Source organism: Bacillus sp. NMCC46 (genome assembly GCF_002998465.1).
Classification (GTDB): domain Bacteria; phylum Bacillota; class Bacilli; order Bacillales; family Bacillaceae; genus Bacillus.
Genome location: NZ_PVQZ01000003.1, coordinates 403,700 through 459,281 on the forward strand (window position 1 = coordinate 403,700; position 55,582 = coordinate 459,281).

General features: G+C 41.6%; 66 protein-coding genes and 4 pseudogenes (2 of these 70 cut by a window edge). 56 read left to right on the top strand and 14 right to left on the bottom strand.

Annotated elements, in window-relative coordinates:
- Both C6Y01_RS11595 and C6Y01_RS11600 read right to left on the bottom strand, forming a co-directional pair.
- A protein-coding gene (locus tag C6Y01_RS11595; RefSeq protein ID WP_106038229.1) for a transglycosylase domain-containing protein crosses the window boundary here: on the bottom strand, positions 1-583 show its 5' portion. Its footprint begins 1,319 nt before the window's first position; only the first 583 of its 1,902 coding nucleotides appear in the window; its start codon is at positions 581-583; its stop codon lies beyond the left edge, outside the window.
- A gap of 108 nt (positions 584-691) precedes the next feature.
- Positions 692-1,870 carry an MFS transporter gene (locus C6Y01_RS11600; protein ID WP_249114944.1) on the bottom strand — a complete coding sequence of 393 codons (1,179 nt, stop codon included), beginning with the start codon at positions 1,868-1,870 and terminating at the stop codon, positions 692-694.
- 217 nt (positions 1,871-2,087) lie between these two features.
- Here C6Y01_RS11600 and kapD point away from each other — a divergent pair, with 217 nt between their 5' ends.
- Positions 2,088-2,705, top strand: a complete 618-nt coding sequence (gene kapD, locus C6Y01_RS11605; RefSeq protein ID WP_095285843.1) for a 3'-5' exonuclease KapD — start codon at positions 2,088-2,090, stop codon at positions 2,703-2,705.
- Here kapD and kapB read toward each other — a convergent pair.
- On the bottom strand, positions 2,702-3,094 hold the full coding sequence (kapB, locus tag C6Y01_RS11610) for a kinase-associated lipoprotein KapB (RefSeq protein WP_034659797.1): 393 nt from the start codon (positions 3,092-3,094) through the stop codon (positions 2,702-2,704). The genes kapD and kapB overlap by 4 nt on opposite strands.
- Before the next feature lie 90 nt (positions 3,095-3,184).
- Between kapB and C6Y01_RS11615 the strand changes: the two genes are divergently transcribed.
- Positions 3,185-3,364, top strand: coding sequence for a hypothetical protein (locus tag C6Y01_RS11615; RefSeq protein ID WP_106038230.1), 180 nt, complete (start codon positions 3,185-3,187; stop codon positions 3,362-3,364).
- Here the strand turns inward: C6Y01_RS11615 and C6Y01_RS11620 are convergent, their stop codons facing one another.
- Complete coding sequence (locus C6Y01_RS11620; RefSeq protein ID WP_106038231.1) at positions 3,365-4,657, bottom strand: ATP-binding protein; 1,293 nt, start codon at positions 4,655-4,657, stop codon at positions 3,365-3,367.
- 133 nt (positions 4,658-4,790) lie between these two features.
- Positions 4,791-5,966 (bottom strand): MalY/PatB family protein, encoded by a 1,176-nt coding sequence (locus C6Y01_RS11625; RefSeq protein ID WP_106038232.1) that lies wholly within the window; start codon positions 5,964-5,966, stop codon positions 4,791-4,793.
- A gap of 83 nt (positions 5,967-6,049) precedes the next feature.
- On the opposite strand from C6Y01_RS11625, the gene C6Y01_RS11630 reads away from it, so the two are divergent.
- Complete coding sequence (locus C6Y01_RS11630) at positions 6,050-6,310, top strand: YugE family protein (RefSeq protein ID WP_095285846.1); 261 nt, start codon at positions 6,050-6,052, stop codon at positions 6,308-6,310.
- On the opposite strand, the gene C6Y01_RS11635 is transcribed toward C6Y01_RS11630, so the two are convergent.
- Complete coding sequence (locus tag C6Y01_RS11635) at positions 6,307-7,131, bottom strand: alpha/beta fold hydrolase (RefSeq protein ID WP_034659788.1); 825 nt, start codon at positions 7,129-7,131, stop codon at positions 6,307-6,309. The genes C6Y01_RS11630 and C6Y01_RS11635 overlap by 4 nt on opposite strands.
- A gap of 175 nt (positions 7,132-7,306) precedes the next feature.
- Between C6Y01_RS11635 and C6Y01_RS11640 the strand changes: the two genes are divergently transcribed.
- The 3 genes from C6Y01_RS11640 (at position 7,307) to yugI (ending at position 9,591) form a co-directional block, all read left to right on the top strand.
- Positions 7,307-7,807, top strand: a complete 501-nt coding sequence (locus C6Y01_RS11640) for an Lrp/AsnC family transcriptional regulator (protein ID WP_003213765.1) — start codon at positions 7,307-7,309, stop codon at positions 7,805-7,807.
- Complete coding sequence (locus tag C6Y01_RS11645) at positions 7,808-8,995, top strand: aminotransferase (RefSeq protein ID WP_095285847.1); 1,188 nt, start codon at positions 7,808-7,810, stop codon at positions 8,993-8,995.
- Between the two features lie 203 nt (positions 8,996-9,198).
- Positions 9,199-9,591, top strand: a complete 393-nt coding sequence (gene yugI / locus C6Y01_RS11650; RefSeq protein ID WP_034659784.1) for a S1 domain-containing post-transcriptional regulator GSP13 — start codon at positions 9,199-9,201, stop codon at positions 9,589-9,591.
- Positions 9,592-9,658: 67 nt separating this feature from the next.
- Here the strand turns inward: yugI and C6Y01_RS11655 are convergent, their stop codons facing one another.
- Positions 9,659-9,895 carry a DUF378 domain-containing protein gene (locus C6Y01_RS11655; protein WP_003212952.1) on the bottom strand — a complete coding sequence of 79 codons (237 nt, stop codon included), beginning with the start codon at positions 9,893-9,895 and terminating at the stop codon, positions 9,659-9,661.
- A 144-nt stretch (positions 9,896-10,039) separates the two neighbouring features.
- Between C6Y01_RS11655 and C6Y01_RS11660 the strand changes: the two genes are divergently transcribed.
- From C6Y01_RS11660 to C6Y01_RS11680, 5 genes are all read left to right on the top strand, one after another.
- Positions 10,040-11,203, top strand: coding sequence for an iron-containing alcohol dehydrogenase (locus C6Y01_RS11660; protein WP_106038233.1), 1,164 nt, complete (start codon positions 10,040-10,042; stop codon positions 11,201-11,203).
- 121 nt (positions 11,204-11,324) lie between these two features.
- On the top strand, positions 11,325-12,497 hold the full coding sequence (locus C6Y01_RS11665) for an iron-containing alcohol dehydrogenase (protein WP_034659782.1): 1,173 nt from the start codon (positions 11,325-11,327) through the stop codon (positions 12,495-12,497).
- A gap of 126 nt (positions 12,498-12,623) precedes the next feature.
- On the top strand, positions 12,624-13,979 hold the full coding sequence (locus C6Y01_RS11670) for a glucose-6-phosphate isomerase (RefSeq protein ID WP_034659781.1): 1,356 nt from the start codon (positions 12,624-12,626) through the stop codon (positions 13,977-13,979).
- Positions 13,980-14,091: 112 nt separating this feature from the next.
- Positions 14,092-14,295 carry a hypothetical protein gene (locus tag C6Y01_RS11675; RefSeq protein WP_223249910.1) on the top strand — a complete coding sequence of 68 codons (204 nt, stop codon included), beginning with the start codon at positions 14,092-14,094 and terminating at the stop codon, positions 14,293-14,295.
- A 46-nt stretch (positions 14,296-14,341) separates the two neighbouring features.
- Complete coding sequence (locus tag C6Y01_RS11680) at positions 14,342-14,743, top strand: YugN-like family protein (protein WP_034659780.1); 402 nt, start codon at positions 14,342-14,344, stop codon at positions 14,741-14,743.
- On the opposite strand, the gene C6Y01_RS11685 is transcribed toward C6Y01_RS11680, so the two are convergent.
- On the bottom strand, positions 14,740-15,726 hold the full coding sequence (locus C6Y01_RS11685; protein ID WP_106036555.1) for a potassium channel family protein: 987 nt from the start codon (positions 15,724-15,726) through the stop codon (positions 14,740-14,742). The genes C6Y01_RS11680 and C6Y01_RS11685 overlap by 4 nt on opposite strands.
- A 125-nt stretch (positions 15,727-15,851) precedes the next feature.
- Here C6Y01_RS11685 and C6Y01_RS11690 point away from each other — a divergent pair, with 125 nt between their 5' ends.
- From C6Y01_RS11690 to C6Y01_RS11715, 6 genes are all read left to right on the top strand, one after another.
- On the top strand, positions 15,852-16,076 hold the full coding sequence (locus C6Y01_RS11690; protein ID WP_095285849.1) for a YuzI family membrane protein: 225 nt from the start codon (positions 15,852-15,854) through the stop codon (positions 16,074-16,076).
- A gap of 81 nt (positions 16,077-16,157) precedes the next feature.
- Positions 16,158-16,832: a zinc metallopeptidase gene (locus tag C6Y01_RS11695; protein ID WP_106038245.1), complete on the top strand. Its 675-nt coding sequence runs from the start codon at positions 16,158-16,160 to the stop codon at positions 16,830-16,832.
- Positions 16,833-16,880: 48 nt separating this feature from the next.
- Positions 16,881-18,173 carry a hemolysin family protein gene (locus C6Y01_RS11700; RefSeq protein ID WP_034659775.1) on the top strand — a complete coding sequence of 431 codons (1,293 nt, stop codon included), beginning with the start codon at positions 16,881-16,883 and terminating at the stop codon, positions 18,171-18,173.
- Positions 18,174-18,308: 135 nt separating this feature from the next.
- Entirely contained in the window at positions 18,309-18,710 is a 402-nt protein-coding gene (locus tag C6Y01_RS11705) for a secondary thiamine-phosphate synthase enzyme YjbQ (RefSeq protein ID WP_034659774.1), read from the top strand.
- A 16-nt stretch (positions 18,711-18,726) separates the two neighbouring features.
- Positions 18,727-19,758 carry a nitronate monooxygenase gene (locus C6Y01_RS11710; RefSeq protein ID WP_034659772.1) on the top strand — a complete coding sequence of 344 codons (1,032 nt, stop codon included), beginning with the start codon at positions 18,727-18,729 and terminating at the stop codon, positions 19,756-19,758.
- 24 nt (positions 19,759-19,782) lie between these two features.
- Positions 19,783-20,031 (top strand): hypothetical protein, encoded by a 249-nt coding sequence (locus C6Y01_RS11715; protein ID WP_095285850.1) that lies wholly within the window; start codon positions 19,783-19,785, stop codon positions 20,029-20,031.
- Between the two features lie 21 nt (positions 20,032-20,052).
- On the opposite strand, the gene C6Y01_RS11720 is transcribed toward C6Y01_RS11715, so the two are convergent.
- Positions 20,053-20,793 carry a protein-glutamine gamma-glutamyltransferase gene (locus tag C6Y01_RS11720; RefSeq protein WP_034659769.1) on the bottom strand — a complete coding sequence of 247 codons (741 nt, stop codon included), beginning with the start codon at positions 20,791-20,793 and terminating at the stop codon, positions 20,053-20,055.
- Between the two features lie 339 nt (positions 20,794-21,132).
- On the opposite strand from C6Y01_RS11720, the pseudogene C6Y01_RS19375 reads away from it, so the two are divergent.
- From C6Y01_RS19375 to C6Y01_RS11745, 9 genes and pseudogenes are all read left to right on the top strand, one after another.
- Positions 21,133-21,999: pseudogene (locus tag C6Y01_RS19375) on the top strand (cache domain-containing protein); the annotation flags it as partial.
- A gap of 114 nt (positions 22,000-22,113) precedes the next feature.
- Positions 22,114-22,941, top strand: a complete 828-nt coding sequence (locus C6Y01_RS19380; RefSeq protein WP_407060619.1) for a methyl-accepting chemotaxis protein — start codon at positions 22,114-22,116, stop codon at positions 22,939-22,941.
- Positions 22,942-23,222: 281 nt separating this feature from the next.
- Positions 23,223-24,113, top strand: a pseudogene (locus C6Y01_RS19385) (HAMP domain-containing protein); the annotation flags it as partial.
- A complete protein-coding gene (locus C6Y01_RS19390) occupies positions 24,108-25,058 on the top strand; it encodes a methyl-accepting chemotaxis protein (protein ID WP_370876320.1) in 951 nt (316 codons plus the stop codon). The pseudogene C6Y01_RS19385 and the gene C6Y01_RS19390, both read left to right, overlap by 6 nt.
- Before the next feature lie 317 nt (positions 25,059-25,375).
- Positions 25,376-26,269, top strand: a pseudogene (locus C6Y01_RS19395) (HAMP domain-containing protein); the annotation flags it as partial.
- Positions 26,264-27,211 carry a methyl-accepting chemotaxis protein gene (locus C6Y01_RS19400; RefSeq protein ID WP_411266055.1) on the top strand — a complete coding sequence of 316 codons (948 nt, stop codon included), beginning with the start codon at positions 26,264-26,266 and terminating at the stop codon, positions 27,209-27,211. The pseudogene C6Y01_RS19395 and the gene C6Y01_RS19400, both read left to right, overlap by 6 nt.
- Positions 27,212-27,376: 165 nt before the next feature.
- Positions 27,377-28,420 (top strand): annotated as a pseudogene (locus C6Y01_RS19405) (HAMP domain-containing protein); the annotation flags it as partial.
- Entirely contained in the window at positions 28,412-29,365 is a 954-nt protein-coding gene (locus C6Y01_RS19410; protein ID WP_376745187.1) for a methyl-accepting chemotaxis protein, read from the top strand. The pseudogene C6Y01_RS19405 and the gene C6Y01_RS19410, both read left to right, overlap by 9 nt.
- Before the next feature lie 90 nt (positions 29,366-29,455).
- Positions 29,456-29,980 carry a type 1 glutamine amidotransferase domain-containing protein gene (locus tag C6Y01_RS11745; RefSeq protein WP_034659764.1) on the top strand — a complete coding sequence of 175 codons (525 nt, stop codon included), beginning with the start codon at positions 29,456-29,458 and terminating at the stop codon, positions 29,978-29,980.
- 61 nt (positions 29,981-30,041) lie between these two features.
- Here C6Y01_RS11745 and C6Y01_RS11750 read toward each other — a convergent pair whose 3' ends face one another.
- On the bottom strand, positions 30,042-31,046 hold the full coding sequence (locus C6Y01_RS11750; protein ID WP_034659763.1) for a Gfo/Idh/MocA family protein: 1,005 nt from the start codon (positions 31,044-31,046) through the stop codon (positions 30,042-30,044).
- Between the two features lie 201 nt (positions 31,047-31,247).
- Between C6Y01_RS11750 and C6Y01_RS19100 the strand changes: the two genes are divergently transcribed.
- From C6Y01_RS19100 to C6Y01_RS11775, 5 genes are all read left to right on the top strand, one after another.
- Entirely contained in the window at positions 31,248-31,403 is a 156-nt protein-coding gene (locus C6Y01_RS19100; protein ID WP_223249911.1) for a DoxX family protein, read from the top strand.
- A gap of 57 nt (positions 31,404-31,460) precedes the next feature.
- Positions 31,461-31,640, top strand: a complete 180-nt coding sequence (locus tag C6Y01_RS19105) for a hypothetical protein (protein ID WP_223249912.1) — start codon at positions 31,461-31,463, stop codon at positions 31,638-31,640.
- Between the two features lie 65 nt (positions 31,641-31,705).
- A complete protein-coding gene (locus C6Y01_RS11765; protein WP_034659761.1) occupies positions 31,706-32,848 on the top strand; it encodes an AI-2E family transporter in 1,143 nt (380 codons plus the stop codon).
- Positions 32,849-32,975: 127 nt separating this feature from the next.
- Complete coding sequence (locus C6Y01_RS11770; RefSeq protein WP_034660680.1) at positions 32,976-33,809, top strand: undecaprenyl-diphosphate phosphatase; 834 nt, start codon at positions 32,976-32,978, stop codon at positions 33,807-33,809.
- 377 nt (positions 33,810-34,186) lie between these two features.
- On the top strand, positions 34,187-34,660 hold the full coding sequence (locus C6Y01_RS11775; RefSeq protein WP_106030412.1) for a stress protein: 474 nt from the start codon (positions 34,187-34,189) through the stop codon (positions 34,658-34,660).
- Positions 34,661-34,701: 41 nt separating this feature from the next.
- On the opposite strand, the gene bioB is transcribed toward C6Y01_RS11775, so the two are convergent.
- The 3 genes from bioB to C6Y01_RS11790 form a co-directional block, all read right to left on the bottom strand.
- Positions 34,702-35,697 carry a biotin synthase BioB gene (gene bioB / locus C6Y01_RS11780; RefSeq protein ID WP_034659758.1) on the bottom strand — a complete coding sequence of 332 codons (996 nt, stop codon included), beginning with the start codon at positions 35,695-35,697 and terminating at the stop codon, positions 34,702-34,704.
- Positions 35,698-35,859: 162 nt separating this feature from the next.
- The gene (locus C6Y01_RS11785) at positions 35,860-36,210 is read right to left on the bottom strand and encodes a hypothetical protein (RefSeq protein ID WP_034659757.1); all 351 of its coding nucleotides are present in this window, start codon (positions 36,208-36,210) and stop codon (positions 35,860-35,862) included.
- Positions 36,211-36,408: 198 nt separating this feature from the next.
- Positions 36,409-36,786 carry a helix-turn-helix domain-containing protein gene (locus tag C6Y01_RS11790; RefSeq protein ID WP_034659756.1) on the bottom strand — a complete coding sequence of 126 codons (378 nt, stop codon included), beginning with the start codon at positions 36,784-36,786 and terminating at the stop codon, positions 36,409-36,411.
- Positions 36,787-36,944: 158 nt separating this feature from the next.
- On the opposite strand from C6Y01_RS11790, the gene C6Y01_RS11795 reads away from it, so the two are divergent.
- The 18 genes from C6Y01_RS11795 to C6Y01_RS11875 all read left to right on the top strand — a co-directional run bounded on the left by C6Y01_RS11795 (position 36,945) and on the right by C6Y01_RS11875 (position 48,206).
- Positions 36,945-37,208, top strand: a complete 264-nt coding sequence (locus tag C6Y01_RS11795) for a helix-turn-helix transcriptional regulator (protein WP_034659755.1) — start codon at positions 36,945-36,947, stop codon at positions 37,206-37,208.
- Positions 37,205-37,357: a hypothetical protein gene (locus C6Y01_RS18950; RefSeq protein ID WP_162839377.1), complete on the top strand. Its 153-nt coding sequence runs from the start codon at positions 37,205-37,207 to the stop codon at positions 37,355-37,357. Before C6Y01_RS11795 ends, C6Y01_RS18950 begins: the two co-directional genes overlap by 4 nt.
- Positions 37,335-37,577 carry a hypothetical protein gene (locus C6Y01_RS11800; RefSeq protein WP_080869539.1) on the top strand — a complete coding sequence of 81 codons (243 nt, stop codon included), beginning with the start codon at positions 37,335-37,337 and terminating at the stop codon, positions 37,575-37,577. Before C6Y01_RS18950 ends, C6Y01_RS11800 begins: the two co-directional genes overlap by 23 nt.
- Before the next feature lie 50 nt (positions 37,578-37,627).
- Complete coding sequence (locus C6Y01_RS11805) at positions 37,628-38,026, top strand: RusA family crossover junction endodeoxyribonuclease (protein WP_034659754.1); 399 nt, start codon at positions 37,628-37,630, stop codon at positions 38,024-38,026.
- On the top strand, positions 38,023-38,229 hold the full coding sequence (locus tag C6Y01_RS11810; RefSeq protein WP_034659753.1) for an XtrA/YqaO family protein: 207 nt from the start codon (positions 38,023-38,025) through the stop codon (positions 38,227-38,229). Before C6Y01_RS11805 ends, C6Y01_RS11810 begins: the two co-directional genes overlap by 4 nt.
- Positions 38,230-38,348: 119 nt before the next feature.
- Positions 38,349-38,867 carry a sigma-70 family RNA polymerase sigma factor gene (locus tag C6Y01_RS11815; protein WP_106038235.1) on the top strand — a complete coding sequence of 173 codons (519 nt, stop codon included), beginning with the start codon at positions 38,349-38,351 and terminating at the stop codon, positions 38,865-38,867.
- 159 nt (positions 38,868-39,026) lie between these two features.
- Complete coding sequence (terS, locus tag C6Y01_RS11820) at positions 39,027-39,671, top strand: phage terminase small subunit (protein ID WP_034659751.1); 645 nt, start codon at positions 39,027-39,029, stop codon at positions 39,669-39,671.
- An 8-nt stretch (positions 39,672-39,679) separates the two neighbouring features.
- The gene (locus C6Y01_RS11825; RefSeq protein WP_189318700.1) at positions 39,680-40,981 is read left to right on the top strand and encodes a PBSX family phage terminase large subunit; all 1,302 of its coding nucleotides are present in this window, start codon (positions 39,680-39,682) and stop codon (positions 40,979-40,981) included.
- Positions 40,978-42,435 carry a phage portal protein gene (locus tag C6Y01_RS11830; protein ID WP_095285856.1) on the top strand — a complete coding sequence of 486 codons (1,458 nt, stop codon included), beginning with the start codon at positions 40,978-40,980 and terminating at the stop codon, positions 42,433-42,435. The genes C6Y01_RS11825 and C6Y01_RS11830 overlap by 4 nt, the downstream gene beginning before the upstream one ends.
- 38 nt (positions 42,436-42,473) lie before the next feature.
- Complete coding sequence (locus tag C6Y01_RS11835) at positions 42,474-43,562, top strand: XkdF-like putative serine protease domain-containing protein (protein ID WP_034659747.1); 1,089 nt, start codon at positions 42,474-42,476, stop codon at positions 43,560-43,562.
- Between the two features lie 22 nt (positions 43,563-43,584).
- Positions 43,585-44,508 carry a phage major capsid protein gene (locus tag C6Y01_RS11840; protein WP_034659746.1) on the top strand — a complete coding sequence of 308 codons (924 nt, stop codon included), beginning with the start codon at positions 43,585-43,587 and terminating at the stop codon, positions 44,506-44,508.
- A 13-nt stretch (positions 44,509-44,521) separates the two neighbouring features.
- Entirely contained in the window at positions 44,522-44,905 is a 384-nt protein-coding gene (yqbG, locus tag C6Y01_RS11845) for a protein YqbG (protein ID WP_106038237.1), read from the top strand.
- Complete coding sequence (locus C6Y01_RS11850; protein ID WP_106038238.1) at positions 44,902-45,258, top strand: YqbH/XkdH family protein; 357 nt, start codon at positions 44,902-44,904, stop codon at positions 45,256-45,258. The genes yqbG and C6Y01_RS11850 overlap by 4 nt, the downstream gene beginning before the upstream one ends.
- Positions 45,255-45,752, top strand: a complete 498-nt coding sequence (locus C6Y01_RS11855) for an HK97 gp10 family phage protein (RefSeq protein ID WP_034659743.1) — start codon at positions 45,255-45,257, stop codon at positions 45,750-45,752. The genes C6Y01_RS11850 and C6Y01_RS11855 overlap by 4 nt, the downstream gene beginning before the upstream one ends.
- A gap of 4 nt (positions 45,753-45,756) precedes the next feature.
- Positions 45,757-46,212, top strand: coding sequence for a phage tail terminator family protein (locus tag C6Y01_RS11860; RefSeq protein WP_106038239.1), 456 nt, complete (start codon positions 45,757-45,759; stop codon positions 46,210-46,212).
- A complete protein-coding gene (locus C6Y01_RS11865; protein WP_003212736.1) occupies positions 46,199-46,411 on the top strand; it encodes a YqzN/YkzM domain-containing protein in 213 nt (70 codons plus the stop codon). Before C6Y01_RS11860 ends, C6Y01_RS11865 begins: the two co-directional genes overlap by 14 nt.
- A 3-nt stretch (positions 46,412-46,414) precedes the next feature.
- Positions 46,415-47,761, top strand: coding sequence for a phage tail sheath family protein (locus tag C6Y01_RS11870; RefSeq protein ID WP_106038240.1), 1,347 nt, complete (start codon positions 46,415-46,417; stop codon positions 47,759-47,761).
- A gap of 1 nt (position 47,762) precedes the next feature.
- Positions 47,763-48,206, top strand: a complete 444-nt coding sequence (locus C6Y01_RS11875; protein WP_003213309.1) for a phage tail tube protein — start codon at positions 47,763-47,765, stop codon at positions 48,204-48,206.
- 286 nt (positions 48,207-48,492) lie between these two features.
- On the opposite strand, the gene C6Y01_RS11880 is transcribed toward C6Y01_RS11875, so the two are convergent.
- Positions 48,493-48,582, bottom strand: coding sequence for a putative holin-like toxin (locus tag C6Y01_RS11880; RefSeq protein WP_081311383.1), 90 nt, complete (start codon positions 48,580-48,582; stop codon positions 48,493-48,495).
- A 152-nt stretch (positions 48,583-48,734) separates the two neighbouring features.
- Here C6Y01_RS11880 and C6Y01_RS11885 point away from each other — a divergent pair, with 152 nt between their 5' ends.
- The 7 genes in view from C6Y01_RS11885 to C6Y01_RS11915 are tightly spaced (at most 41 nt apart) and all read left to right on the top strand, a layout consistent with a single transcriptional unit that may run on beyond the window.
- Complete coding sequence (locus tag C6Y01_RS11885; RefSeq protein ID WP_008344099.1) at positions 48,735-49,175, top strand: phage tail assembly chaperone; 441 nt, start codon at positions 48,735-48,737, stop codon at positions 49,173-49,175.
- 41 nt (positions 49,176-49,216) lie between these two features.
- The gene (locus tag C6Y01_RS11890) at positions 49,217-49,354 is read left to right on the top strand and encodes a hypothetical protein (RefSeq protein ID WP_095285871.1); all 138 of its coding nucleotides are present in this window, start codon (positions 49,217-49,219) and stop codon (positions 49,352-49,354) included.
- Positions 49,355-53,338: a transglycosylase SLT domain-containing protein gene (locus tag C6Y01_RS11895; RefSeq protein ID WP_223249913.1), complete on the top strand. Its 3,984-nt coding sequence runs from the start codon at positions 49,355-49,357 to the stop codon at positions 53,336-53,338.
- A complete protein-coding gene (locus C6Y01_RS11900) occupies positions 53,331-53,999 on the top strand; it encodes a LysM peptidoglycan-binding domain-containing protein (protein ID WP_095285860.1) in 669 nt (222 codons plus the stop codon). The genes C6Y01_RS11895 and C6Y01_RS11900 overlap by 8 nt, the downstream gene beginning before the upstream one ends.
- A gap of 11 nt (positions 54,000-54,010) precedes the next feature.
- Complete coding sequence (locus C6Y01_RS11905) at positions 54,011-55,021, top strand: XkdQ/YqbQ family protein (protein WP_095285861.1); 1,011 nt, start codon at positions 54,011-54,013, stop codon at positions 55,019-55,021.
- Positions 55,018-55,284 (top strand): DUF2577 family protein, encoded by a 267-nt coding sequence (locus C6Y01_RS11910; protein ID WP_034659738.1) that lies wholly within the window; start codon positions 55,018-55,020, stop codon positions 55,282-55,284. The genes C6Y01_RS11905 and C6Y01_RS11910 overlap by 4 nt, the downstream gene beginning before the upstream one ends.
- A gap of 14 nt (positions 55,285-55,298) precedes the next feature.
- Positions 55,299-55,582 carry the 5' portion of a DUF2634 domain-containing protein gene (locus tag C6Y01_RS11915; RefSeq protein ID WP_034659737.1) on the top strand. 139 nt of this gene lie beyond the right edge of the window, so the window shows 284 of its 423 coding nt (coding positions 1-284); it begins with the start codon at positions 55,299-55,301; the stop codon falls past the right edge of the window.

Here is a 55,582-nt window from a genome sequence, read left to right on the forward strand (position 1 = left end):
CACCGTAAACACCATTACTGAAATAAATCGTATTTAAATAGCTTTCGAGAATTTCATCTTTCGAGAATTTCCGCTCTAATTCATAGGAATAGAGAAGCTCTGTAAACTTTCGGGTGAACGAACGTTCATGGCTTAAATATAAGTTACGGGATAATTGCTGTGTGATCGTACTCGCTCCTTGGCTGATGCCATGGTTTTTGACATTTGAGGCAAGGGCACGAACAACCCCCATAAAGTCAATGCCTTTATGGTCATAAAAGTTCCGGTCCTCTGAGCGGAGGAACAGCTCCTTCACAGAATCAGGAATTTTATCATACGTCACGAACACTCGGTTTTCATCGTTTGATACGATCTCGGAGATGAGAGAACCATCCCGATCATACATATAACTGTTTTGGGAAAAATCTATCTTTTCCAGCTTGATTTTTTGATCAAGCACTTCGTTAACAGGCTTGACACTTGCAGCTTCTTCCTTTGATAGATAAAAAGTCAGAACAAATAATGGAATGAGGGCAGCAAGTAATAACCAACCAATGATTGCACGAAACATGAGGTCACTCACTTTCTTCAATTTTCTAGCCATATCGTACCATTCTTTTGCGAATACGAGAAGGTTATTTTTAGAAAAGAATGGGCGTGAAGTCTAGTGAATAAGGCTTCTACACAAGAAAAAAGAGTACCTGATGCTGGATCAGACACTCCTTTCTTTTGTCTTCGCATGCGAGCGGACCGCCCATAAAAATAACGCGCCAAACAGAAAAATTCCGGCGGTGACATAAAAGACAGCTGGAATCCCGTAATGACTCGCCACAATGCCGCCAATCACCGGACCGACGACATTCCCAAGAAAGCGGAAGCTGACATTGTACCCGAGCACTTCCCCTTGCATAGAGGCAGGTGCTTTGATCCGAATATACGCCGTCGTACACGGAATAATCCCGCCAAGTGCCATCCCATATAGAAAACGGAAAAGTACTAACATCACATAGGAATCCGCCATCGCTTGCGGGATGAATAAAATAGAGGAGAGGATGAGAAGGGCAAGCAGCACCTTGTCGTGACCAATTCGATCTCCGAGATCTCCCCATTTTCGTGTAAAGAGCAGATTGCCAAGTCCAGTTGCAGAGAACGCAAGACCCGCATAAAATGCGAGATTAACAGGACCGTGTAAATCATGAATGTATAAAGCCAAAAGTGGCTGAATGCTAAAGTTCCCTACTTGTGTAATAAACGTTAAAAGCATCGTGACCACAAGCAAAGGCTGTTTGAAAATATGAACGAGCACATCCTTCCGTGAGTAAGAAACGCGCTTTGCTTCTTTTGAACGGATGGGCTGTTCTTTCACTCCGAAAATAATCACAATAGCTGACACATAAATGACAGTCGCTGTGAGGAAAAACGTATAAATAAATCCGACGCTGTCTGCCATGAAGCCGCCCATTAATGGACCAAACAACCCCCCGGCGACATTACTCATCTGCATCGTTCCAAGGGTTTTACCTGCAGTTGCCTTTTCCGTCTGTGCAGAGATCAGTGCCATTGAAGTCGAGATAAAGCCTGTGACAAGCCCCATGAAGAGCCGCAGTGCGAATAGCTGATAAACGGTTTGCACAAGCCCCATTAATAGAATACTTGTTGCAATCCCAATTCCGTTAATGAGCAAAATCTTTTTATAGCCATGACGGTCACCAATCCGTCCCCAAATCGGAGAAATCAGAAAGGCCGTTAAAAACGTGACCCCAAAGACATAGCCGCTCCACCTTTGGACAAATTCATTTGAATAGCTGCTATCAAGAGATTCTATGTAAAGTGATAAAAAAGGGACGATCATTGTAATGCTGGCAGATACAAAAAAGTTCACAAACCACATGATGTACAAGTTTTTCTTCCTGTTTGTGATAGAGACCACCTTCTTTATTTATTTCGTGTTCCTTAATAATTATAAAGGAAAATAAACGATCTTTCATCTGATGATAGGTTGGGCATAGTGAATCTGCATTATTTTCAAGAAAATGAAGTGATTTCAAGGTCCGTCTTAATATAATGATATCAGGATGAAAAACTGACGAGAAAGTGAGGTGAGACTGGTGGAACAGAAGGCGGTGCTTGTGGTCGATTTTGAATTTACGATGCCTGATGGAAAGTATCATCCACAAAATTTTTTTCCTGAAATTATTGAAGCTGGGGTAGTGAAAGCGGCAAGTGAAACGATTATAGACACGTTCTCTAGCTACGTCAAACCGAAAAAGTTCCCGAAGCTGACGAAGCGCTGTAAATCGTTCCTCGGCATTACGCAGCAGGATGTAGAGAGCGGAATTTCCTTTGAGGCGTTTATCGAGAAGCTCGTGTCGCTTGATGGGGGAGAGGATTGTGAGATTATTACATGGGGCAATATGGACATGAAGGTGCTGAAGCAAAACTGTATGCTGAATCACATTGCCTTTCCTTTTAAGGGGAAGCTGAGGGACCTTGCCTTTGAGTATAAAACCTTTTTTGGTGATCGTACACTGACAGGGCTTCGCAAAGCGGCAAAGGAATACGGCAGTGAAGGAGCTGGTAAGCATCATAAAGCACTTGATGATGCTATGACGACTTATCAGCTGCTAACCCTTTTTGAAAAAGACAGAGCTTATGTGGAAAATCCGCAAACAACCAAAATTGGTGAGCTGATCGATTTCTCACACTTTTTTGATTCGGCTGATTAGCGGGCGTCTTCTGGAAAATAATCTTTTTCGAGAGAAGATAGGCACGCTCTTGATTTTTCAGCCCATTTGGAATCATCCGCATGGAGCGTTTGTTTTAATTTATCTACAGCTTCTTTTAGTGATACTTGATAATCTGGTATACCGCCATCATAAGGCTTCACCATATGATGAGGGATATTCGTCTGTTCACGATAGGCCAAAGCCCGTCTCTCTTGGAAAAAAGGCACGTCTGCTTCTTTTGGGTGATGCAGGTCGCCTTGAGTGGGATGTGTCAGAACGGCTTTTACTTGAACGAGATAGGTCGATGGTTTCACTGCTGTCACTTCCCCAACGTAAACACCTGTTTTGTAAAATCCTTTCACAACTTGTCCAATTTGAATGTCTGTCATGTGAAATTCCTCCATTTCCTTCTCGCAGGAAGGTATTTCATTTCTTTTAGCCAATATAGTGAAGTAAACGAGCAAAAGGGGGAATGGCGAATGCTGTCGTTCATCGCACTCTTTCTAATGTATTTTCCTGAAGATAAAAGGGAGTACATCCCAGCGGCAATCACCACGGTGATTTTCTTCATTGCTGCTTTTATTTGCTTTCGTCTGATCGTTCGTGCGTCTAAGAAGCAGGAGCGGATAGATGAAAAAAGGACAAAAAAAATGGATTGATCATTTTTTTCTTGTATCTTCAGGAAACTTCACGGTGACGGTTGTACCAGACTGCAGCGAGCTTTTGAAACGAATGGTTCCATGGTGATTTTCAATGATAGAAAATGTCACTGTCAGCCCAAGTCCAGTCCCTTTATTTTTCAGGGTGTAATATGGTTCGCCAAGCTTTTTCATTTGGCTTTCTGTCATTCCTACACCGTTATCCACGAAACAAAGGCATATTTTATGATTTTCTTTTGAAGCAAAAAGTTCAATTTCCCCTTCGTGTTCTGGGGCTGCTTCAATCGCATTTTTGATTAAATTAATCATGACTTGCTTGATCTTCGTTTCATCACCTTGAATGTATAAGTCTGGTTCAATGGATTGATGAATCGTGACTGATTTGAAATTGGCATAGGATGTCATCAGTGATGCACATTCCTCTAGTAACTTAGATAGATTGAGAGATTCAATTTGATAATAGTTTTGTTTCGCAATGTCAAGATAACTCGTGATAATATCCTGCGCCCGGTCTAACTCGGACAGAACGAGATTTTTATAATCTTTATTGGTTGACGGCTCTTTTGTATTGTCACTAGAAAAGAGCAATTGAATAAAGCCTCTCACCACTGTCAGCGGATTGCGTACTTCATGGGCAACGCTTGCAGCGAGTTCACTTACAATGGTCAGTTTTTCTGACTGGACGAGCTGTGTTCTCATTTGCGCATTTTCTTTGACGAATTCAATGGAATAGATACTTAGCACAAGAAAGAATATGTAGTAAAGGGTTGAGAAAAATAACTCAAGTAACTTTTGCTGCATAATAAAGGCTGGGCTGTATTCCATTAAGCTGACCGCAAACAGTCCAATGTAAATAAAGAATCCTTTGGATAAACCGATAAGCACTCCATACATCAGCTTTTTCAGCTTCGAATATTGACGCCATTTACGGTAGAACAGAAATGGGATGAAAAAGTAAATCGGAACAACAATGAGTCCAACCCATAAGAAGGAGCCATACATCACGAATTTGACCATGGAACTTATCAAGATGGCGATGATCCCAGCAGTGTACCCTCCGTATAAAATGGCAAGTACAAGAGGGATGGATTGAAGCCCAGTCTGCAAATCTAAAATCGAACCAACTGGATATATAATACATAGTGCTGAAGAGATGAATGCGAATACTGTGATGAGCAGTTTATTCGTTTTTGGGAAATGAGCAGGGGTCCGGCTTAGCCATAGCGCATGATATAAAAAGATTGGAAATAGAATAAAAGATACATGGAGCAGAAAATCCTTGAACATTTCCATTTAAATGCTCTCCTCGTAAATAATTGTAATTCCTCTCATTATATCATCTCATGTACAAAGTAGATATGATAAAAGGAGGGTTTTTTTCTTTAAAAAGAACACCCGTTAGGATGTTCTTTCGATTGTATAGGGCTTATTCAGATGATCGCGTGAACGCTTGATGAAGGCGTTTCAATCCTTCTATGACTGTTGAAGCAGGACAGCCTAGATTCATCCGAATAAAGCCGTCTCCTTCGTGTCCGTACACGTGACCAAGCTCTAGGATCACTTTGCCCTTTTTCAGCAGATTCCGTTTCAATTCCGCTTGACTGAATTGATAATCCCGAATGTCCAGCCACAATAAATAAGAAGCATCTGGTTTCATATAACGCATATTTGGAAGGTGTTCGTCAATATAGTCCATCGCCATTTTTATATTGTTTTCGAGATAAAGAACAAGTGCATCGAGCCACTCATCCCCGTGGCGGTATGCTGCTTCCATCGCAGGAATCGCAAATGCATTCAGTTTGGCTAGTCCGTTTCTTTGCAATTCATTGGTGAAAAGGGTTCTTTTTTCTTCATCGGAAATGATAATGGCAGATGCTTGGAGGTCAGCTAAATTAAATGTTTTACTTGGTGCAATACACGTCACTGTGATATGTGCTATGTCGTCAGAAAGACTAGCAAATGGCACATGCGCCTTTCCGTATAGCATCAAATCAGAATGAATCTCATCTGAAACGACTGTGACACCATGCTTGACACATAAGTCTCCTACTCGTTTTAATTCCTCTTTTGACCACGCTATTCCGGACGGATTATGCGGATGACAAAGGAACATGAGCTTCGCTTCTGGTCTGCTCAGTTTTTTCTCTAAATCATCAAAATCCATAAGATAGCGGTTGTTTTCTATTTTTAAAGGGTTGGTTGAGACTGTACGTCCATTTCGCTCAATCATTTGATAAAAAGGCGTATACACTGGTGACTGTATGACCACTTCGTCATTCGGTGCTGTAAAGGCTTGGACAGCAAAACTAAGTGCCGTGACAATCCCTGGTGTGAAGGTGACGGCTTCTGTCTGAATCGACCACCCGTGTCTTCTTTTGAGCCATTCGGCTACTGCCTGCTGCGTATCCTGGTCTTGAAAGGCATAGCCAAATACGCCATGATCCAATCGCTCTTTCAATGCATCAAGGACGACCTGCGGCGCTTTAAAATCCATATCTGCCACCCACATCGGCAGTGCATCTGTTGTCAGGAACAAAGACTCTGCTTGGTCCCATTTCACTGATTTTGAACCTTTACGTATGATCTGTTCGTCGAAATTCATGAAACCCACCTCTAGCCGTTTTTCAACCATTGTTGGTTGTGCTAAAATAAATATCACAAAATTTATTATAAGCGGTGATACCGATGAAAGATAGTCAAGCTGTAGAAGAGATGATTCAACTTATTAAGGCATGGGACCCTTTTCAATATGGAGAGGACTTTTATGAAACGGAGCCTGCTGACGTCATCAGTGCATTATACGACGCAGAAGACTCTTTATCTTTAGCAAAAGACATTCAAGCCATTTATCATCACTCATTTGAGCAGCTCCTGCCTTTCGAAAACTGTCAACATATAGCGAATCAGCTTTTCGTCATACGAGACAGCAGCTCCTGCACACGCTAAGACAGGCTGAAATGTCCGATTTGATCAGACACAAAGACCGGATTTTCCTCAGGAACGAGGTGCCCGGTTTTTTTTAATGCATGCAAGGTCGAGTTTGGCAGATCCTTGTGCAGTCTTTCTCCTATTTGAATGGGAACGATCCGATCTTCCTCACCCCAAATGAGCAGCACTGGTGTCTCCATTTTCTTTAGGACATCCGAGGTCAAATCGCCTTCCCGGTGCCGAATCAAGCGGAAAATTCCTCGGAAAATTTGATCATCAGAAAAAGGCTTTAAATATCCGTCCACCATCTCTTGATCAATGATGGAATGATCATGTACAACAGCGGTTAAATTTTTCATTATGCCTTGCTTCAAGAGCTTTCTTTTGAGATAGAGATAAAAATAAGGAATATATGTGCTGTAAACAAGCGATCTCTTTGATTTATTTAAATACCCTGAGCTGCACAAAAGTACCGCCTTTTCAAATAGGTCTGGCCGTTCAGATGCAGCGTATAAAGCAATTTGGCCGCCCATCGAATGACCCACTAGGATCGCATGCTGAATCTGCAAGTAACCAGCTAGCTCAATAATGATCTTTCCCATGTTGCGATAGCTGTAAATAAACGTATTCGACTTCTCGGACTGTCCAAATGGCGGCAGATCGATTGCAATTAAATTGAAGTCTTGTTTCAGAAGCGGGATGAGCTTTCGATAGCTGAAGGTAGAAGAGAAGAGTCCGTGAATTAAGATCAATGTTTTCTTCCCCTTATTTGGATAGTGCTCATAATAGATATCTAAACCGAATTTACTTTTCATATAAGCTGGCTGAACAAAGTCCACACTCATCACTCCGATACTTGATACTCTCTCTGTTAGGTGACTGTATTGTACCCTAAAAAGTGGATTTTAAGCTATGGTTAGCATCTTTTCCCTGCTTAGCATAATGGGAAAAACGTGCTATAATGTTCAGAAGATTTTTTAAAACTAGCTTTTACAATCTGAGGTGTGAAATCAAATGAAACTAACAGAAAAAGAAACTGAAATATTAGAGATTTTAGATGAAAACAGCCGTGCCGATTTAAATACAATTGCAAAAATGGCAGGCGTGACAACAGAAGAAGCAGAAGCGATTATTCAAAAACTTGAAGATCAAAAAGTCATTATTGATTATTCAACCATGATTGACTGGCGTAAAGTAGATGGTCACGAAGGCGTCACAGCAATGATTGATGTCAAAGTGACACCAAAAAGAGGCGTCGGATTTGATGAAATTGCTGAACGTATTTATCGCTTTCAGGAAGTGGAGTCTGTCTATCTCATGTCAGGTGTTTATGATCTATCTGTTGTGATCCGCGGAAGATCTATGTCTGATATTGCCCGCTTCGTGTCTGAAAAATTATCGACACTTGATTCCGTGGTTTCAACAACTACCCACTTTATTTTAAAGAGATATAAACATGATGGGAAAGTGTTTGAAACAGGAGACGATGACAAAAGAATCGTGGTGTCACCTTAAATGAAAAAGTCTTATTTATCTGAAACGGTACAAAGCATTCAGCCGTCAGGTATTCGGAAATTCTTTGATTTGGCAGCCACAATGGAAGGGGTCATTTCCCTCGGTGTCGGCGAGCCAGATTTCGTGACAGCTTGGAATGTCAGAGAAGCAAGTATTATGTCATTAGAACAAGGGCTTACTTCTTATACGGCGAACGCAGGGTTGTTATCTTTGCGAAAAGAACTGAGCCACTATTTATATAAGCGGTTTCACATTGACTACAGTCCTGAAGAAGAACTTATTATCACAGTTGGCGGAAGCCAGGCACTTGATTTGGCCTTTCGTGCGATTTTAAACAGCGGGGATGAAGTGATCATTCCAGAGCCTTGTTTCGTAGCATATGGGGCCCTTACGACACTTGCAGGCGGAGTACCTGTTTATTTAAGTACCTCGGCTGAAAAAGATTTCAAAGCAGACTCGGCGGATCTGCGCACGAAGCTGACGCCTAAGACAAAAGCGATCCTGCTCTGCTCACCATCAAATCCAACTGGCTCTGTCTATTCAAAGGAAGAGCTTGAAGATATTGCTCAATTTGCAAAAGAGCATGACCTTCTCATTATCACGGATGAGATTTACGCAGAGCTGACGTACGATGAAGCTTTTACAAGCGTGGCGGCAATTCAAGATATGAAGGAAAGAACGATCCTGATTTCAGGCTTTTCAAAAGGGTTTGCCATGACAGGCTGGCGCTTAGGATATGTGGCAGCACCACCTGTACTGCGCGATGCTATGCTGAAAATACACCAATATTCTATGATGTGTGCGCCCGCTATGGCACAATATGCAGCAGAAGAAGCTTTGAAAAATGGGCTTGAAGATGTAGAGAAAATGAAGAAAAGCTACAGAAGGCGCCGTAATTTGTTTGTCGGCTCCTTGAATGAACTGGGGCTTGCATGCCACCAGCCAAACGGCGCATTTTACGCTTTCCCGTCCATTAAAACGACGGGCATGACGTCAGAACAATTTGCCGAGGAGCTGCTCCTGAGTGAAAAAGTAGCCGTTGTCCCTGGTAATGTCTTCGGGCCGAGTGGTGAAGGTCATATTCGCTGTTCATATGCTTCGTCTCTTGACCATCTTCAGGAATCACTTTCAAGAATCCAGCGCTTTTTGCAGGAACGACAAGTGAAAGAAGAAGCACCTGTCATCTAAAATAAAAAAAGGCATCAATCCATTAGGACTCATGCCTCTCAAATTAGGGGGGAATACTAGAAAGCATTCTTGTTTTCAGGTATTCCCCCTTTTGAACTGATCTAAACCCAATTAAAAAATATTTTGCGTAACTGACCGTTCTATGATATAGTTTTTAATTGCGTATAAACGAATATTAAAACATTTATTTAGGAGTTGTTATCATGGCGACAAAGTTTGAAGTAGGCAGTGTTTACACTGGTAAAGTAACAGGATTACAAGCGTATGGTGCGTTTGTTGCATTAGATGAAGAAACTCAAGGACTTGTGCATATTTCTGAAGTAACACATGGCTTTGTAAAAGACATCAACGAGCACCTTTCAATTGGTGACGAAGTACAAGTAAAAGTTCTTTCTGTTGATGAAAAAGCAGGTAAAATCAGCCTTTCTATCCGTGCTACACAAGATGCACCTGAAAGAAAAGAAAGCAAACCAAAGAAACAAAGACCACAGCAAGTGAAAGAAGAAGCTGCTGCACCACAAGGTTTCAATACACTTAAAGATAAACTTGAAGAGTGGATTGAGCAATCTAACCGTAAAGATCTTATCAAGAAATAAAAAAAGCACCGCTTCAAACGGTGCCTTAGGCTGCCTCGTATAGGCGGCCTTTTTTATGTCTTTTTGTTTAGCGAACCTCTGGATTCGGCTCGTCACGGCGAACAGCTTCTTCGCTTGGCTTGAACAATAGACCAAGGTTAACAAGACCTGCAATTCCAACAAGACCATAAATAATACGTGATAATGCAGAGCCTTGTCCGCCAAAGATCGCTGCTACTAAGTCAAATTGAAAAAAGCCGATTAGTCCCCAGTTAATAGCACCGATAATCGTGAGCACGAGGGCAATACGCTGAATAGCACTCATCGTGATTCCTCCTTTCGCTACAGCATCAATACATTTATATTTTGCAGATTTTTAGCCAAACTATGCGTAAGAAAATGGATTAAAGCAAATTACTTTACTTTTGGAATGATTGAGGCGCATAATGTAGCGCGAGGAGGAGATCAAATGGATCGATTTACTTATTGGAACCCAACGAAATTAATGTTTGGAAAGGGAGAAGTATCAGCCCTTTCAGATGAACTCAAACACTACGGAAAAAACGTATTACTTGTATATGGTGGAGGCAGTATTAAACGAAACGGCCTTTATGACCAAGTTGTCAGCATCCTAAAAGAATCAGGAGCTGCAATCACTGAACTTGCTGGTGTTGAGCCAAACCCGCGCTTAACAACAGTAAGAAAAGGGGTTGAGCTTTGCAAAGAGAACAACGTTGATTTTATTTTGGCAGTCGGCGGCGGCAGTGTCATTGATGCAACGAAAGCGATCGCAGCTGGAGTGAAGTACGATGGAGATGCTTGGGATATCGTGACGCGTAAGCATGTCCCAATGGAAGCTATTCCGTTCGGTACTGTGTTAACACTTGCTGCAACAGGTTCTGAAATGAACTCTGGATCAGTGATCACAAACTGGGAAACAAATGAGAAATATGGCTGGGGAAGTCCAGCAGTCTTCCCTAAATTCTCTATTCTTGATCCAGTGAACACATTCACTGTGCCAAAAAACCATACGATTTATGGCATGGTTGACATGATGTCACATGTGTTCGAGCAATATTTCCATCACACGGAAAATACACCTTATCAAGACCGTATGTGTGAAGGGCTTCTTCGTACGGTCATTGAAACAGCACCGAAGCTGATCAACGATCTAGAGAACTATGAGCTGCGTGAAACCATCTTATTCACTGGCACCATTGCGCTCAATGGTATGCTGTCAATGGGGGCACGCGGTGATTGGGCTTCTCATAACATTGAGCATGCGGTATCTGCTGTTTATGATATCCCTCATGCCGGCGGACTTGCGATCTTGTTCCCGAACTGGATGAAGCATGTCATTCAGGAAAACCCAGGCCGCTTTAAACAATTAGCGGTACGTGTATTCGATGTGGACCCTGCGGGCAAAACAGACGAAGAAGTGGGCTTAGAAGGAATCGACAAATTGTCAGCTTTCTGGACAAGTCTTGGTGCACCAAGCCGTTTAGCGGACTATGATATCAACGATGAGAAAATTGATTTAATTGCAGACCGTGCAATGGCACGCGGTGAATTTGGTCAATTTAAAAAGCTAAACAAAGAAGATGTTCTAGCCATTTTGAATGCTTCTTTATAATCGAACAACCAAAAGATAGCTGCTTTCGAGCAGTTATTTTTTTTTGAGTTCGACGTGTACATATGTTAAAGTAGTCTTTCATGTTTTTGGATATATACGCTGTAAGGAGATGTATTAACAGATGGAAAATTTTATTTACTATAATCCAACGAAATTAATGTTTGGAAAAGGACAACTAGAAGGACTAAAGAGCGAACTCGCTCGTTATGGAAAACGAGTGTTACTTGTATATGGTGGAGGCAGCATTAAGAAAAATGGTCTTTATGACAATGTGATCAGCGCGTTAAATGAAGCAGAAGCTGAAGTATTTGAGCTGTCAGGTGTTGAACCAAACCCGCGCCTTACCACAGTGGAAAAGGGAATCGACATCTGCCAAAATGAAAAAATTGATTTCTTATTAGCTGTTGGCGGCGGCAGTGTGATTGACTGTACAAAAGCGATTGCAGCCGGAGCAGAGTATGACGGAGATGTGTGGGACATTATCTCTAAGAAAACAACCGCTCAAAAAGCATTGCCATTTGGCACAGTACTGACACTTGCAGCAACCGGTTCAGAAATGAATCCAGACTCTGTCATCACAAACTGGGAAACAAATGAAAAATATGTGTGGGGCAGTTCAGTCACTCATCCTGCTTTTTCCATTCTAGACCCTGAGCATACATATTCTGTGCCAGAAAACCAGACGGTGTACGGCATGGTCGATATGATGAGCCACGTCTTCGAGCAATACTTCCATAATGTAAAAAACACGCCGCTACAGGATCGAATGTGTTTTGCTGTTCTTCAAACAGTCATCGAGACAGCACCAAAACTGCTTGAAGACTTACAAAACTATGAGCACCGTGAAACGATCCTTTATGCAGGAACGATCGCTTTAAATGGCACGCTGCAAATGGGCTACTTTGGAGACTGGGCGTCCCATACGATTGAGCATGCGGTATCGGCTGTCTATGACATTCCGCATGCAGGCGGACTTGCCATCCTCTTCCCAAATTGGATGCGTCATACACTCGATCACAATGTGGAACGCTTTAAAAACCTCATGCTGAACATGTTTGACATCGAGACAGAAGGAAAATCAGATCGTGATATCGCATTAGAAGGCATCGACAAGCTGTCAGCCTTCTGGACAAGCCTCGGTGCACCAAGTCGTTTAGCGGATTATGACATTGGTGAAGATCAGCTGGACAAAATTGCCGACATTGCGGCGAAAGAAATGGAATACGGTGGTTTTGGTAACTTTATGAAACTTGGTCGTGATGACATTCTTTCTATTTTGAAAGCTTCTTTATAATCCTGCTTGCCGTTTCTCATAGAGAGAAACGGCTTTTTGCTATGCCAGTGACGATCACTTGATTTCAATAGCTAGTTCCGCTAAAGTGAAAGGGACAGAACTAACGTAATGGAGGGCTTACAAGCGATGACACATATTCAATTTGACTACTCGAAAGCGTTACCTTTCTTTCAAGAACATGAGCTTACATATTTAAAAGATTTTGTGAAGGTGGCCCATCATAATATTCATGAACAAACGGGTGCAGGCAATGATTATTTAGGCTGGGTTGACTTACCGAAGCAATATGATCGCGAAGAATTTGCCCGCATTAAAAAAAGTGCAGATAAAATTAAGTCTGACTCTGATGTCTTGCTTGTTGTCGGAATCGGCGGCTCTTATCTCGGCGCACGTGCGGCGATTGAATTTTTGAACCACTCTTTCTATAACACGCTGCCAAAAGGCAAACGCAAGACGCCGCAAATCATCTTTATTGGAAACAACATCAGTTCTTCTTATTTAACAGATGTGATGGATCTATTGGAAGATGCAGATTTCTCTATTAACGTCATTTCAAAATCTGGAACAACAACAGAGCCAGCGATTGCGTTCCGCATCTTTAAAAAGCTCCTCATTGAAAAATACGGTGCTGAAGAAGCGAAAAAACGTATTTATGCGACAACTGACAAGGCACGCGGTGCACTGAAAACATTAGCAACTGAAGAAGGCTACGAATCATTTATCATCCCTGATGATGTAGGTGGACGCTATTCTGTATTAACAGCAGTTGGTCTATTGCCAATCGCTGTGAGCGGTGCAGACATTGATCAGATGATGGAAGGCGCGGCAAAAGCAAGCGAAGACTTCGCTTCATCTGAGCTTTCTGAGAATGCGGCATACCAATATGCTGTCGTCCGTAATGTCCTTTACAATAAAGGCAGAACGATTGAAATGCTGATTAACTATGAGCCAGGCCTGCAATACTTTGCAGAATGGTGGAAGCAATTATTCGGTGAAAGTGAAGGAAAAGATGAAAAAGGAATTTATCCTTCATCTGCGAACTTCTCAACAGATCTTCATTCACTTGGTCAATATGTTCAAGAAGGAAGAAGAGACTTGTTTGAAACAATCGTCAATGTAGACAAACCTCGCCATGAGCTTGTCATTGAAGCAGAAGAACAAGACCTTGATGGCTTGAACTATCTAGCAGGAAAAACGGTTGATTTCGTTAATAAAAAAGCATTTGAAGGAACGATGCTTGCTCATACAGATGGAAAAGTACCGAATCTTATCGTCACAATTCCTGAGATGGATGCTTATACATTCGGATACCTCGTTTACTTCTTTGAGAAAGCATGTGCGATGTCTGGATATCTACTAGGCGTCAATCCATTCGACCAGCCTGGAGTAGAAGCTTATAAAGTGAATATGTTTGCTTTATTAGGAAAACCAGGCTTCGAAGAGAAAAAAGCCGAGCTTGAAAGCCGTCTAAAACAATCGTAAGAATGAAAAAGCACACCTTTTGATAAGGGTGTGCCTTTTTTGTTTTCTCATGGTTCCTGTGCAAGCTTTCTCATGCTCTGTACATAGAATAATGAGTAGAGGAGAGTGAAACATGAGAACGAATCATATTTACATTCACGATATTTCTGGCCAGGCAATCGTCAACTTTGGCAATGTCGGACGTATTTGTTCTATGAGTGCTGTCAAAGATACTGAATGTGCTGGCAGTGTGAACGAGACGAATCAATTATCCAATCAAAGCTTATTTGATGCTGCTTTTACAAACAATGTACAAATCACGAGGGGCAATGTATGAATTCCTCTCTTTAACGAACCCTATTATACAAAAAGGAGGGTTTCGTATGATTCATGTACCATCCAGGCTGCCCGGTGAAAGCTTTTCACTTTACCATTTAGAAGAGACCATGAAGCCGCTCGGTTATGTCATTAATGGCAACTGGGATTATGATCACGGGTACTTTGATTATAAAATTGATAACCGTGATGGCTATACTTTTCTCAGAGTTCCTTTTACAGCCGAAAAAGGCCAGCTGGATCAGCCAGGCGTTGTGGTGAAAATGGGAGATCCATTTCTCTTAAAGCATGTATATCAAGATAAGTTAGATGATCATGCGATGGTTGGAAATGTGGGAGCATCCTTTAATCAATTCCAAGAACCAAAAGAGAAAGATGGAGATGTATCAAAAGCTTATACTGAGATTGGCTTTTCACTCGTCAAGGAATTAGAAGACGCACTGCTTTAAAGGCTGATCAGTTCATCCTCTGGATGAAGCTCATATCCAAAGGGAGGATTCATCATGGGTCCTTCTTTTTTTTGTACACCGACAATGATCACATGATGCTCTAAAAAGTGATGGAGCACTGTTAAGAATGTTTCTCCGGCTAACGAAGCTGGAACCGGTATGATGGTGACGTGTTTATGCAAGGTCATATGGCTTTTTTTCTTTAACACTTTGAACTGTTCCTTTAGAAGAAAATGTTCGACCATTAAATGATTGACTGCGTCAGAGGTATGAATGACTTGATTGGCTCCAGCACGCTCGGCATTTTTTACGTAACGATCTGTTAAGATTTCAATTAAACAGTATAGCGAAGGGTTTAATCCTTTTGCTGCAAGTAATGTTAAAACACTCTGCATATCAGCTGTCACTTCATTTTCGTGCTGATCTGCGGTAATCATCAGTGCATCTGCACCGGTAATATTGGCTTTGCGAAGTGTGACATCTTCGGTGCCATGCCCTTTAATAAAATGAACATTCTCTAAAAGTGGCCCTTCCTTCAAGGAGTCATCAATCAGCACAATCGGCATAGTTGGATCAATTGTTTGAAACGACTGAAGCAGTTTGTTCGTTTTCTCATTCCAGCCGACGATAATGAGATGTCCTTTCCCTTTAAAGGCGACCTTTCCTTCTACATAATGGTGCTGCTTGCTGAACACAGCGGCGGCAAGCGTGGCGAAATAAGCTGTGACAAAGCTTGCGCCGATCAAAATCAGAGCCATACCCGCTACTTGTCCAGGCATGGTTTGCGGCACAAAATCACCATAGCCTACCGTAGAGACTGTAATGAGCGCCCACCAGATCCCATCAAAGATCGTATGATACTGCTTCGGTTCAAGCAAAACGATTAATTGTCCAAAAAAAAGAAGCAAGAAACAGATGATGATGGCAATTCGAAGATAGAGTGGCCACCTTAGCCAAGCGATAAAGATACGATTTGATTTCATCGGACTCTTCCTTTCAGGAGACTGCTAATGTCAGTATGCCCGATTGAGGAACATTTTTTCATCTTCGTCATGTATTGAAACAGATCCCATATCTTAAAATAAGAGAGAAGAAGGAGGGAATGCGAATGTCGTTCGTTCAAAAGACCGTACTTCTTTTTATCGGTGCGCACTTTTTATCATCAGCTGTGATCTTGCTCGTGTTTGACTTAAATGCTGTGAATCATTTTATGAGTGATTTTTCTTGGCTGCACTTTTTTCAAGACCTATACGGAACGGTGACCTTTTATACAGCATGCTTAGGTGTGTTCTTCTTTTTTATTGGCGCAGTTGTTCCCCTTAAAAAGACCTAGTGCTTTTTTCTGTACACGTTACATAAAAGTCATTAAAATTGTAAATAAATATATAAAATAAAAAGGAAGCTGATAAGCATGCTGTTTTTTTATTTTTTAACATTTGCCGCATTGGGATTGTCATTTTGGGCACAATTTAAAGTAAAGAATAATTTTGAAAAGTATTCAAAGGTTGAAGCATCCAGTATGAAAACAGGTGCGGAAACCGCTCGATATATTTTAGATCGCAACGGGTTATACGACGTGCCTGTTGAACCGGTAAGAGGAACTTTGACTGATCATTACGACCCTACGCAGCGTGTGGTTCGCTTATCTGAACCTGTGTACTACGGCCATTCCATATCGGCCATTTCAGTCGCATCACACGAGGTTGGACATGCCTTGCAGCATCAGGAATCCTATGGTGCGCTTGTTTTGAGACATAAGATCTTTCCTGTCGTGAACTTTGCATCTGGTGTTGCCCCGCTTCTTTTCCTTGGAGGAATCTTGCTTGGCAGCCTTAACTTAATCGGGCTTGGGATCATTTTGTTCTCAGTGGCTGTGTTTTTTCAGCTTGTGACATTGCCTGTCGAGTTTAATGCAAGTTCTCGTGCAAAAGATATCATTGTTTCAGAAGGAATCATTAGAAGCAGTGAAGAAAGAGGCGTGAACAAGGTGTTAAATGCTGCAGCTCTTACGTACGTCGCAGCGGCCCTTGTTTCCTTGTTTGAATTGCTCCGTTTTGTAATGATCTTCCTAAATGGCCGTAATGATTAATTGATGCCAGAGGAGGTGAGCCCTTACCATTGTTAGGTAAGGGTTTTTTTGTATATTTTAAACGTATTTTTAGTCATATTACTCATTGCTGCGACAGCATTTTTTGTTGTCACTGAATTTGCGATTGTGAAAATTAGAGGCTCTAAAATCAATCAGCTGATTGAAAGCGGTGATAAGAGAGCCATCCACGTACAAAAGCTCATATCAAATCTCGACGAATATTTATCCGCCTGTCAACTCGGAATTACCATCACCGCTTTAGGCTTAGGGTGGCTGGGCGAGCCGACGGTGGAGCATTTTCTGCATCCGCTGTTTGAGGAATTAGGGCTTCATTCCGCATTAACCGACATCCTATCGTTTATCATCGCATTTGTGATCATTACGTTTTTACATGTCGTTGTGGGAGAACTGGCGCCTAAAACGATTGCCATTCAAAAGGCAGAGGCCGTCAGCCTTGTGACAGCAAAGCCACTCATCTTTTTCTATAAAGTCATGTACCCGTTTATTAAAGCATTAAATGGGGCGGCACGAGGCATTGTGAAATTATTCGGTTTTCATTCTGTCAAAGAACATGAAGTGGCGATCAGTGAGGAAGAATTGCGTCTCATTTTATCTGAAAGCTATGAGAAGGGCGAAATTAACCAATCTGAGTACAAATATGTGAATAAAATTTTTGAATTTGATAACCGGGTGGCGAGAGAGATCATGATCCCTCGTACAGAAATTTCAGCCATAGAGGTTGAACAGACGCTTGAAGACATGACGCATTATATGCTGAACGAAAGATACACACGCTACCCTGTTATTAAAGAAGACAAAGATCATGTGATTGGTGTCATCAATAGCAAAGATGTGTTTAAGGCGAGCTTCCTGAATCAAGATGTGACGATTGAAGACTTAATGCGTCCGGTGATTCGGGTGATTGAAAGTACTCCTGTTCAAGAATTGCTCATTTTGATGCAAAAGGAACGAATTCATATGTCAGTGCTCGTAGACGAATATGGAGGAACAGCCGGACTTGTCACAGTAGAGGACATTTTAGAAGAAATCGTGGGCGAAATTCGGGATGAATATGATCAAGATGAAACACCTCATATCGTCAAAAAAGGTGACTTCCACTATGTAATGGATGGGAAAGCCTTGATTGATGAAGTAAATGATTTATTGGATTTAGCCATTGAGAATGATGATGTTGATACAATTGCTGGCTGGATGATGACACATAAATTTGATTTTGAGATTGGAGATACGATTGAAGCAGAAGGCTGTGAATTTACCATCATAGATGCAGAAGACCATCATATTCGGACCATTGAAATCAAAAAGGTTCACTTTTTCTAAAAACCTCGTAACACTTGACGAGGTTTTTTTAGTTGGTAAACTTTAGGTAAGAGAATGCCTTCTGCCGATAAGCAGTGATTTATTTCACATAAAAAGGGTATGGTTTTATAGAAATGACAAAAAGGAGCCGCTCATATGAAAAAAATCAATGTACAAACAGACAGACGCGATGAGATGATCGACGTGACGAACGAGATCCATCAATATGTCAAGGAAACAGGTATTCAAAACGGAACCGTCATTATCTACTGTCCTCACACGACAGCAGGGATGACCATTAATGAAAATGCGGACCCAGATGTGAAACGAGATATGCTCCGCCGGCTTGACGAAGTCTTTCCGTGGGAACATCCGAAGGACCGCCATATGGAAGGAAATACAGCCGCACATATGAAAGCGAGCTATATGGGTGCTACGCAGCATGTTCTCATCAATCATGGTGATCTTGTACTTGGCACATGGCAGGGAATCTATTTCTGTGAGTTTGACGGGCCGAGACATCGCCATTTTTATATACAGGTGTCTTCAAACGAATAAGAGATGGGGGAAATAAATGGGAGATATCACGAAATTACTGCAAATCAAATATGGAATTATTCAAGCGCCAATGGCAGGAGGAGCCGTGACATCGCAGCTGGCAGCCGCTGTTTCACAGTACGGGGGACTTGGCAGTTTGGCAAGTGGATATGTGCAGCCTGACAATTTGAGGCAGCAGATCAGACAGGTCAAACAGCTGACAACTCGCCTGTTTCAGGTCAATGTATTTGTACCAGAGCCAATTCCTGAAGTCAAAAAAGAGGATGTGGTATTTTGGGAGAAGAGACTGCCTGCACGACCAGCCGCTGATAGGCTGCCGAGCCAAGAGGAATTGTGGGATGATTTTGAACAGAAAATCAACATTATTCAGGAAGAAGACGTACCAGTCGTTTCCTTTACCTTCGCTTGTCCAAATGAACAAACGATTCATCGCTTAAAACAAAAGGGGGTCTTTTTAATTGGAACCGCCACAACAAAAGAGGAAGCACTGCTTTTAGAGGAAAAAGGGATGGATGCCATTGTTCTGCAAGGAAGTGAAGCAGGGGGTCACCGAGGTACCTTTTTACCTGCAAAAGGAGATGCCCTGGTGGGACTCTTTAGTCTGATCTCTGACGTCAAGCCGCTCTGTCATGTGCCATTGATCGCCGCAGGCGGGATCACAGAACGAGCAGGTGTGAAAGCCGCTCTAGCGCTTGGAGCGGATGCGGTTCAAATCGGCACACGATTTTTAGCCAGCCAGGAAAGTGCTGCGGCAGACGTATACAAAAAGGCGATTTTACAGGCAGAAAGCAGTGAAACAAAGATCACGAGGCTTTTTTCTGGGAAAAGAGCAAGAGGTATTGTGAATCAGTGGATGGAGGAAGAAAGACAGAATGAAGATAGGGTTCTTCCTTATCCGGTTCAGCATGTATGGACGACACCGATGCGAAAAGCAGCCGCGGCTGCAGGAAACCCTGATCAAATGGCTCTTTGGGCAGGACAGGGCGTTAGCCGTATTCACTCGATTTTAACCGTTGAGGAGATCATGCATGAACTGACGCACATATAAATTCATGTTGGGTGGTGTGAAAGGATGGACATCTTAAAGCATTCATACCGAAAAAAAGGACAAATTGAATTTTGGTTTGATGAATTTCCGTACTCTTCTGCCGTCCTTACGCCCATTCGTCATTACTATTTTGTTCGTTACGTAAAATGGAGCCGGCACGATCCGCCGGTCACAAGAAAAGACTTAGAAAAAATGGAGATCCTTGCGAACACGATGCTTGGCACGCTGCAAGATTATCGTAAACGCAAGGCATACAAAAGCCTCTTGTCATAACCAATAGACAAGAGGCTTTTTTTAGCTGCCAAACATTTGCCTGAGATAAATCACATCCATCCGGGTGGTCTGCGGCAATAGATAAGCAGATTGAACAGCACCTGGCCGCCTTCTCTTATTCAATTTGTCGATAATTTCTGCCGCTGTTAAAATCCCAAGTCCATGTCCGTAATATTGATCTTCTCCTAAGTAAATCACATTTTCCCCGCGCCACTGTGACTGCTGATAGCTAAACTCTGGATTTTCAAAATATAAGCAATCCCCATAGATAAAGTCATTCCCGCGTTCTGTATAAATCGACAATGTATCATAATGCCAGTCATACAGGGTTAAGCTGCGAAGCCTTCGGTTAAACTTCTCGTCTCCTACCGTTTGCAAGACCCCCATATAAAACACGATGACAATAGCGGTGGCACATTCAAATGCATATTGTGAGCCGTTTTCAAAAATGTCTTTAATTCCTCTAGATGGTTCCACTTGATAGCGCAGCTCTAGTGCTCCTGCTTCCGATACACGCCAAAAGGCATCATTTGCACGAGATTTTTGGAAGATGGCAAATGAGGCACCACTTTTATGCAAATCTCTTGCAGCATTCATAATGTTCGATCTCAATGTGACCTCAAATAACAAATCAGATGCTTGCCTGTAGCGGAACGTATCATTTGAGGCTTGTAACTGCATCAAAATGATCCGCTTTTGTCCCTCTAGCTGAAATGAAGCCAGCTGCTCATTTGTCACTGGCTTTCCTGAAAGGATAATCATATGAAAAGCGCCCCCTTTTGTATTAGCGTATGCAGGGTGCTTGGGCAAGGAATCAATTTGTGAAAATAAACAAAAAGGCATCCTTTTTATTTGAAAAACATGAAAATAATATGAAGATGTCCGATATATAACATATCGTTTAAAAGGAGGAAAAACATGAAAAATGCAATAAAATGGTTGAAAAAACCATCGATTTCTAAGAGACTGATTATTTCATTCACGCTCGTTCTTGTCTTGCCAATTATTACACTCAGTACGATTTCATATCAGATTGCCAAAGAAGAATTAGATCATGAAATCATGTACGGAGCAAACACAAGAGTCAATGAACTGAATGACATGATTCAGCAAAAGCTTATCAATAAGGAAAACGCAGTAAAACTCTTTACTGAAACATCTACTGCTGCAGACTTTAAGAAGAACAACCAGGACGAACTGTATGAGCATTTCGAGATATACAGTAAAATCAATGAAGATGATGTGGTTGGCTTTTATGCAGCAAGTAAAAAGCGTGATTTCATTCAGTTTCCTAAAGTAGACATGCCAAAAGGCTATGATCCAACAACGCGTGATTGGTATCAACTAGCTATGCAGGATGAGAGTGGTAATCCAGTTGTTACCAATCCGTACATCTCGGCCACAACAAACGGCATGGTTGTCACGATTGCCCAGCGTCTGAAGGACGGGTCGGGAGCGATCGGAATTGACATTGATGTGCAAGACATTGTCGATAAAATAAAAGAGATTAAAATTGGACGACAAGGATATCCAATTATTGCGAATAAAAATAAACAAATTGTGGCTCATCCAGAAGAAAAGTCAGGATCTAAGGTCACTGAAAATATTTCATCTATCCTTTACAGCGGAAAAGAAGGAACGTCAACTTATGAGAATAAAGGAGAACAAAAGCGTCTTGTTTTTGTGACAAATGATTTAACAGGTTGGAAAATTGCTGGAACGATGTTTGTATCAGAAACAGAAGAAGCAGCACAGCCAGTTTGGAATTCTGCCATTATTCTTTTAATTTCTTCATTTATCCTTGGCGGCGTTGCGATCTTCTTTATCGTTCGATCCATCACAATTGGACTTCGAAAGCTTGTTGATTTCTCAAACAAAGTGAGTGAAGGGGATTTAACCGAAACCCTTGAAACCAAATCGAAGGATGAAATAGGAGAGCTGACAAGAAGCTTTAGCAAAATGAGTGAATCCCTCCGTGACGTCATTCGAGCGGTACAGCAATCTGTCGACAATGTGGCTTCCGCTTCCGAGGAGCTGACGGCAAGTGCCAGCCAAACAAGTCAAGCAACCGAGCATATCACGATGTCGATTGAACAATTTTCAAATGGAAATGAAGCACAAAACGAGAAAGTCGAATCTAGTACGAACCAGCTTGTGGCAATGAATGAAGGATTACAAGACATGTCACATACGTCATCAGAAGTGGCTGCTGTCTCACTTCAATCGACAGAGGCGGCTGGTCAAGGCGGCCGAATTGTTGAAAGCACAGCGAGCCAAATGAAACATATTGATACATCTGTACAAGAAGCAGAACAAGTCATGAAACAATTAGAATACAAGTCTAAAGATATTACGAGCATTTTAAATGTTATTAACGGCATTGCAGATCAAACGAATTTACTTGCGCTAAATGCAGCCATCGAAGCAGCAAGAGCAGGTGAATCAGGACGCGGCTTCTCCGTCGTTGCAGAAGAAGTGAGAAAACTAGCTGTCCAATCCGCAGATTCAGCGAAAGAAATTGAAAAGCTCATTCAAGAAATTGTGTTAGAAATTGCTAAATCTCAAGATATGTTCAAAACGGTCAATCGAGAAGTACATGCAGGACTCGGTATGACAGAAGAAGCAAAAGAAAGCTTCCAGAACATTTATGAGGCGGCAGAAGGAATGTCGAAAAAACTGACTCAATTAAACGATACAGCGATTGATCTATCGAGCGGTTCAAAGCTTGTCTCACAAGCTATGCAGGAGATGCGCCAAGTCTCTAGAGAAAGTGCGGCAAACATTCAGGACATTGCGGCTTCTGCTGAAGAGCAGCTGGCCTCTATGGAAGAAATCTCATCTTCTTCTGTGACACTTGCTAACATGGCAGAGGAACTAAAAGAGCTCACAAGTCAATTTAAAATTGATTAAAAAATGATGAAAAAATACCCAGAATTGTCTGGGTATTTTTTTTATGTTTAAACATCGTTTTCAGCCTGTAAAAATAAACCTTTCATCCGATAATAACTTTAGAGAAGTAAAGGGGGAAAGAGAAAATGGGGAAAATGATCCAATGGTTAAAAAAACCATCCATTTCAAAAAAATTAATTATTGCCTTTTTGGTAGTCCTTATCCTGCCAACCACTGCACTGACAATTAGTGCATTTTTTACATCAAAGACAGAGCTAGACAAACAGATTATGGGCAGTGCGATGAGTCAAGTCAATGCATTTGATACCTTAATCAATGAGAATATAGGAAACAAAGCAGATGCTGTGACCCTGTTTACAGACTCACTCAAAGCGTCTAATCTTCAAGAAAAAAATAGAAATGCGACCATTAAAGAATTGCAGCAATTTGGAAAAATTAATGAAAAAGATGTTTCTGCTATCTATGCAGGTTCCGAAAAGGGATTGTTTATGCAATATCCTGTTCAAAAGATGCCTGATGGCTACGATCCAAGAGAGCGTCCATGGTATCAAGAAGCGCTCAATGCAGAAAACGGCAAACAAGTCATCACAAAACCATATGTAGCAGCCTCCACAGGCAAAATGGTCATCACCATTACTCAAAAAATGAAAGATGGTTCAGGTGTTATTGGACTTGATATGGAAATTGACACCCTGCTGCAAAAGTTAAAAGAAATCAAAATTGGGCAAAAAGGCTATGCCTTCATCATGGAGAGAGATAAAACAGTTTTAGCAGATCCGACCCAAAAGCCAGGAAGTCAGGTCAATGAGAATCTGGCAAATATTATTTTTAAAAACAAAGAAGGAAGCGGCAGCTACACACTCAAAGGGATAGATAAAAAGGTTGCGTATGTGACCAATGAATTAACCGGCTGGAAAATCGGTGGAACGATGCTCGTATCAGAAGTAGAAGATGCAGCAAAGCCCGTTTTCAATACAGCCATTATTGTGTTCAGTGTGACACTTATCGTAGCAGGTACCCTCATCTTCTTTATCGTCCGCTCTATATCTAAAAGATTATCCAACCTTGCCCGCTTCTCGAAAAAAGTCAGCGAAGGTGATTTGCGCGATAAGCTTGAGATTCAATCAGATGACGAAATTGGCCAAGTTGGGAAAGGCTTTAATACAATGATTGACTCATTAAGAACCCTCATTGGTGCCGTCCAAACCTCAGTCGAAAATGTCGCTTCTTCATCAGAAGAACTGACCGCCAGCGCAGGTCAAACAAGTAAAGCAACAGAGCATATTACACTAGCCATTGAACAATTCTCCAATGGAAATGAAAGTCAAAATGACAAAGTCGAATCCAGCTCAGACGAGTTAGAAGAAATGAACCGAGGCCTTCAGCACATGAATGAGTCGGCTGAATCCATTACTGCTTCATCGATCAAATCAACAGATATCGCAGGGGAAGGCGGACAGCTTGTGGAAAAAACCGCTTCTCAAATGAATGTCATTGATCAATCCGTGAAAAAAGCAGAGAATGTCATCAGCGCTCTTGAAAGTAAATCAAAAGACATTACACAAATTCTAGGTGTCATCAATGGAATCGCTGACCAAACGAATTTACTTGCGCTAAATGCAGCAATCGAAGCAGCAAGAGCTGGGGAATCTGGCAGAGGCTTCTCTGTTGTAGCAGAAGAAGTAAGAAAACTGGCTGTTCAATCAGCCAATTCGGCGAAAGAAATCGAGAATTTGATTAAAGAGATCGTTCAAGACATCGATGTATCACAGGAAGTATTCACTGCGGTGAATCGAGAAGTTCAATCAGGCTTAAGCTTCACTGAACAAACAAGAGCCAGCTTCCATAATATTTTCGAAATGACAAAAGAAATTTCTGACCAGCTTCAAACGATGAATCAAACGGTTATCCAGCTTTCAAATGGCTCTGCCCATGTGTCAGAGGCTGTCCGTGAGATTGCAGACGTCTCACGTGAAAGCTCCGCAAACATTCAAGACATAGCGGCTTCAGCGGAAGAACAGCTGGCATCAATGGAAGAAATCAGCTCATCCTCTGCTACGCTCTCATCAATGGCAGAAGAATTGCGTGATTTGATCAGCAAATTTAAAGTCGAATAGACATAATGAAAAGAGTCCTTCAGCTAGAGGGCTCTTTTTTCATTAAGTAAATCAAAAGAAATAGGTGAATTTAATCATTTTGATTAATTTTCGAACATTAAGCCTTGAAAAATAATTCGTATTACCTAAGAATAGAAGGGAAAGACCACAAATCATAATTCAAAAGGAGTAGAGTCATGAAGAAAATCAACTTTTTTAAGCACTTTACAATGTCGAAGAAATTAATTACTGCATTTTTAGCGATTCTCCTAGTGCCAATTCTCGTATTGGCAGCATTTTCTTATGAAGTGGCCTCAAAGTCTCTCAATGATGAGATTATGTCTAGTGCTGCAAATGGTGTTCAGCAATTAAACGAACTCATTAATAAAGATGTACAGCCTAAAATTGATATCGTTTCCTATTTAGCCAAATCGGTGAAAAAGAGTGAATTGGCTTCTAAAAACAAGGATTTACTCAAGGTAAAATTAGAGCAATTATCGGAAACAGATGAAGATGTGGTGGAAGTATTCATTGCAGATCAAAATGGTAAACTAACTGAATATTCCAAGATTCACAAAGGTAGTGCCTCGAGCGCAAAAAATGAATCGTGGTTTCAACAATCGATGGGAGATGAGAAACTCATCATTTCAGATCCTTTTGTCGACAAGTCATCAGATGACCTGCTCATCACAATATCAGAACAATTAGCAGATGGTTCTGGTGTGATTGGGATCAATGTGCGCTTGAACACGATCGTGAAAGATACAAACAGCATCAAAATTGGCAAAGAAGGCTATGCGTTTGTCGCGACTGCAGATCAGCATTATATTGCCCATAAAACAGACAAGCCTGGGGCGAAATTGACAGGTGATTTCATCTCGAAATTGTATGATAAAAAACAAGGCAGCTTCAAATATGAATACAATGGACAGCCGAAGCAAATGTTTTTTGACACAAATGAAGCAACAGGCTGGAAGCTTGCTGGAACAATGTATACGGGCGAAGTCAAAGAAGCTGCACAGCCAGTTCTCGACTTAACAATGATCATACTGGCAGCTGCGATGGCCATAGGCGGAATCGCGATTTATTTTATTATTAAATCGATTCGAAAGCCACTGATAGAGCTCTCTGAATCGGCTGAGAAAATCAGTCAGGGTGATCTGACCCAGCATATTGAAGTTCGTACGCACGATGAAATCGGGAAGCTTGCGCAGAGCTTTAACGAGATGTCAGCAAAGCTGAAACACGTCATTCAAGCTGTTCAGAATTCCATTGAAAATGTGGCCGCCTCTTCTGAAGAATTAACAGCAAGTGCAGGACAGACCACCCAAGCGACTGAGCATATCACATCGTCTATTGAACAGTTCTCAAACAGCACTGAACACCAAAATGATATGATCGAAAAAAGCTCAGTCCAGTTGAACGAAATGGATCGCAGCTTATCCCATATGGTCGATACGACCTCACATATGATGGAATCGTCGATTGATTCGAGCAAAACGGCTCAGGCTGGTGGAGAACTCGTTCAAAAAACAGCAGGTCAAATGCAAACCATCGAGCAGGCAGTGAAAGAAGCAGAGCTTGTTATTCAAGGCTTAGAGCAGAAATCAAAGGATATTACTAACATTCTGGGTGTCATTAACGGCATTGCTGACCAGACCAATCTCCTTGCTTTAAATGCTGCGATAGAAGCCGCTCGGGCAGGAGAAGCAGGCAGAGGTTTCTCTGTTGTTGCAGAAGAAGTTCGTAAGCTGGCAGAGCAATCAGGAAGCTCTTCAAAGGAAATTGAAAGCCTGACGAACGAGATTGTGGAGGAAATTGAAAAGTCACAGAACATGTTTAAACAAGTAGCAGGTGAAGTACAAGCTGGATTAAACATTACAGATGAAACGAAAGTCAGCTTTGAGAAAATCACCGATAAAACATCAGAAATGACAGAACAAATGAAACAAATGAACGGAACCGCCAAAGAACTCTCGCATGGCTCAAATGATATTTCACATGCGGTGAATCAAATCAAAGAGCTTTCAAGAGAAAGTTCCGCAGGCTTCCAAGATATCGCAGCATCCGCAGAAGAACAGCTGGCATCTATGGAAGAGATCAGCTCATCCTCTGCCACGTTATCTCAGATGGCAGAAGAGCTAAGAGAGCTCATTAAACAATTTAAAATGTAAGAGATATAGGGAAGCACCTGACGTTTTGACGTCAGGTGTTTTTCCATTCGATGCATATAATTTGGGTGTTTTGGACTTATTTAGACTTTAATAAATTAAAAAAGTAAACAACCTAGTAGTACTTCCGATATATATACTATCTTACTAAAAGGAGTTTTCTTTTTTATGAAATTCATACAGTATTTCAGGAAGCCATCTATTTCAAAAAAGCTCGTATTCTCTTTCTTATTTATTCTCTTATGCCCAATCATTGTATTGGCATTCTCTTCATATCATACGGCGAGCACCTCTTTAAATGATCAAATCATGCAAAGCGCCAAGGAGAACGTAGAGCAGCTAGATAAAAATATTACGAAGGTTGTGAAAGTGAAAACAGACGCAGCCGATTTCTTTAGCAAATGGATCACGGAGAAAAAGCTTAAGCAAAAAGGCACGACAGATATTCAAGGGCGCTTTGAGCAGTTCATGAGTATGAATGATGACACAGAAGGCATTTTTGTCGCTTCAAGTGATGGCAAAGTGTTTTCAAGATATCCTAATAAAAAAATGCCTGCTGACTATGTCGCAACGGAGCGGGATTGGTATAAAGACGGCTGGGCGAAAAACGGAGAGCTGTCTGTTTCAGCACCGTATCCAACAGCTTCCACAGGTACGCTTGTGGTCACCATCTCTAAAAAGTTAGAGGATGGATCAGGCGTCATTGCAATGAACCTAGACATTGCGAATCTAGTAAAAGAATCAAATAGCATAAACATTGGGAAACAAGGCTATGCCTTTATCGGAAGTCCGGATCGTACCTTTGTTGCCCATCCAACGAAAAAAGCTGGATCCAAATTATCTGGTGAATGGCTAGAAAAGCTTTATTCACAAGATGAAGGTTCTATGAGTTATATGTTTGAAGGAAAAGAAAAGCAAATGGAGTTCACCACAAACAAAGCGACTGGCTGGAAAATTGTCGGTACGATGTTTGTGACGGAAGTAGAAGAAGCTGCACAGCCAGTCTTTAACATGGCCGCTATCATTTTAGCAGGCGCGCTCATCATTGGCGGGATTCTGATCTTCTTGATCATTCGTTCCATTACAAAACCACTTTCTATACTTGTCTCTTCCTCAAGGAAGATCAGTGAGGGAGATTTAACAGAAAAAATTGATGTCCGGTCAAAAGATGAAATTGGACAGCTAGGCACAAGCTTTAATGAAATGAGTGAGTCATTAAGAGATGTCATCCAAGCTGTACAAACATCTGTAGAAAACGTGGCTTCTTCATCTGAAGAACTGACGGCAAGTGCAGGTCAAACAACAAAAGCAACTGAACATATTACATCATCTATTGAATCATTCTCAAATGGCAACGAAAATCAAAGCGAAATGGTGGAGCAAAGCGCGTCTCATTTAAAACAAATGAACGAAGGACTGAACGAAGTCGCAGAAACGTCTGATGTCATCACAGCGTCATCTATTCAATCAAAAACAGTTGCGGAATCAGGCGGACAGCTTGTGGAGCAAACCGTTGGCCAAATGAAGACGATCGACCATTCAGTGAAAGAAGCTGAAGGGGTGATCAACGGGCTGGAGCATAAATCAAAAGATATCACAAACATTCTAGGCGTGATTAATGGCATTGCGGATCAAACGAATTTACTTGCACTCAATGCTGCCATTGAAGCAGCACGTGCAGGTGAGTCAGGCAGAGGCTTCTCTGTTGTTGCAGAAGAAGTGCGTAAACTTGCAGTTCAATCATCGGATTCAGCAAAAGAGATTGAAAAGCTTGTGAAAGAAATCGTATCTGAAATCGAAACATCTCAAAATATGTTCAAATCAGTGAATGAAGAAGTGAAGAATGGTCTTTCCATTACAGATCAAACGAAAGAAAGCTTCTCACAAATTAATCTGCAAACAGCGGAAATCGCAACAAGAATCAATGAAATGAATACAACAGTACGCGAGCTTTCAAAAGGATCAGAGCAAATTTCTAAAGCGGTGAATGAAATTGCAGATGTATCACGAGAGAGTTCAGCAAGCATCCAAGATATCGCCGCATCTGCTGAAGAACAGCTTGCTTCTATGGAAGAGATTAGTTCTTCATCTACGACTCTTTCCCAAATGGCGGAAGAATTACGTGATTTAATTAAAAAATTCAAGATCAGCGAATAAGATCAAGTGGTTCTCCTCAAGGGGAACCGCTTTTCTTTTTAAGAGGTCATCTCGTACAATAGAGGAAATCGAAAGAATAGGAGAGATGTTATGCGTTTATCAGATAAGAAGGTCATTGCGTTTGTCAGTGATGATTTTGAAGATTTAGAGCTATGGTATCCGGTTCTGCGTTTAAGAGAAGAAGGGGCAACTGTGCATCTTGTAGGAGAAAAAGCAAATCATGAGTACATCGGAAAATACGGTGTGCCGGCTGTATCTGATGCAGAATTTTATTCCATTCAAGCGGATGAATATGATGCTGTGCTTGTCCCTGGTGGATGGGCACCAGATAAACTGCGCCGTTATCCAGAAGTGTTAAACATCGTTCGTTCATTTGATGCAAAGGCAAAACCAATCGGGCAAATTTGCCACGCTGGCTGGGTGCTGATTTCAGCAGGAATCCTGCAAGGCAAAAAAGTAACAAGTACACCTGGTATTAAAGATGATATGACAAATGCTGGAGCGGACTGGTTTGATGAAGCAGTCGTCACAGATGGCCACCTCGTCTCGAGCAGACGTCCGCCGGATCTCCCTCCATATGTGAAAGCATTTGCGGATGTGTTAGCGGCAACATAAACAAAGGATCCGAAACAAAAAACAAAGGGCGAACAGACACATCATGTTCGCCCTTTGTTTATCATTTCATGCCCCATTCATTTTGTCTGTCGGCAGGATACATCACACCCATTTGTCTTCTCGCCTCGTCCATGACGGACATGGTTTGAACAGATAAGGCAAATGTATTGACTGGAGACTGACCCATTCCTTGCTGAATACACTCAATAAAATGACAGATTTCATAATACATGGCTGGCTGATCATCTTTGAGAGAGATATCGGTTTGATGTCCTTGACGATCGTGGATCGTGATACGCGAAGGACGGTGGAATTGATCAATCACCATCGTGGCGTCCTCTCCTTGAATTTCCGCAGATAAATGAGACGTTGAAATTTTAGAATGGAAAAGGAGTGCTTGATGCCCGTCATATTGTAAAAGGACAGAGCCGCTCCCATCTACACCAGAAGAAAGCTTATAGCCTCTCGCGGTGATTTGATTCGGCAGACCAAATAAATAGATCGCCGGGTAGACAAGATACACACCGATATCCATTAAAGAACCATTCGATAATTCAGGCTTAAAAGCATTTGGAATCTCGCCATTTCGGTAAGCATCGTATCTTGAGGAATATTTACAGTAATGAGCGACCACTTGCCGAATGGGCCCGAGCTGATCAAGATGCTGTTTGATTTGCAGGAAGTTTGGCAGAAATGTCGTTTTCATCGCTTCCATTAAACACACTTGATGTTTTTTCGCTGCAGCAATCATCTCTTCCACTTCTTTTCGGTGAGAGGCGAATGGTTTTTCGCATAAAACGTGCTTTTGGTGCTCCATCATCAACATGGCCTGCTCCTTATGAAGGGCATTTGGACTTGCAATATACACGGCATCAAACGCATCACTTTCCGCCATTTGATGTAAGTTCGTAAAAACTGTATCAATCCCGTATTTTTCGGCAAATGCCTGGCCTTTTTCAGCGGACCGTGAATAGACGGCTGTACATGTAAAATCAGCTGCTCCTTCACCGGCCTGTAAGAATCGATCTGTAATCCAGTTCGTTCCGATGACAGCAAATCGAATCATGTCATTCCCTCCTTCTGCTTTTCTCTGATTATACATCCTTTGAAAGCGTTTGTATGAAAGAACATTCTTTTTATTGAAGAGCGGATGAAACCTTTATATAGTCTGATGCGTCTTACATAAAGGATATAAATGTACGAAAAGTGGGTAGTTTCTTCCTTCATTCGGGTAATACTCTGATAGAAGGGAGAGGAGGAAACGAACATGAAGCGCACCCTGCATATAGGAAGTACATACGTCTTTGCGCTTTTATTCATAGCAGCCGGTATTTTTCATGTGATAGAGCCGAGCGGCTTTGCCCGTATGATGCCAGGCTGGCCATTTCCATATGTGATAGTCTATGCGACTGCATGCCTTTAATGGCTGCTGGCTGTCTTGCTGCTTTTGCCAAATGTCAGGATTGCAGCAGCAAAAATCATGGCTGTCTATCTTGTACTCATTTTCCCTGCAAACTTATTTGCTGCACGAGAGGGAATTCCATTTCCAGGTCAAATAAGCACAGATCAGGCCTTGCTATGGATAAGGCTTATTGGACAGCCGATTCTCATTATATGGGCGATGTCCATTGCGAAATGGGAAAAAAAGCTGAAACAATGACCACCATATCATGATCAGATAGTGTACAATTTATTAATAAAATAGCCCGAGTTTGGAGGAACGATATGAATTCTATGCAAATGTGGAGCAGTCGATTTAGAAAATTTTTTCTTGATAACAAGTTTGTTCTCTTTTTACTCGTCCTGCTATTAATCGGATTGAATATCCTTGTTTTCATGAAAACATCTTTTATTTTCACACCGCTCATTGTACTCGTCAAAACCATCGCCTTACCGATTATTTTAACGGGGGTCGTGTATTATTTATTAAATCCGATTGTCAACTTGTTAGAGAGGTTTAGAGTCAAACGGATCTTTTCAATTTTGCTTTTATATATTGTCATTATTGGTATCATTACAGTGACCATTGTGTCTATTATTCCTTTTTTACAAGCACAAACGATGAGTCTGTTTCATAACCTTCCGAAATATGTTGATACGGTAGAAGAACAGATTCGCCAACTAACGGGAAGCAACTTTATTAATCAAGCGCAGAAAGCGATGAATTTTAACGTCTCTGAATTGGTGAGTAAAGCGTCAAGTCAAGCGACGAAGATTTTGGAAAGCACCTTTACCGGTGTAGGGACTTTCTTAGGGGCGCTCACCGAAATCATCATTTCGATCGTGACCGTTCCGTTCATTCTGTTTTATTTATTAAAAGACGGTAAAAAATTGCCTGACTATTTCCTGAAATTTATTCCGAATAAGTTTAGAGATCATACACATATCGTGCTTCACGAAATGAACCATCGCCTGAGCTCTTATATTCTCGGACAGATCATTGTCAGCTTCTGTATTGGTGTTCTTCTTTTAATCGGTTATCTGATTATTGGACTTGACTATGCGTTGCTGCTGGCGATCATTGCGGCATGTACAAGTGTGGTGCCTTACCTTGGTCCAACGATTGCGATTACACCAGCGATTGTGATTGCGCTTGTGACATCACCAGTGATGCTTTTAAAACTCATCATTGTCTGGACAGTGGTTCAGCTCATTGAAGGGAAATTTATTTCACCTCAGGTCATGGGGAAAAACCTTCATATCCATCCGATCACGATTATTTTTGTTCTATTAACAGCAGGTAAATTGTTCAGCGTAGTCGGAATCATTGTCGCGATTCCAACATATGCCGTCCTGAAGGTCATCACGACCCACTTGTTTGATTGGTTCAAAATGCGATCCAATTTGTACAAAGAAGAAAAGGTTTAATGTCATAATCTTTTTTTGAAAAAAATATAGTATCATAAAGACGAGCTTTCGATGAAGAAAGCTTGTCTTTATGTGGACATAGATGGTTGGCCTGTTCAAAAGATCAGAATTGAAAGGAAAGAAAATCATGAATCTATGGGATTTATTCGTGGCACTGGTTTTAGGAATTGTCGAAGGATTAACAGAGTATGCACCTGTCTCATCTACAGGTCACATGATCATAGTCGATGATCTATGGTTAAAATCAAAGGAAATCATTACGCCAGAGGCGGCAAACACATTTAAAGTCGTGATTCAGTTAGGTTCTATTTTAGCTGTCATGATTGTGTTCAAGGATCGTATTTTGAACTTGTTAGGCTTAAAGAAAAATATCACCGAAGAACAAAAGCGCAGCGGGCATAAGCTGACTATTGCTCAAATTGCAGTAGGACTCGTCCCAGCCGTCATTTTAGGATTCTTATTTGAAGACTATATTGATAAATACTTGTTTGACGTGAGAACAGTCGCTGTCGGTTTGATTTTAGGCGCAGTGCTGATGCTTGTCGCTGACTGGATCAATAAACGTAAAACAGAAACAAGCTCTGTCGATAACATGACGTACAAACAGGCGCTTTATATCGGACTGTTTCAATGTTTGGCATTATGGCCAGGCTTCTCTCGCTCAGGTTCGACGATTGCAGGCGGGGTTATTCTTGGTTTGAATCACCGTGCTGCAGCTGATTTTACATTTATCATGGCGATGCCGATTATGGCAGGCGCAAGCTTCTTAACACTTGTGAAAAATGCCGAATATTTAACAACAGACATGCTGCCATTCTTTATCGTCGGCTTTGTGAGTGCATTTGTTGTGGCTCTCTTTGTTGTTCGATTCTTCCTAAAACTGATCAATAAAATCAAACTTGTGCCTTTTGCGATATACCGAATTATCCTAGGTGTGATTTTATTTATCCTGTTCATGTAATGCTGTAAACTACTCTTATAAAAGAGTAGTTTCAGCGTGTAGACAAACCTTCGCATTCGTTGTCAGGTCTGCGCGCCGGTGCTCACGAATGTCAAATTCGCTCCGCTCCGGTGCTCGTCCTTCCTAGACTGCAAAGGTTTTCAAACACGCTGAGCTGAAAAGAAGACAAAGGGCTAAAATAAAGATCATTTTAGCCCTTTGTCAACAATCTGAAACTACTCTTATAAAAGAGTAGTTTTTTTGTTGTTTCAGCTCTTTTAAACAGTAAAATCACCCTCTTAATTGGTAGAAAAAGAAGTTTTTTCATAATTTAGTGTTTAAGAGACAGAGGAAGGGGTAGTACATAAACATACCAATTAAAGGAGGAGTTAGAAATAATGAGAAAAACAAGCAAATTTGTTGTTAGTTCTATGATTGCTACGTCAATGGTTGCTGCCCCTCTATCTCTTACGACTTTTGGTCAAACGGCTGAAGCTGCGACGACAACAGGTGTTGATGGAAGTGTCTCTATTGATCCAGTAGCCATTGCCGATAAAATTGAACAAGCAGTAAAATCATCCCAAAATCGTGATGGATTTGTAAAAAATGCGGCGTACAGTGCCTTCTATGAAGCAGGTCAAAACTATAACGTAGTTGTCCAAAACTTAAGCCAAGATCATGACTTTAGCGGACTGAACAATGTTGTCTACTATGATAGTGTTGAATATGATGGTATTACGTTTGGTATTTGGGTATTTGAAGATGGTACGTTCGTCAACAATGGTGACGGCGGCTATATTAACTGGACATTTGTTGGCAGCTTTGACCGTGAGGAAGGAAGCGGCACTGTTGATTTCCATAAAAGATTCTAATCTTATTGCCAAAAGTCTGCCGATTCACCGGCAGACTTTTTTTATAACGCACATTCTTCTATGTCAAAACCTAAATCTTCAATGATGTGATGATCCGTTTGGACTTGCTGGCCTTTTGTTGTTAAATAATCGCCTACGAAAATGGAATTTGCCGCATAAAGGGCAAGCGGCTGAAGCGTCCGTAAATTGAACTCTCTGCCTCCAGATACTCGAATTTCCTTGGTTGGATTGACAAACCTCATGAGCGCCAACACTTTCAATGCTTTGATCGGATGTGTTCGTTCTTGATGCTCAAGCGGTGTTCCCTCGATTGCATGAAGAAAGTTGACTGGAATGGAATCCGCATCAAGGGCTCTGAGCGCAAAAGCCATTTCAACAATTTGCTGGTTGGTTTCACCCATCCCAATAATAACCCCTGAGCAAGGTGACATGCCCGACTGTTTGACCTCCTCAAGGGTCGACAAACGATCATGATATGTATGAGTTGTCGTAATGTGAGCATGATGATCTTGATGTGTATTGATATTGTGATTATACCGATGAACCCCTGCTTCCTTCAGCCGCCTCGCTTTGTCTTCATTTAATAACCCAAGACATGCACACACCTTCAAAGGCATGGTCTCAGTGATCTCTTTTACTGCTGCCGTCACCTCATCTAACTCTCTGTGAGAAGGTGCTCTGCCGCTTGCGACAATACAATAAGTCCCCGCTTTTCTCTTGAGCGCCTCACGCGCGCCAGCCACAATCGTTTTTTGATCAAGCATTGTATATCGTTCAACCGGTGCTTTTGAAATGATCGACTGTGAACAATAACCACAGTTTTCAGGACAATAACCGCTTTTTGCGTTAAAAATCATATTTAATTTCACCTTGTTTTGAAAAAAATGAAATCGTACTTGATAGGCTGCATGCATCATAGATAATAATTCTTTATCGTCAGCTGCAAGAATGTCTAGACCTTCTTGCAGCGTGATCCGTTCATTTTTCAGCGCTTTCTCCGCCATCGCTTCCCAAGACAAAGATATTTGTTTTCCCATCATAAGCTCCTCTCATTATGTTAACTTATTTTTATTAAAAGTTAACATAAGAGATGGTCGTTGGCAAGCATTGGATAAATGAAGTCTATGAATATACATGTAGACACACAAAAAGGCGATGATCATGAAGTCATCGCCTTTTCATATGTAAAGCAATATGGCTTATCGAACAGTAATATAGTTAATCACACGTTCTCCAAGTGAATTATAGTAAGAAACCGTCACTGAACCGCGTTGTACGGCACGAATCCAAGTGAAGTTTGGAGCTGTTTGATCTAATTGAATCGCATAAGTTGCGCCCGTCACAGTAATTTGGCTTGCTGGAAGAGAGACGGCGATCGAAGAACCTACAGGAAGCGTACGGGTCAACGTAATTACTTTATTCATAATAGGAGCTTTTGCTATGACTGGTTCTTTTGGCTGTGCAGCTGCATGAGCACCTTCAGTTTGGAAGAACGTAAGAGCACCTAAAGCAGCTAAAGACAATGTACAAGCTTTCATTAATTTTTTCATCGGTAACACTCCTTTTTTTGGTATATACATATATTAATAATAATAGAATTATATGTCAATAAAATTATGTAGAAAAAAGAGTATTTATGGTGAAAATTGTCATATATTATTCATATGCCTTCTCTTTTTTAGGGGAAAAAGAGGCATAAAAAAAGCTGGGCTCATCCCAGCAATGTAAAGCTTTATGAAAAGAGATCATCAATCGTCGTCTCGCTGTTTTGGCTGACGGCCTTTTTGCTTCTCTTTTTCTCTAATGTAGTGAATAAAATCGATGGTTTGTCTTCGTGCTTCTTCGGAAAAATCGGAGGCAGCCTTAAACGCAATTTGCAAATCAGGATCGTCTGCAAGGTCGGCATCAGTTCCGCCTTTGTCCTTACCTGTGAGAAGATAATCCGTTGAGACCCCATATAACTCGGCGATTTTCACAATCATCTCACCGTCGGGCTTTCTCAAGCCATATTCCCAATTTGCATAGGTGGACATCGCCTTTAATCCGAGTTTTTTAGCAACCGTTGACTTGCTCCATCCATGCTTCTCTCTTAATTCAGTTAAAATCTTTCCAGTCAAATTATCCATTGGAAACACCTTTTTTCATGTTATGAGTAAATTTTATCATGAATTACACGGAAAAGATAAATAATTACACAAAAAGAATAAAAAATGATTGACTTACTCGTTTCGTGTATATTATCATAATGAATATAACTTACACATATTGAGTAAGAGGTGGAAAGATGAAACTTGAACATTTACGAGAAGAACGCATTTTACAAGGAAAAACACAAACCTATATGGCGAAAAAATTAGGATATAAGTACACGAGCGGCTATGCAAATATAGAAATGGGCAGAACGAAGCCTAGCTTAGAAATCGCAAAGCATATTGCAGATCTGCTGAATAGGGGTGTTCAAGAGCTTTTTTTTGACCAAAAGTTACACGAAATGAGTAATTCTCTAAAGGAAGAGCATTTCTTAGAAAAGGGGAGACGAACAAAATGAATATTGAACATCCAATGGTAGCGCAGATGAATGACTTTGGATATCCAAAAAGCTACTGGTCATATGACATGAAACGTTATGGATATCAAACAGAGATTGAGGACAGTCTGGAGGGATTTGAAGAAGATGAAACATCAGATGATTTTTGATGCCAGAAAGGAAGCGCAGCTTTGTTTAGTCCAAGCCGGCGGCTGGATGACCTTTCATCACCAGAAACCGGTGTTTGTTTTTTCCACAGCAGAAGATAAGCAAACATACATGAACCTCTTGGCGGCAAAGGTCGCTGAAGCAAAAAAGGAGGAATCAAGGCGACGTGAAACGATGGAAGCAAATTATGACAATCCTCAAATGCTTGCTCAAAGCGAGTAAAAACGAACAAGACATCCGTCAGTTTGAAAAGGATGACGGGAGATCCTAACATGGTCATCCATTTTATCATTGAGGCAGAGTTTTTAACAAAAGATACATTGATAAAAAGAATACGAGCAGCTGCAAAAGCACAATGCCCGCATAAAATAAAAGGCGCACTATCACTCGAGATTCGCTTATTTGACGACATGCCGCTTGACATAGCTGACTGTCAAAACAAGCGTACATACGCAGAAAAAGGTTTGATACGCCCGGTGCACGTCAGCATCTTTCAGCCAAGACTACAACATATTCAAGAAGCACTTCATTCTATTGCGGATAAGGTCCCTCTACAGATTGTCGATTTAAGAGTTTCACAGTTTTATAGTATGCGTCCAAGAATTGAAATCATTTTAAATACGATAGGTGATGGCACGAAATCCTCACCAAATAAGGAGACAAGCATATGAACGAGCCAAAACAATTATTCATTCAAGAAAACCAGACATTTGTCGGTGAGATGGAAACAGGAAAAATTCAAGTCATCGTGTTAGATGGGAATGTAGGAACGGCTTATAAGTTGGATGTACCTGAACATGGAAAAACCATTATTCAAACGGCAAAAGGTCACTTTGCAAGAGTAGATCACGAGATTGGTTTTAAAATCAGCTAGATCACAACACAACACAATACGTCCAAGACGGAAAGCCTGCGGACACTGATCAAGACCCTATGAAAAGGGGACTGATTGGTGTCCGTTTTTTATTTTCTTAAAAAAGGGAGAGAGCCAATATGCAAGATTTACTTATCGAATACAAACGAGCATTAAAGGATGCTAGAAAAAGATATGAACCATTTAGAGAAAAAGAAGACAAACAGCTTTCATATCAAGAGAAGCATGATAAAAAAATTATCGCCAGTATGGTCAGCGATCTCGAATACGTCGTGGAATGGCTTCAAATCGGCAGACAGCCAGGCGCACGCAGAGGATTAGACAGACGTTCAGTCTATCAGCGCACCATCCTAGCAAATCCAGAAGTGTTAGAGGCTTTATCACATGAATATACCCTCATCCAAGAGAATGAAAGAGATGTCAGCGAGCGGGACAAAAGACGAATTGACGAAGCCTTGTCCGTTTTAACGGATCGAGAAAAGGACGTATTCTTCATGCACACAACACAAGGATTATCGTTTAGCGAGATTGCGGTTATGCTGGATGTGAAAAAAGGAACTGTCCAAAAACATATGGAGAGAGCTCGGACAAAGATGTCCAAAAAAGTACAAGAACGTCTATTCGAAGCAGCTGAATAGGCGTTTTTTCTTTTACAAAATAAATGGAGCAGCACTTGTCTTACAGTTGCCACCTATAGTTAGAAAGACCAAACGGATGTTTGCTAGCCCTACACAAATGATTCCTTCACAGGAAATCGTTCGAATTAAAAATTAAAAGGAGGCGGCAGGTGAATGTAAATGAAAGATAAACGGATAGGAGCCAAGCAGGATTATATGAAAGGGATGACGTACCAGCAAATTGCTGATCATTACAATGTCTCGATCCATACCGTGAAATCATGGAAAAGACGATACGGATGGCAAAGGCAAAAAGGTTCGTCAAAGCAGGCACACTCGATCTTCAATCAGTTTCTTTCAGATGAAACAATTGAAATCATGGAGAAAATGGGCGGGCGTACATCGCTTGATTTAATCTGGGATCAAATTCAAATTCAATATGCTGCCATTATTCGGGCGCAGCGCATCATGTATGTGTCAGATCAAGATGACATGATCAAAGAGCTGAAAAAGGCGGCATACATGCCTTCTTCATTAGAAGAAACAGTAGAAGGCATTCAGCCAGAACAAGAAATCAGCACAGAAGAATATTCGTTTCAATTTTCGTGGGATCGGCATGCCACCTTTTTAAATGCCCAATCCCGTGCAATGGGAGAGCTCAGGCGTCTCATTAAACAGTTTGAAGAGCTCGCACATGCGAAGGATGAACGAAGATTAAGGCTAAAGCAAATTGAACTGACCATCGAAAAAACAAAAAAAGCAGTTCGCGAAGAAAAAGAGGAAGATCTTCACATCATGATCAAGCGAAAAGAGGATAACTCATGACGCCATTGATTGAAAAAGAAGTCAATCCTCACTTTGAACACTTTCTATTCGATTGGAATCAGAAGTTTCAATTTTTAGTAGGCGGCTACGGCTCCTCCAAAAGCTATCACATTGCGTTAAAACTCATTTTAAAGCTGCTGGAAGAAAAACGGACAGCACTTGTCATTCGAGAAGTATATGATACGCACCGTGAATCAACATTTTCTCTATTACAAGAGATCGTCAGCGATCTTGACATCGATCATGTGGTGAAGTGCCGCAGTTCGCCGCTTGCCTTGACGTTTCGAAATGGCAGCAGCATCTTATTCAAAGGGCTGGACAAGCCTGAGAAATTGAAATCAATCAACAACATCTCGATCATTTGGATTGAGGAGTGTTCAGAGGTTTCTTATGAAGGCTTTAAAGAGCTGCTTGGAAGATTGAGGCATCCGTCCTTACCGCTTTATATGATGTTATCGACCAATCCTGTTGGTCAAGATAATTGGACGTACAGACATTTCTTTCGAGATGAACAGCTGAAGCGATTTGTCCTAGATGACGAAACCTTATACAAAAAACGCACCGTTGTGATCAAGGATACGTACTATCATCACTCCACAGCGGAAGATAACCTATTTCTCCCTAAAAGCTATGTGGAGCAGCTGGATGAGCTAAAAGAATACGACCCAGACCTCTATCGAATTGCGAGGAAGGGCTATTTCGGCATCAATGGAACAAAGGTTTTTCCTCAATTTGAGGTAAGAAATCATTCTGATGTATTAGAAGCGATTCACCAGATTGACCGGCCGCTGAAACGAGCAGGCATGGATTTTGGATTTGTTGAATCGTACAATGCGCTCATTCGATTAGCCGTCGATCATGAAAAAAAGTACTTATATATTTACTGGGAATATTACGACCGCGGGAAAACAGATGATGAAACAGCCGTTGATCTAAAAGAGTTCATTGAATCAAAGGAACTCATCAAAGCCGATGCAGCAGAGCCTAAAACCATTCACTATTTTCGGCAGCGTGGATTTCAGATGGTGGCAGCACATAAGTTCCAAGGCTCGCGTTTGCAGTATACGAAAAAGATCAAACGGTTTAAGAAAATCATTTGCTCTGATGCTTGTCCGTATACAATCTATGAACTTCAATCACTGACCTATAAGGCAGATAAGGATGGACGTTTAGAGGAAGATACATTTCAAATCGATCCGCACACATTATCAGCGATCTGGTATGCGCTGGATGATTATGAAGTGACGGATTTGAAACAGACCGCCTCAGAGCGTGTCCGTCCAAACAGAGAGAGGAGGTCCATACAATGAAACAATTGAAAGCAACGATTATGAAGGCAAACATGTCTGATCATACAAAACAAATGTATGCAGATGAATTTTCCTATGAAAAAGATGACATTGTTCCCCCTCCTTACAACATCAATGAATTAAAAAGCATGGCAGAATATTCAACCATTCTTCAGCAATGTATTGATGCGTACAAAACCAATATTTTAGGTTTTGGGTTTGGGGTAGAATACGCTTTTGACTTTAATGCAGAAGGTGTAAAACCGGCAAAAAAGAAGGCTGCAGAAAAGGAATGGACAAGACTTGAAGAGTTTACGAAGTACATGAACTATGATGAGTCCGCTGATGTGATTCTTGGCTATGTCCTCGAAGACCGAGAGAAAACGGGCAATGGTTTTTTAGAGGTGCTGAGAGATGGACAAGGAAAGCCGGCCGGAATCGAGTATTTAGATGCGCTTCATATCCGCATTTGCAAGCTTAGTGAGCCAGTCGACGTCGAATTCAGGTACACCGAAAATGGCGAAATGAAGACAATGAATCGAAAGAAACGATTCCGTAAATATGTACAGGTAATCAACGAAAAGAAAGTCTTCTTCAAGGAGTATGGTGATCCGCGCATTTTGCACTGTGAAACAGGCAAATACGATGACACCACACCAGAGCCGCTTCGCGCAACAGAAGTGATTCATTTTAAAATTGGCAGTGGAACATATGGGATTCCCCGCTGGATTGGCAACATCGTCAATATGTACGGTGCTCGCAAGGCAGAGGAGCTGAACTATCTTTATTTTAAACAAGGGCGGCATGTACCAGGTGCCATCATTGTCGAAAATGGCATGCTGTCAGAATCCTCTTATCAGCAGCTTCAAGATTATATGGACGATATTGAAGGATCTGATCATGCACATAAATTTCTATTGCTTGAAGTTGAAGGTTTACCGACAGAAAAAGGGTTAACGGGAGAAGAAGATGTCTCAAATGTCAAAGTAAACTTCAAATCTCTAGCCGAGATCCTGCAAGAAGATGCGCTCTTTTTAGAATACGATGAAAAAACAAGAAACAAAATCCGCTCTGCGTTTCGCCTGCCGCCAATTTATACAGGTGAGTCTCAAGACTATAACAAAGCAACAGCAGATACGGCGCGTAAAACAACAGAAGAGCAGGTATTTCAGCCGGAACGGCATCTCATCACAGGAAAACTCAATACTCTTTTCCTGCCGGATCTTGATATTTGGCATGTCCGTTTTCTATTAAATGGTCCTGATTTTAGAGACCCATTAGAGATTGCCAAGGTACTGACGCCATTTATTCAGGCTGGGGCAGTGTCACCTAACGATTTGCGCGATCTAGCAGGAAGAATTCTCGGAAAAACGCTAGAGGAATGGCCTGAGGAACTATATCACCGACCTTTAGAAAGCCGCATGAAATCAGCTGAAGAAAAGCCTCAACCAGAGCCGGACCAGCTGACGAAATAAACAGAAGCGCGTGCACTTTTTTGAAAGGGGGTGAACATATGCCAAGAGAACTAAAAAACGCTAAAATTACGCATGTTTCCTACGTGGACAAAGCAGCGAACAAGAAGAAATTCTTTTTGATGAAAGCAAAGAAAAAGCGGCCTGACTTTCAAAAGGAGGTCAGTGTCCTAACAAAGGCTGAAGATGCTCATCGCCTCGTGTACGGTGTCGTGTATGAACCGAATACGCCTGATGCACATCAAGACTTTATGACAGCCAAGGAAATTGAAAGAGCGGCACACGGCTTTATGAAGGATGCCCGTCATATTGACAAGCAGCATGATTTTCAGGATGGTGTTGGCGAAGTGGTTGAATCGTATATTGCTCCGGCTGATGTAGAGGTAGGCGGGGAGCTGATTCGAAAAGGGTCTTGGGTGCTTGTGACAAAGGCTTCCCAAGAGATTTGGGATCAAATTCAGAAGGGCCACATTACAGGCTATTCAATGGCTGGAACGGCGGACATCGTCGCCATAGAAGAACAAGATCAGCTTCTATCTCAAGGCACGAATGAGAGAGGGCTTTTTTCTTTGCTGAAAAATTTCTTTTTAAAAGAGGAAGGTGCAAACATGTCACAACCATTTTGGAACGTTTTAGACCATCTGCTGGAAACCTTACAGTCAAGTGATGGTGATGAGGCGGATGTAAGAGCTGCCTTAGAACAGCTCATTCCAATCATGCAGGACATCCTGAAGACAGAGGATGTACTTCAAACGATTGGTGAAAGGCCAGCCGCCGTACAAAAGGAAGATGCTGCTTTGACGACAGATCAAGTACGAGAGCTCGAAAAAGCAAAAAAGGCCATCGAAAACGTCTTACAGCAGGCTGAACAACAAGAAACAGATCAAACCGGGGAAGAACCTGTCCAAAAAGTGCTCGAGCAAGTCGTTGCACCGATTCGTCAGCAGCTCTCTTCCTTAGAGAAATCAGCCAGCAGAGAAAAAGCAGCGGTGCAGGAAGTGCTTGAGCAGCAGCTTTTGCCTATTTCAGAACGAATTCACATGCTTGAAAAGGCGCGGGGCATGTCAAAACAAACAATCCACGATACACAAAACGACACGACAACACCCATATGGGATGGCTTACTATAAGCCTAAATAAGGAGGAAACAGTGTGAGAAATCAAGAGTTGATTCGCAAGGCTGAAATGACACTTGCCAGCTTAAAAACCGGCGGTCTCATGAACGCAACCCAATCCAACACATTCATTAGAATGATGCAAAACACACCAACCGTTTTAAATGATGCACGCATCATTCCGATGGAAAGTGATTCACAAAAAATCGAAAAAATCGGCTTTGGCCAGCGTATTTTGCGCCCAGCAGAAGAAGGCCAAGCGCTTGATGCAAAAGACCGTGTTGTCCCAGCGACAAGCACTGTCCAGCTAAATGCGAAAGAGGTCATTGCAGAGATTCACATGACCTACGACAGCATTGAAAACAATATTGAAAAAGACGGAATCCAGCAGACGATTATGCAAATGCTGGCTGAACGAGCGGCGGTCGATATTGAAGAGCTTATCGTCAATGGGGATACGACTTCATCAGATCCATTTTTAGCCCAAATGGATGGCGTGAGAAAACAAGCAGTATCTCATATTGTTGATGCAAATGGAGCGGAAATTAGCCGCCAAATGTTTAAACAAGCCTATAAAGCGATGCCGTCAAAATATTTACGTGTACCTCAGGATTTCCGTTTCTACACATCCCCAAGTTTAGAGGTTGAGTGGAAGGATCAAGTAGCAAACCGTCAGACAAATCTCGGAGATGCGGTCATTCAAGGCGGACTTTCTTCTGCATTCGGTGTGCCGGTCAAAGGTCTTGCCAATATGCAGCCATATGACGAAGCGGGAACAGACGTATCAGATATTTTGCTGACACACCCTAAAAATATTATCGTAGGTTTTTCTCGTAATATTCGAATTGAAGTAGAAAAAGATATTCGCAGCCGTAAATTTATTATTGTCCTGACAGCGAAGCTAGACAGCAAATTTGAGGAAGAGGATGCTGTAGCAAAAGTGATGAAAGTGAAAGAGTAGGTGACGGCAGGCCATGATTATTTCTCCTGAAGAAGTACAAGCCTATTCTGTATTTGAGCGTGTGAAAAATCGATCTGTAGAAAGACTGACAGCAGATATTATCGAAGCCGAAGCTGCGGTATTTCAGATCGTAGGTCATGATTTCTCAAGCGAAAAATATCAGCCCCTTCCTGAAAAAGCAAGAATCGCATTATTAAAAATGGCCCAATATTTTGCCATGCTGAATGATGACGAATCTATGATGAAAGGCTTTACGTCAGAAAAAATGGGTGATTACTCATATGCGAAGGCAGCTGATCAAGTGAAAGGCAAACCTTATGTATATGCCCTGCTTGTCGATTACATTGAACCATCATTAACTGGCGGCAGTACCAAATTAAAGGTGAGATCATTATGAGTTATCACTCTTTATTAACAGACCGCTGTGATCTTTTTCACCTTGAACATCAGGAGGCTTCCCGAGGAAAATTCGGGGTTCCAGCTGATGACTTACAAATGACTCTTTCCTATCCCGATGCTCCTAGCCTGACAGATCTGGCTTGTTATGTCATAGAAAAGAATCAGTCCCTTGTGCAAGAAGAGCCGAATACAGTTATTTATCAGTCCTATCTTGTCCATCTCCCTTTAGCAAGTGATATTCGCCTGCATGACAAAATGGTGTGGAACGGCGTCTCACTTAAGTTGCAGCAGCCCAAAATAGTGAAAAATCATCACATTGAAGTGATGGCAGTCAGGAAGGAAAATCTATGAAAATTGATGGACTTGACCGGCTGCTTTCACAGCTGCAAACAGCGTGTGACGGCGGCTTAAAGGCAAAATATCAAGATTGGCTACAAGACATGGGCCTAGAACTTTTGGACATCATTCAGGATGAGCTAATCAAGGAGAATGCTGTCGATACAGGCCGGCTTCTAAGCTCCTTTACGCAAGGAGACAAGGAGAATCATTTTCTTATGTCAAAAGGTGGTCTCACGCTTGAAGTGGGAACGCAGCTTGAATATGCCTCCTATGTCAATGACGGACATGCTACTTCTTCAAGTGGAGAGCGAAGATGGGTGCCTGGCAGATGGGCTGGCAGCCGCTTTGAATATGATCCGAATGCAAAGACAGGAATGATGCTTGCCTCTCAATGGATAGATGGAAATGGCTACTGGGATCATGCTGTCATGCTCTATGAGCAAATGTTTGAACAGTCGCTGGATCGAAAGCTTCAAAGCTGGTTCGATCGACATTTTGGGAGGTGATGAAATGAATCAAGAAGTCGGGGCAATCATTCATTATATTTACACACACTTTCCTGTGACAATGTATGATCGACTTTTGCCAGAGCGTTTTCAAGTGCCATCCGTTTATGTGCCGCCCGTAACAGTCATCAGCGGTCCAGATACGGTATCTACGTTTATGAAATCTTATTCGCTGCAAGTGAAAGTGTTTCATATGGATACAGAAAAAGCGCATGACGCGGCAGAAACAATTGTTGATGCATTGCTTGCTGATCGTCAAATGATTCAGATGATGAGTGAAGATGGAGAGGTGCTTGATGATTATGTCCGCATAAAAAGAGTGGAAACCAGAATGATAGATCAAGGCGTAGCAGCGATTGTCCTGACGTGGGATAGCAGTTATTGGTACAACCGAGACAAACAAGCAAGCCTTGAAGATATCAACTTTTCAGATGGAGTGATCAAACGTGAGCAAGACTAAAAAAGCAGAGCCCGCTCAAACAGCTGGCGAAGAAAAAGAATTTGGCTTTTCATTTGAAGCCTTAAAAGAGCACAGTAAGGATCTTTTTGGGGTTAAACCAGAAATCCTTGAAGGTGCTCTTTTTTATATCAAACATCAACCAATTACAAAAACAGAAGCGAAAAAGCACATTGATGCTTTTTTGTCCAAGGAGGTTTAAAGGATGAACGGAGGCACATTTACACCAGGTACAGAGAAAAAGCGTCCTGGCATTTACTTTAATTTTAAAACAACAGCAGAGCAGCGAATTACTTTAGGCGATCGAGGTACGGTGGCACTTCCTCTTGTGATGAGCTGGGGAGAACCAAAAACCTTTATTTCCGTTTCAAATATGGAAGACTTAAATAAAAAGGTTGGACTCAATATTGATGACAAGTCGCTTCTTCTTTTCCGTGAAGCAAAGAAAAAAGCACAAACGGTCTTGCTTTACCGCCTAAACGAAGGGGAGCCAGCCAAAGCTGAAATCGCAGAAAACTTTGTGGTCACAGCCAATTATGGCGGTCTAAAAGGAAATGAGATCACTGTACAAGTGGCAGAAAATGTACTTGATAGCACAAAGCGTGACGTCATCACTTATCTTGGAACAGATATTGTGGATAAGCAGGTTGTCACGGATGTCAAAGATCTTGTGAAAAACAAATATGTTCAATTTTCTGGTGAAGGTGAAGCCGTCATCACGGCTGGTGTGGCACTAAGCGGTGGGAAAAATGGTGTGGCAAGTGTCGCAGATTATACAGCTTTCCTAGAAGCAGCAGAAACAGAATACTTTGATGTTATTGCTCTCCCGATCGATAATAGTGAGCAATTAAGAGCGACCTTCGCTTCATTTATCGAGCGTTTACGTGATAAGCAAGGACGTAAGGTGCAAGGAGTTGTGGCCAACTATGCAGCTGACCAAGAAGGCATCATCAATGTGACAAGCGGTGTTGTGCTGGAAGATGGAACAGAACTAACGCCTGCTCAAGCAACAGCATGGGTCGCAGGTGCAAGTGCAGGTGCAAACTTCAATCAGTCACTGACCTTTGTAGAATACGAAGGAGCAGTGGATACATTAGAACGCCTTGATAATGATCAAGTAGAATACCGATTATCACAAGGGGAGTTCCTGTTCACCTTTGATGCGAGAGATCGTACCGTGAGTGTTGAAAAAGATATTAACTCCTTGACAAGCTTTACAGCTGAAAAGAACCAGCAAATGGCGAAAAACAAAATCATTCGTGTGCTTGATGCGATCAACAATGATTTGACGTTCGAATTAAAAAATCTGATTAAATTACGCAAAGCCAATGGCAATGACATTCCAGCATCAGATGATGGGGTGCAGCTTGTGAAAACACTGATTACTCAGTATCTCACACAGCTTCAAGATGGCAGCGGCATTACAGGCTTTAACTCAGAAACAGATATCGTGATCGGTCTCAATGAAGATCGTGATGGATTTATCATCGATCTAGCGGTTCAACCAGTAGATGCAGCAGAAAAATTCTATTTCAATGTGGAGGTGAAGTAAGATGGCTTTTAAAGCGCAAAATACAATTTCAGGTAAAGAAGGTCGTCTTTTCTTAGAAGGTGAGGAGCTTGCCTTTATCAAAACGTTTGAAGCAAACGTGGAGAAAAACAAATCAGAAGTCAATGTGATGGGCCGCCGAATGACTGGTCATAAAACAACAGGGGCAAACGGAACAGGAACGGCAACATTCTATAAAGTCACGTCACGTTTCGTTCAATTAATGCTCAACTATGTGAAAAAAGGGGAAGACCCATATTTCACTCTTCAGGCTGTAATTGACGATAAGTCATCAGGCCGAGGCACTGAGCGTGTGACATTATTTGATGTCAACTTTGATTCAGCTAAAATTGCTGGACTGGATGTCGATTCAGAAGCGCTTGAAGAAGAAGTTCCGTTTACGTTCGAGGACTTTGATCTTCCTGAAAAGCTGAAGAATTCCTTTTAATGAACAAAAGGCATACAAATGACGAAAATATATGTTATTTTTATTTTATTCAACGATATGGTATAATTTTTCATAGTTACAGAGTAGCTACAAAAGAGTTACTGTGTAACCCCAAAAAGTTTCTTAGAAATATGTTTACATGCAAAGTACTTTGCATAAAATAAAAAGAAGCCAGGATGCGTCAACATCCCGGCAATGTACAATGAGGCCCTCAAGGGGCTGGCTAATCAATTAGATAGTTTTAAGGATAGACTTTCCCTTCAACCGTCCAAAGCTCAAGGGGAGTCTATTTTTTGTCTATATACGTCAACAGGGCAACGATAAATGACCCGAATGCAAGCATTAACATAAGCGCTTGAAATGTTGACATGAGCATCACCCCCTTCCTATCGGGGATGAGCCAGACACCCTTGAGCAAGCCATTCAATTGTACAAATTAAATTATACATGAAAAGATTGGAAAGCACATTCAAAAAATGGATGTGCTTTTTTGCATTCAAAAAAACATAACAAAGGGAGTTTTTAAACATGAGCGAAAAACAAACATTTGATCTTTCATTTTTTATGCCAGGACAAACAGTAGAAGCAGAAGAGGTCAAAGTACCGATTTCTAAGCGTTTTGTTGATAAAAAAGGGAATGTCATTCCTTTTGTCTTTAAAGCCATTACAACTGAACGCATTGATGAACTGGAAAAAGAAAATACGACCTTCAAAAATGTCAAAGGCAGAGGCCGCGTAAAGGACTTAGACAGTCAGCGCTTCTACGCACGAATTGCGATTGAATCGACCATTTATCCAGATTTCCGCTCAAAGGAATTAAGGGAAGCCTACAGTACACAAGATCCAGTTGAAGTAGCAAAACGCGTCCTGTCAGTTGGCGGTGAATATGCGAACTGGTTAAACAAAGCCATTGAAATCAACGGATTCGAAGACGAAATTGAAGATTTAGAAGACGCAGCAAAAAACTAATAAAAGATGGGGATAAAGAAGCCGTGTTTTTATATTACGCCATGCACGAGCTTCACTACTCCCCATCTGAACTCCTAGATTTATACGAATCACCAAGACCGTTCAAAGCATTCCTATTCGGACTCATCAGCTACAAACTAGACATGCTAGAAAAAGAAGCAAAGAAAGGAGGGAAATAATTGGCGAAACTCACTGCACGATTTGAATTAGAAGACAAAGTATCGAAGAAGCTTATGCGCATTCAAAAACGATTTCAAACGTTTGAGAAGCAGCTAAAACCATTTAGAAAACCAGTGAAAATAAACCTGGAAATAGATGAAAAGAAGTTAAGAAACTTCAGTTTATCGCTTCGGAAAATTTCAGTATTTTCCATGAGGCTGGACCAGGGAATCTATCGTGATTTAAAAGCATTAAACAATCAGTTAAATATGCTCCCAAATCATCTGGTCATATCCATTCAAGCGAAGGGACTAGATGTCATTAAATCCAGCATAAACCGTTTAAAACAAGCGGGAACAAGCCCCATTCTGCTGACGTTTAAACTAAACGATCAATTGTCAGGTAAAATGTCATCGATCAAAAAATCTATCCTTCAGCTCATGAACAGAACGTATTATATGAGATTAAACATGGTTGACCAAGCCACCGCTGCAATTCAACGAATCAAAAAGACACTCAAAAGCTTGACGATGTCTAAACACGAAATCAGAGTGTCTGTTCAAGACAATGCAAAGAGTAAGTTGAAAAAACGAGATCAGGCTGAGTCGATTGTGAAAGAACAAAACATAAAAAAAGAGCCTGAGGCTGTTAGTCCATCAGTGAAAACAGATGAATCTAAACAGAGTTGGCTTCAAAACCTTGCCAATAAAGGATTAAATGAAATTCAAAAATATGCAGGTGACGTTGCAGACAAAGTGAAGGAAAAATTGAGTCCTAGAAAGTTTTGGGATGAAAAAGCACTTCCTTGGGTTGAAAATAAAATGGAAGATTACAAACAAGATGTGATCGGAAGAATTAAAGAGAAGATTAAATTTAATCCTGAAGAAAAACTAGATCAATTGGTGAAGACTGGATTAGATCGTCTCTTTGGTGCAAGTGATCAATCAAGTGAAAGTGCCACTCCAGCACCAACAACAGCACCAACAACAGCACCAACAACAGCACCAACAAATCCAGCTCCCAAAACGAAACCTCAGCCGCGAGGTGGAAAAGGCTTGTTTCGCAATAGTTGTTGCCCCTGTTGTGCAAGAGGTTTAAGCAGGGGAGGATCTACTAAAACTAAAAATAGAAATGGTCAATCACCAAGACAATCTACAAACCAAAATGCCACAACAAGAACCGAAATGAATAGAAGACCTCCAAGTAAATTAGGGAAACTGAAAACAAATGCAGGTAAATTATTTGGAAAAATCCCTAGTGGACTAAAGAAAGGTGCGGGTATCGCAGCTTCAGTTGGCGGACTTACGGGTTTAGTGAAAGGTAGCAAGGGGTTAAGTGGATTAGGGGATGCGGTGAAAAATATAGGTAAAGGGAGCGGCAAGTTATTAAAGAAAGTACCTATTCTAGGAAGTGTACTTAGTGCAACAAATCTAATCGGTATGAACAAAGAAAATGCTGGTGAAAAGATCGGTACGACTGGAGGCGGCATCGCTGGCGGGATGGCAGGTGCTGCAGCAGGTGCAGCTATTGGAAGCGTAGTTCCAGGGGTAGGTACAGCCATCGGCGGTCTAGTAGGCGGCATCGCTGGAAGTATGGGCGGAGAATCTATCGGTGAAACAATTGGAAAATGGTTTGATGGCGGCGGATTTGAAAAGATTGGCCAAAAAGCCATTGAAATCAAAAATCAAATTGTCGAAGTTTGGTCAACAGTAGCGGGTTGGTTCACAGAAAATGTCTGGACACCATTAAGCAGTACGGTCGTCACAGTAGCAACGACCATATGGACAAGTCTAGTCAATGCCTGGACATGGATTCAAGAAACATTCAGTGCAGTTGCGGGCTGGTTTATCGAAAACGTTTGGACACCGCTAAGCGACACAGTCGTTACGGTAGCAACGACCATCTGGTCAAGTTTAGTGAATGCCTGGACATGGATTCAAGAGACATTTAGTGCAGTTGCAGGCTGGTTTATTGAAAACGTTTGGACACCGCTAAGCAGCACAGTCGTTACAGTCGCTACAGGGATTTGGACAGCATTATCAAATGCATGGAAAAAGATACAATCAATCTTTGGAGCTGTCTCGTCTTGGTTTATGGAAAATGTATGGAACCCACTTGTAGATACGGTAGGAACCATTAAAGACAGTTTCGGTAAAAAGTTTGAAGAAGCTTATAAAGTCGTGACAGATATATGGGATGGATTATCCAAATGGTTTAAAGATAATATTCAGACACCGATCGTAAAAGTAGCAGGTGCCATAAGTGAGGGTTTTTCTAAAGCTTTTGACTGGGTTAAAAAGATTTTTGATATGGGTGGCGGTGCTGTTAATTTAGTAGTGAATAAGGTATTAGGAAGAGACCCTGACAAAAAAGCTACAGGCGGTTATATCACCCAGCCAACCTTATCATGGGTCGGAGAAGCTGGTAACGAATTTGTTATTCCAACTCAAAATAACCGGGGGCGCGGGAAGATGCTGCTTGCCCAGGCTGCTTCTCATCTTGGAATGTCTGTTATGCCAAGCGGAGCGGCAGGAAATCAAGTATCAAACTCTCCAGCTCCTGCAGCTGTAGCTTCATCATCTTCTGTCGGTTCAATAGACGGATCGGTCTCGATGAATGGGAACATTCAAGCCTCCAGCATAGGCGAGCAATTTAATAAGGATTTTGAACAAGGATTAAATCAAAAAGTGATTACACTTGATCAATGGAAGCAAAAGAATATTCAGCAGCCTTTTGCTCAATTGACCTCAGACTCAGGTAAGTATGGTCAGCAAACAGTTGCTGCTTTTGCGAATGGTCAGCAGGTGACACCAACAGGAACAGACAGCTTTTTGCAAAGTCGTGTAAAAGCACCATACCAACAAGTGATGACAGCATCACCAACTTGGGGTTCTGGAACAGTTAATGGTTTTGCCACAGGTCAAAATGCCACATCAGTTGGTACTAGCCAATACGTAGATCAGCACATCAAACAACCATTCCTGCAAGCAAAACAAGAATCACCAGGCTGGGGCTCAGGAATGATGGATGCCTTTAACAACGGCATGCGTTCAAAAGCAAGTGAAGTCACACAAGCTGCCAAAGAAATGGCGAAGAAAGTAGAGCAGGCGTTTAGAGAGGAATTAGACATTCATTCCCCTTCACGCGTCATGATGAGTCTTGGGAAATTTGCATCGATCGGTGTCGTTAAAGGGCTGGACTCAGTGGATGTGAAAAAGTTTGCTGAAAATCAGGCTGGTTCATTAATCGGAGCTTTCAGTGGTATGGGGGCTTCAGGTCTTAGTGTTCAGCAATGGCTCATGGCAGCTCTCATGGCAACTGGCACATCGATGAACTGGCTTCCAGGTCTTATGACCATTGCACAGCATGAATCGAATGGAAATCCGAGAGCAATCAACTTATGGGATTCCAACGCTAAAAAGGGAACGCCTTCTAAAGGCTTAATGCAAACCATTGGACCGACGTTTAACTCCAATAAAGGCAAAGGTATGAATGACATTTGGAACCCAATTCATAATGCCGTAGCAGCCATTAACTACATTAAGGGCAGATATGGAACAGTCTTCAATACACCGGGATTACGAAGTATGAGAAGAGGCGGGCCTTATAAAGGCTACGCAAATGGCGGACTGATTACTCAGGAGCAGGTTGCTAGAGTCGGTGAAGGAAACAAACGCGAATGGATCATTCCTGAAGAAAGAGGTATTCGCGGAAGGTATTTATTAACGCAGGCAGCCAAGGCACTTGGGATGCAAGTATATGATCCAGCAAATGCGTCTGCACCTTTACCAGAATCACAAATGCAGCAAGTCACCTCAACTCAGTCTTCAAGTCATACAGCATCGTCAAGTAATAAGCAAATCACCATTCAATTCAATGGGGATCAGCATTTTCATAATGGACAAGATCAGCAATCGCTTGTCGAAAAAATTAGACAAATGCTCGTAGATGAACTGGAAGTAGAGCTTCATACAGGAACGAAGGGGGTCGTGATCGATGGGTAAATCAGTGTATCAATTGTGGATTTCCCAAGGAAAGGACAAGTTGCGATTCCCTGTCCTTCCATCCGAACTTGAAATCACAAATAACGTACAAAATGAAACGGTAAAGGTTGCTTCTTTTGGAGAACTGACCTTTATTGATGTCCCATCGGCAAAGCAAGTATCATTCACCTCATTATTTCCTAAGAAATATTCGCCAATTGCTGAATATAAAAGCATTCCATCACCGGAGAATGCGATAGCGAAAATAGAACGAATGATGCGTTCAAAGAAGTCTGTGCGGCTGATTGTAACGGGGACAAAAATCAATATGACGTGCAGCATTGAAAGCTTCACCCATAAAGAAGGGTCATATGATATTGGCGATCGTGAATTTACGATCGAGTTAAAGGAATACAAAACCGCATCGCCTAGGAAAATCAAACGAAAGAAAAAAGCAAAACAAACAAAAAAGAAAAGACCATCAAAAACACCACCAAAAATGTACACCGTCAAAAAAGGGGATACGCTATGGGCCATTTCAGGCAGATTTTATGGCGACAGTACAAAATGGCGGCGTATTTGGAATGCCAATAAAGCAGCGATGATTAAACGTAGCAAACGCAATATTAAGCAGCCGGGGCATTGGATTTTCCCTGGACAAAGGTTAAAAATACCACAATAGGGGGGCTGGCATTGATCGAGCTTTTTGCCATCAGAAGCGGCACCATGTATGAGCTTGTCACAGAGAGTGTGACACTTCAGGGGCAAAGGTATCAGGCGCCTCGCTCTATTCAGGCAAATATTATCACTAAACAAGGCAGTCAAACATATTACCGTGTCTCAGAAGGGGACACGGTTCTTTTTAAATGGAAAGGAAAAGAGCTGTTCAGAGGCATTGTGTTTTCTCGTACGCCTGTTGAAGGGAAAATGACCTTTACCGCATACGACATGCTTCAATATTTGGTGAAAAACCAAGATGTCTATGTTTTTTCAAAACAAAGAGCAGATCAAATCTTGAGACGGATTGGGGCTGACTTTCAAATTCCCATGACCTCCATCGCCCATACCGGTCATGTCATAAAATCGCTAGTGTTTAAAAATGATACGAGCCTATATGACATGATTCTGAAAGCATTAAAAGAAACAAAGCGGCAAACCGGCAGAAACTATCAAATCTATTCTGCTAAAGGAAAGATGGGGCTGAGAGCTTGGCCAGATCCAGAGGACGTATGGGTCATTGAATCAGGTGTCAATCTCATTGGCTATCAGTACAGCACCTCGATTGAAGAAACAGCGACTCGTGTCAAGCTGCGTACGTCTGCAGATGAACAAGGGAAAAATAAGAAAAAAGGGAGCAAATCAGAGATTGTAGTGGTCGAACAGGATAAAGCAGGTCAGAATAAATACGGTATTTTACAGCATGTTGAGACGGTTACAGGGCAAATCAACCAGCCGCAGCTGCAAAAAAGAGCCAAAGTACGGCTGGCAGAGAAAAAAGGCGTGAAACAAGAAGTCAAAAGCATCCAAGCGCTAGGCATTCCTGAACTGCAAAGCGGTCTTCCAATCTATTTGAAAATCCCTGAAATCAACGTAAAAAAAACCTACTGGATCGATCAAGACAAACATGAATTCAGTGGGGTGAAACACACCATGACAATTGATGTCGTTGAGAAAAATTCCATCCCAAAGGGTGATCAAGCGTGAGGTTAAGTGAAGCGATTAAACGATTAGCAGTGAATGCTGTAGATGCCGCCTCTCCAATTGATCTGGTGGTTGGAGAAGTCACGGCAGTTTCTCCTGTAAGCATCCGGTTAAATGAAAACCATAAGCTGGTCATTCCGGAAGAATTACTGATTTGGCCAAAGCGCCTAAATAAGGGTGAGGATGATGAACTGAAAAGGGGAGACAGCATTATGGTGCTCGCAATGGCAGGAGGGCAGTCCTTCTACATCATCGACAAATTGTAAGGGAGGTGATGAACGTGGCACTTTCACCAGAGGAAGAAATCGAGGAAACAGAAGAAGACGAAGAGGTGGATACCTCGACGACGTATCGAATAGATGTTGAAACTGGCAGACTGACAGGTGAAACCATTTCAGGCATTGAAGCAATTCGTCAATTCGTTTATATGACACTCAGGACAGAGCGGTATGCATATCCTATCTACAGCCACGACATTGGCACTGAAATCCAGGAGCTATTGACGGATACAGAAGTCACGGATGAATACAAAGAAATGGAGATTCCGAGACTGCTAGAGGAAGC

What these genes read in the sequence shown, in the direction of transcription:
- C6Y01_RS11885 (WP_008344099.1), top strand. Translation starts at nt 48,735, where the DNA reads ATGAGCGAAAAACAAACATTTGATCTTTCATTTTTTATGCCAGGACAA.
- bioB (WP_034659758.1), bottom strand. Translation starts at nt 35,697, where the DNA reads ATGGGAAAACAAATATCTTTGTCTTGGGAAGCGATGGCGGAGAAAGCG.
- C6Y01_RS18950 (WP_162839377.1), top strand. Translation starts at nt 37,205, where the DNA reads ATGAATATTGAACATCCAATGGTAGCGCAGATGAATGACTTTGGATAT.
- C6Y01_RS11615 (WP_106038230.1), top strand. Translation starts at nt 3,185, where the DNA reads ATGCTGTCGTTCATCGCACTCTTTCTAATGTATTTTCCTGAAGATAAA.
- C6Y01_RS11625 (WP_106038232.1), bottom strand. Translation starts at nt 5,966, where the DNA reads ATGAATTTCGACGAACAGATCATACGTAAAGGTTCAAAATCAGTGAAA.
- C6Y01_RS11765 (WP_034659761.1), top strand. Translation starts at nt 31,706, where the DNA reads ATGAATTCTATGCAAATGTGGAGCAGTCGATTTAGAAAATTTTTTCTT.
- C6Y01_RS11685 (WP_106036555.1), bottom strand. Translation starts at nt 15,726, where the DNA reads ATGAAATCAAATCGTATCTTTATCGCTTGGCTAAGGTGGCCACTCTAT.
- C6Y01_RS19100 (WP_223249911.1), top strand. Translation starts at nt 31,248, where the DNA reads ATGAAGCGCACCCTGCATATAGGAAGTACATACGTCTTTGCGCTTTTA.
- C6Y01_RS11880 (WP_081311383.1), bottom strand. Translation starts at nt 48,582, where the DNA reads ATGCTCATGTCAACATTTCAAGCGCTTATGTTAATGCTTGCATTCGGG.
- yugI (WP_034659784.1), top strand. Translation starts at nt 9,199, where the DNA reads ATGGCGACAAAGTTTGAAGTAGGCAGTGTTTACACTGGTAAAGTAACA.
- C6Y01_RS11800 (WP_080869539.1), top strand. Translation starts at nt 37,335, where the DNA reads ATGAAACATCAGATGATTTTTGATGCCAGAAAGGAAGCGCAGCTTTGT.
- C6Y01_RS11855 (WP_034659743.1), top strand. Translation starts at nt 45,255, where the DNA reads ATGAAAATTGATGGACTTGACCGGCTGCTTTCACAGCTGCAAACAGCG.
- C6Y01_RS19410 (WP_376745187.1), top strand. Translation starts at nt 28,412, where the DNA reads ATGAGTGAGTCATTAAGAGATGTCATCCAAGCTGTACAAACATCTGTA.
- kapB (WP_034659797.1), bottom strand. Translation starts at nt 3,094, where the DNA reads ATGACAGACATTCAAATTGGACAAGTTGTGAAAGGATTTTACAAAACA.
- C6Y01_RS11680 (WP_034659780.1), top strand. Translation starts at nt 14,342, where the DNA reads ATGATTCATGTACCATCCAGGCTGCCCGGTGAAAGCTTTTCACTTTAC.
- C6Y01_RS11815 (WP_106038235.1), top strand. Translation starts at nt 38,349, where the DNA reads ATGCAAGATTTACTTATCGAATACAAACGAGCATTAAAGGATGCTAGA.
- C6Y01_RS11705 (WP_034659774.1), top strand. Translation starts at nt 18,309, where the DNA reads ATGAAAAAAATCAATGTACAAACAGACAGACGCGATGAGATGATCGAC.
- C6Y01_RS11850 (WP_106038238.1), top strand. Translation starts at nt 44,902, where the DNA reads ATGAGTTATCACTCTTTATTAACAGACCGCTGTGATCTTTTTCACCTT.
- C6Y01_RS11795 (WP_034659755.1), top strand. Translation starts at nt 36,945, where the DNA reads ATGAAACTTGAACATTTACGAGAAGAACGCATTTTACAAGGAAAAACA.
- C6Y01_RS11870 (WP_106038240.1), top strand. Translation starts at nt 46,415, where the DNA reads ATGAACGGAGGCACATTTACACCAGGTACAGAGAAAAAGCGTCCTGGC.
- C6Y01_RS11645 (WP_095285847.1), top strand. Translation starts at nt 7,808, where the DNA reads ATGAAAAAGTCTTATTTATCTGAAACGGTACAAAGCATTCAGCCGTCA.
- C6Y01_RS11670 (WP_034659781.1), top strand. Translation starts at nt 12,624, where the DNA reads ATGACACATATTCAATTTGACTACTCGAAAGCGTTACCTTTCTTTCAA.
- C6Y01_RS19380 (WP_407060619.1), top strand. Translation starts at nt 22,114, where the DNA reads ATGTCGATTGAACAATTTTCAAATGGAAATGAAGCACAAAACGAGAAA.
- C6Y01_RS11710 (WP_034659772.1), top strand. Translation starts at nt 18,727, where the DNA reads ATGGGAGATATCACGAAATTACTGCAAATCAAATATGGAATTATTCAA.
- C6Y01_RS11810 (WP_034659753.1), top strand. Translation starts at nt 38,023, where the DNA reads ATGAACGAGCCAAAACAATTATTCATTCAAGAAAACCAGACATTTGTC.
- C6Y01_RS11640 (WP_003213765.1), top strand. Translation starts at nt 7,307, where the DNA reads ATGAAACTAACAGAAAAAGAAACTGAAATATTAGAGATTTTAGATGAA.
- C6Y01_RS11785 (WP_034659757.1), bottom strand. Translation starts at nt 36,210, where the DNA reads ATGAAAAAATTAATGAAAGCTTGTACATTGTCTTTAGCTGCTTTAGGT.
- C6Y01_RS11775 (WP_106030412.1), top strand. Translation starts at nt 34,187, where the DNA reads ATGAGAAAAACAAGCAAATTTGTTGTTAGTTCTATGATTGCTACGTCA.
- C6Y01_RS11875 (WP_003213309.1), top strand. Translation starts at nt 47,763, where the DNA reads ATGGCTTTTAAAGCGCAAAATACAATTTCAGGTAAAGAAGGTCGTCTT.
- C6Y01_RS19390 (WP_370876320.1), top strand. Translation starts at nt 24,108, where the DNA reads ATGATTGACTCATTAAGAACCCTCATTGGTGCCGTCCAAACCTCAGTC.
- C6Y01_RS11600 (WP_249114944.1), bottom strand. Translation starts at nt 1,870, where the DNA reads ATGTGGTTTGTGAACTTTTTTGTATCTGCCAGCATTACAATGATCGTC.
- C6Y01_RS11835 (WP_034659747.1), top strand. Translation starts at nt 42,474, where the DNA reads ATGCCAAGAGAACTAAAAAACGCTAAAATTACGCATGTTTCCTACGTG.
- C6Y01_RS19400 (WP_411266055.1), top strand. Translation starts at nt 26,264, where the DNA reads ATGTCAGCAAAGCTGAAACACGTCATTCAAGCTGTTCAGAATTCCATT.
- C6Y01_RS11900 (WP_095285860.1), top strand. Translation starts at nt 53,331, where the DNA reads ATGGGTAAATCAGTGTATCAATTGTGGATTTCCCAAGGAAAGGACAAG.
- C6Y01_RS11620 (WP_106038231.1), bottom strand. Translation starts at nt 4,657, where the DNA reads ATGGAAATGTTCAAGGATTTTCTGCTCCATGTATCTTTTATTCTATTT.
- C6Y01_RS11860 (WP_106038239.1), top strand. Translation starts at nt 45,757, where the DNA reads ATGAATCAAGAAGTCGGGGCAATCATTCATTATATTTACACACACTTT.
- C6Y01_RS11830 (WP_095285856.1), top strand. Translation starts at nt 40,978, where the DNA reads ATGAAACAATTGAAAGCAACGATTATGAAGGCAAACATGTCTGATCAT.
- C6Y01_RS19105 (WP_223249912.1), top strand. Translation starts at nt 31,461, where the DNA reads ATGGCTGTCTATCTTGTACTCATTTTCCCTGCAAACTTATTTGCTGCA.
- yqbG (WP_106038237.1), top strand. Translation starts at nt 44,522, where the DNA reads ATGATTATTTCTCCTGAAGAAGTACAAGCCTATTCTGTATTTGAGCGT.
- C6Y01_RS11720 (WP_034659769.1), bottom strand. Translation starts at nt 20,793, where the DNA reads ATGATTATCCTTTCAGGAAAGCCAGTGACAAATGAGCAGCTGGCTTCA.
- C6Y01_RS11805 (WP_034659754.1), top strand. Translation starts at nt 37,628, where the DNA reads ATGGTCATCCATTTTATCATTGAGGCAGAGTTTTTAACAAAAGATACA.
- C6Y01_RS11665 (WP_034659782.1), top strand. Translation starts at nt 11,325, where the DNA reads ATGGAAAATTTTATTTACTATAATCCAACGAAATTAATGTTTGGAAAA.
- terS (WP_034659751.1), top strand. Translation starts at nt 39,027, where the DNA reads ATGAAAGATAAACGGATAGGAGCCAAGCAGGATTATATGAAAGGGATG.
- C6Y01_RS11750 (WP_034659763.1), bottom strand. Translation starts at nt 31,046, where the DNA reads ATGATTCGATTTGCTGTCATCGGAACGAACTGGATTACAGATCGATTC.
- C6Y01_RS11660 (WP_106038233.1), top strand. Translation starts at nt 10,040, where the DNA reads ATGGATCGATTTACTTATTGGAACCCAACGAAATTAATGTTTGGAAAG.
- C6Y01_RS11770 (WP_034660680.1), top strand. Translation starts at nt 32,976, where the DNA reads ATGAATCTATGGGATTTATTCGTGGCACTGGTTTTAGGAATTGTCGAA.
- C6Y01_RS11745 (WP_034659764.1), top strand. Translation starts at nt 29,456, where the DNA reads ATGCGTTTATCAGATAAGAAGGTCATTGCGTTTGTCAGTGATGATTTT.
- C6Y01_RS11715 (WP_095285850.1), top strand. Translation starts at nt 19,783, where the DNA reads ATGGACATCTTAAAGCATTCATACCGAAAAAAAGGACAAATTGAATTT.
- C6Y01_RS11690 (WP_095285849.1), top strand. Translation starts at nt 15,852, where the DNA reads ATGTCGTTCGTTCAAAAGACCGTACTTCTTTTTATCGGTGCGCACTTT.
- C6Y01_RS11655 (WP_003212952.1), bottom strand. Translation starts at nt 9,895, where the DNA reads ATGAGTGCTATTCAGCGTATTGCCCTCGTGCTCACGATTATCGGTGCT.
- C6Y01_RS11675 (WP_223249910.1), top strand. Translation starts at nt 14,092, where the DNA reads ATGAGAACGAATCATATTTACATTCACGATATTTCTGGCCAGGCAATC.
- C6Y01_RS11790 (WP_034659756.1), bottom strand. Translation starts at nt 36,786, where the DNA reads ATGGATAATTTGACTGGAAAGATTTTAACTGAATTAAGAGAGAAGCAT.
- C6Y01_RS11630 (WP_095285846.1), top strand. Translation starts at nt 6,050, where the DNA reads ATGAAAGATAGTCAAGCTGTAGAAGAGATGATTCAACTTATTAAGGCA.
- C6Y01_RS11890 (WP_095285871.1), top strand. Translation starts at nt 49,217, where the DNA reads ATGCACGAGCTTCACTACTCCCCATCTGAACTCCTAGATTTATACGAA.